This window comes from Streptomyces sp. NPDC031049 (assembly GCF_055571015.1).
Genome location: NZ_JBVIGC010000029.1, coordinates 1 through 57,671, shown reverse-complemented (window position 1 = coordinate 57,671; position 57,671 = coordinate 1). Strand labels below are relative to the sequence as shown.

Below are 57,671 nucleotides of genomic sequence, written 5' to 3'. Positions count from 1 at the left end.
GGGAGCTCATCGGCGAGGCGCTGGCGAAGGCCGGTGAGCACGGCGTCACGGCCAAGGACATCCTGGTCACCCTCCCCGGCGGCTACCGCCTGGACACCCGCGGCGGCCGGGTCGACTTCCGGGAGTTCGAGCGGCAGGCCGGGGCCGGATACCGGGCCATGGACGCCGACGACTACGCCACCGCCGCGCGGCGGCTGCGCGAGGCCCTGTCGCTGTGGACCGGCTCCGCGCTCGCCGACGTCACCGCCGGCGGCCGTATCGGGCTCGAGGTCAAGCGCCTCGAGGAGTCCCGGCTGTGCGCGCTGGACCAGCGCATCGAGGCCGATCTGCGGCTCGGCCGCCACCGGGAGCTGCTGTCGGAGCTGACCGTCCTGGTCAACAAACACCGGCTGCACGAGAGTCTGCACGGCCAGTTCATGGTCGCCCTGCACCGCTCCGGCCGGCGCGGTGAGGCGCTCAGCGTGTACCAGCGGCTGCGCACCACGCTCGTGCGCGAACTGGGACTGGAGCCGTCCGCCGCGCTCAGCCGGCTCCAGCGCTCGGTCCTGATGGCCCAGCCGGAGGCCGCCGCCGTCCGCGGCCCCGAGGCCGCCGGCCAGGCGGCCGTGGCACGGGTGGGGTGATCCGGCGCAGGCGCGGCCGGGTGGTCCGGCGGCGGCGCGGCGGGGTGACCCCGGCCGAGGCGGGGCGGGCGCGGCGGGGGTGGTCCGGCGCCGGCCCGGGTGGGTGATCCCGGCCGAGGCCCGGGCGGGCGCCACCCCGCGCCCGCCCGACGGCGTGCACCGCGCGGCCCCGCTCACCACCGGGAAACGGCCCGCGGCCGGAGCCGGGACGATCCCGGCTCCGGCCGCGGGCCCGGTCGTTCCCGGGGAGCGGTCCCCTTTTCGCGTTTTCCCGGTCCGTCCGAGGAGGGGCGCCCGAGGCGGCGGGTGGTCATTTCTCCGTAGGCCCGCGGGGCGAACTCCCTCCTGAGAGCCAGGAAACACCGGCCGTGGAATTGGCCATTGCGGGCGATGTCCTCCAGGTCGCCGCGCGGCAGGATTCGTACGTGACGAATCGGACGAAGGAATCCCGGATATCGGGGATACCTGCCGAACGGCGGACCGAGTTCCTCGAACTGATGCTGCTCTCCCGTGAGTGCGACCGCAGATCGGGCATCGTGCTGCGCCAGGGCGAGGCATGGTTCCACATCTCCTCGGCCGGGCACGAGGCGCTCGCCGCCCTGTGCGAGCTGCTCGAACCCGAGGACCTGATCTTCCCCCACTACCGCGACCGCACGCTGATGCTCGCCCGCGGAATGGACCCCGAGGCCCAGGCCCGGGACCTCATGGCCAAGGCCGCCTCGCATTCGGCGGGCCGCAACATGAGCGCCCATTTCAGTCACCGCGCCGGAAACGTGTTCTCCATCGCGAGCCCCACCGGCAGCCAATGCCTTCCGGCGGTCGGCGCCGCCTGGGCCGCACGGCTGAAGGAAGAACAGAGCATCGTCGTCTGCTCGATCGGGGACGCCTCCGCCCGGCAGGGAGAATTCTTCGAGGCACTCGCCTTCGCGGTGGAGCGGGCCCTGCCGGTCCTTTTCCTGGTCTCCGACAACGGCTACGGCATCTCCACGCCCACCGCCGACATGTCACCCCACGCCCTCGGGCTGCTCCCCGAGGAACACACCCGCACCGTGGACGGCTCCGACCCCGACGCCGTGTACGCCGCCGCCGAGTCCGCCGTCGGCACGCTGCGCGGGGGCGGCGGGCCGGTCGTCCTGTGGTGCCGGCTGGACCGGCTCGACTCGCACACCTCCTCCGACGATCACCGCGTCTACCGCAGCGCCGAGGACATCGCCGCGATGCGCGACCCCGTCGAGGTCTTCGCCCGGCGGCTGCTGGACGAGGACGCCGTCGACGAGGACTGGCTGAGCCGGACCCGGGCGCGGCTCGCCCGCGAGACGGAGGAGGTCTACGACCGCGTCGCGGCCGAGCCCTCCGCCGACCCGAAGGCCGTCGCCGAGCACCTCTTCGCCCCCGCCGCCGAGCAGGCCGGGACCGCCACGACCCGGCCCTGCGGCGGCACCATGGTCGCCGCCGTCAACCGGGCGCTGGCCACCGGACTCGAACGCCACCCCGGCCTCGTCCTGTTCGGCGAGGACATCGAGGACCCCAAGGGCGGCGTCTTCGGCTTCACCAAGGGCCTCGGCGAGATAGCCGGCGAGCGCATGACCAACTCGCCCCTGGCCGAGGCCACCATCGTCGGCGCCGCCGTCGGCCTCGCCGCCGCCGGGCTGCGGCCCGTCGTCGAGCTCCAGTTCGTCGACTTCGCCGGACCCGCCTGGAACCAGATCGCCGCCCAGCTGACCACCCTGCGCTGGCGCACCGCCTCCGCCTGGACCTGCCCCGTCGTCATCTACGCGCCCTGGGGCGGCTACCTCCCCGGCGGCGGCATCTGGCACAGCCAGAGCAACGAGAGCCTCTTCACCCACCTGCCCGGACTGCGCGTCGTCGTCCCCTCCACGCCCGAGGACACCGAGGCCGCGTTCCTCGACTCGTTCACCGCCGACGACCCCACCCTCGTCCTGCTGCCCAAGCACCTCATGCGCCGGCGCCGCGAACCCGCCGAGCGGACCTGGCCCGCGCGCGGCGCCCGGACGCTGCGCACCGGCACCGACGTCACCGTCGTCACCTGGGGCAACGGCACCGAACTCGCCCTGGAGGCCGCCTCGGTGCTCGCCGCCGAGGGCGTCGAGAGCGACGTCGTCGACCTGCGCTGGCTCGTCCCGCTCGACCGCGAGACCGTCGCCGCCTCGCTGCGCCGCACCGGGCGGCTCGTCGTCGTCCAGGAGGACAACCGCACCAGCAGCTTCGGCGCCGGTCTCGTCACCGAACTCCTCTCCCGCGACGAGGAGTTCTACGCCCTGCTGGCCCCGCCCCGGCTGGTCACCCGCGAGGACGTGCACGTGCCCTTCCACCCCGACCTGGAGCGGGCGGTGCTGCCCGCCGTGGACGACGTGGTGGCGGCCGTCCGCTCCGTACTGCTGTGAAGGCCCGCATGACGAAGGAACCGCAGATGCCCACGCAGTCCGTGCTGTCCGTGCCGCGCCTCGGTGAGGGGATCGTCGAGGTGCGCATCGTCCGGCTCCTGAAGCGGCCCGGCGACCCGGTCGCCAAGGACGAGGTCGTCTACGAGATGGAGCACGACAAGGCGGCGGTCGAGATCGAGTCCCCCGTCGCCGGTGTGCTGGACGCGTGGCTGGTGGCGGAGGGCGACGTCGTGCCGATCGGGGCGGAGGTGGCCCGGGTGGTGCCCGCCGTCGAGGCGCCGGCGGCCGACGGCGGCCCGCTGGAGCGCCGTGACGGGCTGGAGCGCGGGGACGGGCAGGACGAGCGGGGCGTCGGGGGCGAGTCGGCGGGGGAGGCGGCGCCGGACGGGCAGCGGCGGGGCGGCGGGGCTGTCGGCGCCTCCGTCCGCGGGGTGCCGGGGCGGACGCCCGCCGGGACCCGGCGCATACCGCCGCGCACCCGCGCGCACGCCCGGCGGCTCGGCATCGCCGAGGCACTCCTGCCGTCCATCCCGGCGGCCGGCACCAGCCTCATGCCGGCGGATCTGGAGCGGTACCGGGCGGAGCGGGGCGAGTCGGTCGGGCGCGGCGAGTCGGTCGGGCGCGCTGAGCGTCAGGAGGTGGGCGCGGGTTCCGGCACGGGCTCCGGCTCGGGCTCGGGCTCCGGCTCCGGCTCGGGCTCGGGCTCCGGCTCGGGCTCGGGCTCCGGCTCGGGCTCCGGCTCGGGCTCGGGCTCGGATTCGGAGGTGTCGGTGGGCGGGGCGCCGGACGCCGGGGCCGGCGCCGGGGGCGGTTTCGTGGACGTCGAGCAGTCGTCGCGGCAGGTCGAGCTGAACCGGGCGCTGCGGGCGTCGCGGGAACAGGTCGTGCCCGCCGTGGTCTCCCGCGTCGTCGCCGAGGACGTGCTCCAGGGGGCGCTGCGGGTCCACCAGGGCTCGGGGTTCTCCACCGTCTTCCAGGCGTTCGCCCACGCCGCCGCGCGCACCGCGGCCGGTGCGCCCCGGCTGCGCTCCCGGCGGCTGACCGAGCGCACCCTGCGCCGGTACGAGCACGTCGACCTCGGCATCGCCTGCGCCACGTCCGACGGGGACCTCACCGTCGCCGTGGTGCGCGCGGCCGACACCCTGGACGCGGCCGGTTTCGACGAGCGGTACGCCGACGCCGTCGAGCGGGCCCTGGCCGGGATCTCGCAGGCCGACGGCAGCGTCACCCTCATCCTCTCCCACCTCGGTGACCGGGGCCCCACGCTCGCCGTGCCCGTCGTGGTGCCGCCCGCCGCCGCCACCCTCTTCCTCGGCGCGGTCGAGGACACGGCGGGCACGCCCGTCAGGCGGATGGTGCTCGCCTTCGACCACACCCTGCTCAACGGCCAGGAAGCCGCCGCCTTTCTCGACGCCGTGGCGGAGGCGCTGGCCGGGGCGGGACGGGAGCCGGCGCCCGGGACCGCCGACGGTGGTACCGAGGGCGGCGGGACGACGCGCCCCTCGGGCAGCCGCGAGGCCGTGCTGGACCGGCTCGCCGGCATCGCCGCCGGCATCCTCGGGCACGACGTCGATCCCGACCGGCCCCTCGGCGAACAGGGCCTGGACTCCGCGCGCGCCCTGCGGCTGATCCGCGAGGCCCGTGCGGCCTTCGGCGCCGAGCTGCCCGCCACGGCCGTCTGGCGGCACCCGACGCTGCGGGCGCTGGCCGCACAGCTTCCCGACGTGGAGGAGGCGGCCGGTGGCACCGCCGAGGCGGCGCCGGACACGCCCGCCCCGACGCAGGCCGGACCCGCCGTGCGGCGGGAGCGGGGGCACGAGCAGGGCCGCGCCCAGGGACACAGCGGAGGGCAGCAGGGCGGAGGCCAGGAGCGGGGCCGCGGCCAGGAACGCGGCCCAGGGTGGGACGAGGACGTCGTCGCCGTCATCGGCATGGCGTGCCGTGTCCCGGGGGCCGGCGACGCCGAGGCGTTCTGGGAACTGCTCGCCGAGGGGCGGTGCCTGATCACGGACGTCCCGGACGGGCGGCTCGCGGGTGACGTGCCCGAGGGGTTCCGGGCCGCACTGCTCGACCGCGTCGACCTGTTCGACGCCGACTTCTTCGAGGTGACCCCCCGTCAGGCGGCGTCCATGGACCCGCAGCAGCGGGCGCTGCTGGAACTGAGCTGGCACGCCCTGGAGCACGCCGGACTCAACCCCGACGAGCTGGCCGGGCGCCCCGTCGGCGTGTACGCGTCCGCGTGCAGCTACGACTACCGCGAGCAGCTCGTCGCCCGCGGCACCGCCGCCGACGGCTACGCGACGACGGGCACCTTCCCCGCCTTCCTCGCCAACCGGATCTCCCACCTGTACGACTTCACCGGCCCCAGCATGACCGTCGACACCGCCTGCTCGGGTGCCCTGACCGCGCTCGCCCTCGCCGAGGCCGCGCTGCGCCGCGGGGACTGCGAGGTCGCCCTCGCCGGCGCCGCCAACGTGCTCAGCAACGGCTTCAACGCCCGCGCCTACCGCAAGGCGGGCATGCTGTCGCCGCAGGGCGAGCTGCGGGTCTTCGACGAGGGCGCCGACGGCTTCGTCCGGGGAGAGGGCGCCGGCTGGCTGGTGCTGAAGCCGCTGCGCCGGGCCGTCGCGGACGGCGACCCCGTACTCGCCGTGGTCCGCGCCGGTGCCGTCAATCACGGCGGACGCGCCGCCGCGCTCACCGCGCCCAACCCGCGGGCGCAGAGCGGCCTGATCCGCACCGCGCTCGACCGGGCCGGGCTGCGCGCCGCCGACCTGGGCTATCTGGAGGCCCACGGCACCGGCACCCCGCTCGGCGACCCCATCGAGCTGGACGCCTTCCGCGAGGTGCTCGCCGACGACCCGCAGGGCATGCCCGCCCGCGGCGCGGGACCCGAGGGACGGATCTGGGTCGGCTCCGCGAAGGCCAACATCGGTCACCTGGAAGGCGCGTCCGGCCTGGCCGGCGTGGTCAAGGCGGTGCAGGCGCTGCGGTACGGGCTGATCCCCGGCACCCCCGGCTTCAGCCGGCTCAACCCGCACATCGCCCTCGACGGGACGCCCCTGGCCGTCGCCGAGCGGCCGGTGCCGTGGCCGGCGACGGAGGGCGGCGCACCGCGCCGGGCGGCGGTCAGCGCGTTCGGGTTCGGCGGCAGCAACGCCCACGTCGTCCTGGAGGAGGCACCCGCGCTGCCCGACGCACCGGGCACGCCGGGCACGGCGGGCACGCAGGGCACGCCGGCCGCGCGCGACGGCGCCGGCTGGGCCGGCGGGCCCCTCGCCGTGCCGCTGTCCGCGGCGACGCCCGGCGCGCTCGCCCGTCTCGCCACCGCTCTCGCCGACCTCGTCGAGTCCGGCCGGGCGCCCGCCCTGGACGCGCTGGCCTGGACGCTCCAGTCGGGGCGGCGCGCACTGGCCCACCGCGCCCTGCTCGTCGTACGCGACACGGACGAACTCGCCGCCCGCGCCCGGGACCTCGCCGACGGGCGGAACGTTCCCGCACCCGCCGACCCGCGCCTCGCCGACTGGCTGGCGGGCGGCACCCTGTCCACGGCCGACTGGGCCGAGCTGTGGCCCGGCGGCAGCCTGCCCCGCCGGGTGCCGCTGGTGCCGTACCCCTTCGAGGGGCGGCCGTACTGGCTGCCCGGAGCCCCGCCCTCGGACGCGGGCGAGCCCGTGCTCACCGTGCGGGGCACCGACCCGCTCGCCGCGCACCGGGTCGGCGGCACCGCGGTGCTCCCCGGGGCGGCCCTGGTCGAGGTGCTCGCCGACGGCGGGCCGGTCTCGCTCGGCGGCGTGCGGTTCCTCGCGCCGGTGCCGGTGGCGCAGGGCGGCGGCGTACGGCTGCGGCGGGTCCAGGAGAACGGGCGGATACTCGCCGTGGCGCAGGACGGCGGGGTCCGCGCCCGTGCCGCCGCGGCCACCCGGCCCGCCCAGCCGCCGCGCCCCGTCGACCTGGGCGCCGGCCGCACCGAGACCGTCGACCTCCCCGCCGTCCTGGCCCGGCTCGGCATCGAGACCGGGCCCGTCTACCGCGTGCTGCGCGATGTCCACCGTACGGGCGGGCGGGTGACCGCACGCATCGTCGCTCCGCTCGCCGAGGAACCGCACACCCGCCGGATCGCCTGGCTGGACGCGGCCCTGCAAACCTCCTGCGCGCTGCTGGAGGGCACCGGGCCCCGCGTCGCCGCGGCCCTGGACCGCATCGAGTGGACGGGGCAGGTGCCCGAGGAGGCGCTGCTGACCGTGCACCGGGTCGGCGGCGGAACCTCTCACACCGTCGTCGACCTGGAGGCCACCGCGCCCGACGGCACGGTCGTCCTGACCGTGAACGGGCTGCGCCTGCACCCGCCGGCCGCCCCCGCCGCCCCCGTGGCCGACGCTCCGTCGACGGCGTGGGCCGCCGACCCCGGCGCGCGGGGCAGCGTCCCCGTGTACGGCGTCGGGCCCGGCTTCCGATCCGGCGACCGGGCGTCGGCCGGGACGACATCGGCCGGGATGGCCACGGCCGGGGTGGCGTCGGCCGGGATGGCCACGGCCGGGATGGCCACGGCCGGGGAAGCGTCGGCCGGGAGGACGACGGCCGGGGCGGGGTCGGGCGAGGCGCAGGGGTTCCGTGCCGGCGGGGAAGCGGTCGCCGTACCGGAACCGCAGGGCGGCGGCGCGGTCGAGGGCGGCGGCGTCCGGGTGCTCGTGCCCGAATGGCTGCCGGAAACGGCCGGACACGACGGGGGAGAGGGGCCCGTCGTCCTGGTGCACGACCGGGACAGCGCCCGCCTCGCCGCGGCGGCGCCGGCCGGTGCCGTGCGCTGCCCGCTGGGCCCGGACGGCCTGGACCAGCGGGAGTTCGCCGCCCGGCTGGACGGCCTGACCGGGCCCGTACGCGTCGCGCTGCTCGTCGACGGCTCGGCCTGGGACGACGACGCCACCGGTGTCGCGGCCCTGCGCGGCTGGCTGCGGACCCTGCTGGCGGTCGGCCGGGAACTGGCCGCACGGACCCGCCCCGCCACCGTCACCCTGGTCACCACCGCGCTCGCCGCCCCCGGCGGCGGCACCCCCGCACCGGGCGCCGCCCTCCAGGGTGCGCTGCTCGGCGCGCTGCGCACCCTGCCCCGCGAGTGCGCCGCGCTGTCGGCCGCCGCCGTCGACCTCGGCCCCGCCGCCGGGCCCGCGGACCTGGCCGCCGCGCTCGCCGAACCCGCCGGGCCCGCCGTCCCGTCGATCGCCCTGCGCGACGGACTGCGCCACCGCCAGGTCTACACCGAACTGCCCGCCCCGCCCCCCGCGGCGGACGGAACCGGCTTCGCGCACGGCGGCGGCTACGTGCTGTTCGGCGGGGCCGGCGGCATCGGCGCCGAGGTCGCCCGCCACCTCGCCGGCCGCTACCGCGCCGGGCTGCTGCTGGTCGGCCGCTCACCCGCCGACGACGCCACCCGCGCCCTGCTCGGCGAACTCGCCGCGCTGGGCGGCCGGGCGCGGTACCGCAGCGCCGACGTCACCGACCCGGCCGCCGTGACCCGCGTCCTCGCCGAGTGCCGGGAGCTGTACGGGCGTCTGGACGGCGCCGTGCACAGCGTCGGCTCGGTCAGCGCCGCCCGGCTGGAGGAGCTGACCGACGCCGACCTCGACCGGGTGCTGGCGACCAAGGTCACCGCCGTGACGCACCTGCGCCGGGCGCTCGCCGACTCCGCCGCGGCGTCCGGCAGGCCCGCCGCGCTCGTGCTGTTCTCCTCCGTCGCCGGGCTGTTCGGCAGCGTCGGCGGCCTGAACTACGCGGCGGCCAACGCCTGGCTCGGGCACTACGCCACGGCGACGGAGACGGCGACGGGACCCGCCGTCCGGGTCTTCGACTGGGGGCTGTGGCGTGCCACCGGACTGGCCCGGCGGTACGCGGGCCACGTCCGGCGGGAGTACCCCGGCCTCACCGACTTCGCACCGGAAAGGGGTGTGGCCGCCTTGGAAGCGGGCATGTCCGGCAACCATCCGCACACCGTCGCCGTCGCGGGCGACCCCGAGCCCCTGCGCCCGCTCACCGCACGGCCCGCCGCGACGGCCGGCCCCGACGACGCCGCGCACCGGCTCGACCGCTACGCCCGCGCGACGCTGGCCCACCGCATGAGCGAGCTGGGCTTCCCGCCCGCCCTCGCCGCCCGCCCCGGCGCCGACGCCGAGAGCGCCGCCCGGCTGCTCGGCGCCGTCCCCGAGCACCGGCGGCTGCTGGCCGCCGTCCGCGAACTCCTCGCCGAGCACCACCGCGACGGGCGGCCGGTGCCCACCACCGGCGAACTCGCCGCCGCCCGCGAGGGGCTGCTCGCCGACCACCCCGACCTGCACGGCCACGTCGCCCTCCTGGACCGGACGCTGGAGGCCTACGGGCCGGTGCTGCGCGGGGAGACGCCGCCCGCCGCCGTGCTGTTCCCCGGCGGCGACCTCGGCGCGGTCAGCGCCGTCTACAGCGGCAACCAGCTCTTCGACCCGGTGAACCGCGCCGCCGCCGAGTCCCTCGCCGACGCCGCGGCCCGCACCGGGCCCGGCGCCCGCATCCTGGAGATCGGCGCCGGCGTGGGCGGCACCACCGCCTCCGCCCTCGCCGCGCTCGACGCCCGCGGTGTCACCGGCTTCTCCTACGTCTACACGGACGTCTCCCCGGCCTTCCTCCAGCACGGGCGGCGGCGCTTCGGCGACCGGATCGCGCCCCGGCTGCTGGACATCGAGAAGAACCCGGCCGCCCAGGGCTTCGCGGACGGCTCGGCCGACCTCGTCGTCGCCAGCAACGTGCTGCACGCCACCCGCGACCTGGCCCGCACCCTGGACCACATACGGCAGCTGCTCGCACCCGGCGGCCGGCTGGTGCTCGTGGAGATGGTCGTGCCGGCCGCCGTCTACACCCTCACCTTCGGCCTGACCGACGGCTGGTGGCGGTACGTCGACGAGCAGTGGCGCCTGCCGCACGGGCCGCTGCTCGACATCGGCCGCTGGCGTGCGCTCCTCGACGCCCGCGGCTGGCGGCTGCACGCGACGGACCTGCTGCGCGAGGCACCGGGCTGCGTGGCCCTGCTGACGTGTGTGCCGGACGCGCCCTCCAGCACGGGCCCGGACGACGACGGCGTCCGCGCCGCACTGCCCGACGCCGGGGCCGTCGCCGGTGAACTGCGCGGCCTCGTCCGGGAACTGCTCGGCGACCCCACGGCCGAGGTGCCCGGCTGGGTGCCGTGGCAGGAACTGGGCATCGACTCGCTGCTGAACATGGAGTTCGTCGAGGAACTCGCCCGCCGCTACGGGCCCGTGGGGCCGACCGCCCTGTTCGAGCACCGCACGGTGGACGACCTCGCCCGCATGCTCGCCGCCCGGTCCGTCCCGGGCGGGCCTCCCGCCGGGCAGGACGCCGGGCCGCGGACCGGGCAGCAGGCCGGGCCTCCCGCCGGGCCCGGCGGCGACGGTGAGGACCTCGTGCCGCGGCTCGTGCGGCTCGTCGCCGAACTGACCGCGCAGGACCCGGCCGCGCTCGACGCGGACACCGCCTTCCCCGAGCTGGGCGTGGACTCGCTGCTGCACGAGGAGTTCTGCGAGCGGCTGCGCGCGCTGTTCCCCGCCGCGGACGTGCCCGCCACCCTGCCCTTCGAGCATCCGACCCCCCGTGCGCTCGCCCGGCACCTGGGCCGGCTCCCGGCCGGCGCCGCGCCGGTGAGCGGTGCGGGCACCGGCGCGCGCAGCGGCGCGGCCCTCCTCGACGTACCGGCCACGGCGCAAGCACCGTCGGCCGGCGCCACCGAACCCGCCCCGGGCACCACGACCACCCCGGTAGCGGCCACCGCCACCGAACCCGCCCCGGACTCCGCCGCCGCCGTCGTCCCGGCACCCGCGCCGCGCGCCGCCGTGACCGCCGCCCCGCCGCGGGCCTGGCGTCCGGTGGCCGCCCCGGCCGCGGACGCCGGTGCCGTCGCCGTCGTCGGACTGGCCGGCCGCTACCCCGGCGCCGCGGACCTCGACGCCTTCTGGGACCTGCTCGCCTCGGGACGCACCCCCGTGCGCGAGGTGCCCGCCGAGCGCTGGGACTGGCGCACCGCACGCACCCGCGGCGGCGGCTACGCCCGCTGGGGCTGCTTCCTCGACGGCATCGACGCCTTCGAACCGGCCATGTTCCGGATCGCCCCGCGCGACGCCGCGCTCATGGACCCGCAGGAACGACTCTTCCTCGAGGTCGCGCGGGAGGCCTTCGAGACCGCCGGATACGCCCGGCACACCCTGGCCGGCAGCCACGGCGGGCCGCGGGTCGGCGTGTTCGCCGGCGTCACGGCCAACAGCCATCTGCTCGCCCAGCGCGACGCCCGTGCGGCGGGCGCCGACAACCCCGAGTACGCGGTCACGGCCGCCGCCTCGGTCGCCAACCGGGTCTCGCACGCCTTCGACCTGAGCGGCCCCAGCCTCACCGTCGACACCATGTGCTCCTCGTCGCTGACCGCGCTGCACCTGGCCTGCCGGGCACTGCTGGACGACGAGGCCGACCTCGCCCTGGCCGGCGGCGTCAACCTCTATCTGCACCCCGACCGCTTCGCCGGCCTCTGCGCGCTCGGCATGCCCTCGCGGGGCGACCGCACCCGGGCCTTCGGCGCCGGCGGCGACGGCTTCGTGCCCGGCGAGGGCGCGGGCGCGGTCGTCCTCAAGCGGCTGGACCGGGCACGCGCCGACGGCGACACCGTGCACGCCGTCATCCGCGCCACCGGCCTCAACCACGGCGGCGGCACGGGCGGCTACACCGTGCCCAACCCGCGCGCCCAGGCCGCGCTGATCGAGGCGACCCTGCGGCGCGCCGGAGCCGAGCCGTGGACCGTCGGATACGTGGAGGCGCACGGCACCGGCACCGAACTCGGCGACCCGGTCGAACTGCGCGCCCTCGCCCTCGCCTTCGAGGAAGCGGGCAGCGTCGGCCCGGTGCGCGTCGGCTCGGTGAAGTCCAACATCGGGCACGGTGAGGCCGCCGCCGGCATCGCCGGACTCACCAAGGCCGTCCTCCAGTTGCGGCACCGGCGCCTGGTGCCGACGCTGCACGCCGAGCGCCCCAACCCCAAGCTGGGCCTGGAGGGCACCGCGCTGCGCGTCCAGACCTCCGCCGAGCCGTGGACGGTGCCGGACGGGCCGCGCCGGGCGGCCGTCAGCTCCTTCGGGGCGGGCGGTGCCAACGCCCATGTGGTGCTGGAGGAGTACCTGGAGGAGCCGGCCGGCACCGCGGACCCCGCGGGCGCCGCGCCGTACCGGGGTGTGACGCCCACGCCGGGCCCCGTGCTGGTGCCGCTCTCCGCACCCGACCCGGACCGGCTGCGCACCGTCGCCCGGAACCTCGCCCGGGTCGCCGACGGCTTCGCCCTCGCGGACATCGCCTACACCCTGCACACCGGCCGGGACCGGTTCGCGCACCGGGCCGCCGTCGTCGCCCGCGACGTCGCCGAACTGCGCGCCGCGCTGCTCGCCCTCGCCGACGGCACCGCCCACCCGGCCCTGGTCACCGACGCCGGGCAGGACGGCGCCGATCCGGCCGCCCGCGCCTGGGTCGCCGACGGCGACCGCCCCGCGCCCGCCGCCGGGCGGCGGGTGCCGCTGCCGGTGACGCCGTTCGCCCGTGAGCGGTGCGCACCGCCGGACGCCACCACCTCCCCCATGCCGCTCACCGACACCGTGCACACCCCCGCCTCGCGCACGGTGACCGCCCGGCTCGGCGCCGCCTCCCGCTGGGTCGCCGACCACGTCGTGGACGGACAGCCGCTGCTGCCCGGGGCGTTCCACCCCGAACTCGTGCACGAGGCCCTGCTCAGCGCCGACGAGAACCCGTACCGCACCGTCATCCACGACCTGCTCTGGCCGCGGCCGGCCGCCGGGCTGCCCATGGAGGTCCGCACCGAACTCGGCGAGCCCGACGAGCGGGGGGCGAGGCGCTTCAGCACCGTCGTCGGCGACACCGTGGTCGCCCAGGGCCGCACCGAGCCGGCCGCGAGCCCGTCCGGACCCGTACGGCCGCTGCTCGTCTACCGGCCCGACGACCTCGACGCCCACCTCGGCGACGGCGGACCCGGCCCCTTCTACGAGGCGTTCGCCGCCCACGGCTTCGCCTACGGGCCCCTCTACCGCACCGTGCGGCGGGCCGTCGTGCACGGCGAGGAGGTCACCGCGGAACTCCGGCTGCCCGAGGGCGAGGACCCCGACGGACGGCATGTGCTCCACCCGGCCCTGTTCGACGGCGCCTGCCAGACGGCCGCGCGGCTGCTGCTCGCCGACGGCCCCGGCACGCCCCGACGGCGGCTGCGTCCGCTCGCCGTCGACCGGCTGAGCGTCCACGCACCCGTCACCGGCCGGATCTACGTGCACGCACGTCGGGTCCGGCACGACGAACGGGCCCGGGTCCACGTCTTCGACCTGCGGCTGATCGACCCGGCCGGCGGCACGGTCGTCGCCCTCGCGGAAGGCTTCCGCGTCCGCGTCGACGAGCCCGCCGACGGCACCGGCGCGGTCCGCGCCACCGGGGCCGGACACCCCGGCACGCACGGAACGGGTGAGGGGGACCCCGCCGACGCCGCCGGCGTGCACGGATACCGGCTCGGCTGGCGGCCGGCCACCGTGGGCGACCCCGACCCCGGCGCGCCGCACGGGCCGCTGTGGGTGATCGGGGACGGCGCGGTCGCCGCACGCCTGCGGACCGGCGCCGCCGCGGTCCTGCCGCCCGCGCGGGCCGCCGACGAGACCGCGCTCACCGACACCGCCGCCGCCACCGGCACCCCGGCCGCCGTCCTCGTCGACCTGACCGGCACCGGCCACCCGGTGCTCGGCACCGAGCCGCTGACCCTCCAGGAGACGGCGCGGCGCTGGACACCGTTCGCCGAGGACACCCTCGGCACCGTCTTCGGCGTACTGCGGGCCCTCGTCCGCAGCCGCGCCCTGGACGGCGCCCGGGTGCTGCTCGTGACGTCCTGCCCGGGAGCCGACCCCGAGCCCGCGCCCACCGACCACGCCCTGCACAGCCTGGTCCGCACCGTCGCGGGCGAGACCGGACGCTTCACCGTGCGCCTGGCCGGGGTGGACGCCGACCGGGTCACCGCCGCCGAACTGCTCGCCGAGGCCCACCGGGACGACGCGGACTGGGTGCGGCTCGGCCCCGACGGGCGCCACGCCGCCGTGCTGTACGCCGAGGCCGCGGACGAGGCCGGCTCCGGCGACGCCGGGGCGCTCCTCACCGACGGCGGGAGCTACCTGATCACCGGCGGGCTCGGCGGGCTGGGCCGCCACATCGCCGCCGACATCCTGCGCCGCCGGCCGACGGCCACCCTCGTCCTCGTCGGCCGCTCGGCCGCCGCCGAGGACGCGCTTCAGGAACTGCGCCGCGCGGCCGGAGACGGCGCCGCCGTGCACTACCGGCGCTGCGACGTCGCCGACCCCGCACAGGTCGCCGCGCTCGCCGACTGGCTGGACGGCGCCGGCATCCGGCTGCGCGGTGTCGTGCACACCGCCGGCGTGCTGCGCGACGGCTTCCTGCGCGGCAAGAGCGCCCAGGACGTGGCTCAGGTGTGCCGGGGCAAGGTGCTCGGCGCGCTCCACCTCGACGCGGCGCTCGCCGGGCACCCGCTGGACTTCTTCCTGCTGTGCTCCTCGCTGGCCGCCCTGGTCGGCAACCAGGGGCAGTCCGACTACGCCTTCGCCAACGGCTTCCTGGACGGGTTCGCCCGGCGACGCGCCCGCTGGGCCGAACACGGACTGCGCACCGGACGCACCCTGTCGGCAGGCTGGCCGGTCCTGTCCGACGCCGGCATGACCCTCGAGCCGCACGCCCTGGACTACCTCGCCCAGACCTACGGCCTGCGTCCCGTCACCACCCGCGAGGCGGTGCGGGCACTGTGGCCGCGCCTGGCCGTGGCCCGGGGCCCGGAGACGGCGTACACGGCGCTGGTCGCGGGGGACACGGCCGTCTGGGAGCGGGCCACCGGCTCGCCCGGCGCGCCGCCCGCCCCGTCGGGCGCACGCGGCGCGGCAGGCTCACCGGCCGGTGCCCCCGACACCCCCGCCGGTGCCTCCGGCAGCCCGGCCGGTGCCTCCGGCAGCCCGGCCGGTGCCCCCGACACCCCCGCCGGTGCCTCCGGCAGCCCGGCCGGTGCCCCCGACACCCCCGCCGGTGCCTCCGGCAGCCCGGCCGGTGCCTCCGGCAGCCCGGCCGGTGCCTCCGGCACCCCGGCCCGTGCCTCCGGCAGCCCGGGGGTCCCGGACTCGGGGGACGCGCTGGGCTGGGTGGCGCGGAAGGTCGCGCAGACCACCGGTGTGCCCGCCGGGTCGATCGATCCGGACGCCGCGCTCGACTCGTACGGGATCGACTCCATCGCGTCGATGCGGCTGAGCCGGATCCTGGAGGACGACCTGGGGCGGGTGCCCCTGTCGGTGCTGCTCGACAGCTCCAGCCTGCGGGACCTGACGGCCCGTCTGGAACGCGACCACGGGCCGCGGCTGGCGGCCCTGGCGGGCGCCGCCCCCGAGCCGCCGCCCGCACCCGGCGGGGCGGAGCCGTCCGCCGCCCCCGCGGCCCGCTCGTCCGCCGCCCCGCCGGTCGTCGGCCCGTCCGTCGGCCGGGGGGCCGGTCCGGTCGTCTCCGGGGCCGTGGAGGACCCCGCGCCCGGGACGCAGGAGCCCTTCGCCGGTGCCGTGCTGCCCGAGCGGCTCGTCGGGATGTGGGCCGCCGACCAGGCCGCGGCACCCGAGGCGCCGTACAACGTGTCCCTGGCCTGGCGGCTGCCCGCCGGCACGGACCGCGCCGCGCTGTCCGCGGCGGTCGCCGCCCTGGTGCGGCGGCACCCGGTGCTCGCCTGCCGCGTGCGCCCGCTCGACGGCCGCCCCGCGCTGGTGCCCGCACCCGAGGCGCCCGCGCTTCAGACCCGTACCGTCGCGGACACCGCCCTCGACGACGCCGTCCGCGAGGAGGCGGACCGCCGGCTGCGCACCTCTGCCGAACCGTTGCTGCGGGCGGTGCTGTGGGAGCCCGAGGACGGCGGCGCCCCGGTGCTCCAGCTGACCACGCACCACATGGTCGTCGACGGACGCTCCGCCGACCTGCTCGGCCGTGACCTCGCCGCCCTGTACGCGGGGCGCGAGCTGCCGCCCGCCGCACCGTTCGACGCCGCGCTGCGCCGGGAGCTGCGGCACGCCGAGGGCGACGCGTCCGGGCGGGCCGAGGCCGAGCGGCGCTTCGCCGAGCGGCTGGCCGACGGGCGGGCCGCGGGCGTGCTGTTCCCCGGCGGCGGTGAACGGGCGGGGGCCGCCGGAGGCCACCGCGAGTACCGGCTGCCCGCGGCCCTGTCGCACACCCTCGCCCGGATCGCCGAGGACGCGGGCGTGCCGGGGTTCACCGCGCTGCTCGGCGCGTTCGCCGCCGCCCTGTCCCGGACGAGCGGCCACCGCTCCTTCCTGGTGGCCGTGCCCGTCTACGGGCGCGGCGGAGGCCAGGAGGACCACAGCGTCGGATGCTTCGTCACCACCGTGCCGCTGCGCGTCGATCTCGACACCGGCCGGCCCGTCCGCGACTGGCTGCGCGAGCTGCACCAGGAGGTGCGTGCCGCGCTCGGCCGGTCCGCGGTGCCCTACCCGCGGCTGGCCGAGCTGTGCCGGGAGGCCGGCGGCCCGGACGCCGTGCCCACCGTCACCCTCGCCTACCAGAACTGGGAGCGGGACGCCGCCGAGCACGACGGCACCGACGGGACGGACGGGGCCGACGGGACGGTCGGACCCGGGTGGGAGCCGGTCCACCGGCGCGGGCAGCGCGGTCACTTCGACCTCGGCCTCGAGGTCACCGACACCGGCCACGGCCTGGAGGTGCTCGCCAACCACCGCACCGCCGTGCTCGGACCCGACCAGGTCGACGGCTTCGTGGAGGACCTGCGGCGCTCGGCCGCCGAACTCGCCCGCGCGGCGGACGGCACGCTCGGGGACGTGCTCGACCCGGCCGCGGGGACCCTGCCCGCCCGGATCGCCGCGACCGCGCGCCGCCGCCCGGACGCGGTGGCCGTCGAGGACCGCGACGGCAGCCTCAGCTACGCCGGACTCCAGGCCCTCTCCGACGACATCGCGGGCCGCGTGGACCGTCTCGCCCGGCCCGGGGAGCCCGTCGCCGTCCTGATGCACCGCACCGCGCGGCTGCCCGCCGTGCTCCTCGGCATCCTCAAGAGCGGGCGCCCCTACGTGCCCCTCGACGAGTCCTACCCCAGCGAACGGCTCGGTCTCGTCGTCGACCGGGCCGGCTGCCGCGTCGCCCTGGCCGACCGCGAACTGACCTGGCTGCTGCCGCAGCACCTGCACGTCATCGACCCGCAGCAGCCGGGCGACTCACAGCGGCCGGACGCGCCGGGCTCGCCGCGGGCGTACGACCCCGCGCCGCTGTCGCCGGACGCCCTGGCCTACCTGATGTTCACCTCGGGCAGCACCGGGCAGCCCAAGGGCGTCGCCGTCACCCACGGCAACGTGGTGCACACCCTGGAGGCGATCGCCGCCACCGTCGGCGTCGACGAGCGCGACCCGGGACGGCTGCTCGCCGTCACCACCGTGTGCTTCGACATCTCCGTCCTGGAGCTGTTCCTGCCGCTGCTGCTCGGCGGGACCGTCGTCGTCGCCGAACGCGCCGACGTCGTCGACGCCCGGCGCCTGGCCCGGCTGCTCACCGAACGGGACATCAGCCTGATGCAGGCCACCCCCGCGGGCTGGCAACTGCTCGTGGAGGGCGGCTGGCAGGGACGCCGGACGCTGACCGCGCTGTGCGGCGGCGAGGCGCTGCCGCCGAACCTGGCCGCCGCCCTCGCCGAGCGCACCGCCGCGCTGTGGAACGTCTACGGGCCGACGGAGGCGACCATCTGGTCCACCATCGCGCCGGTCACCGCCACCGGCCCCGTCCACCTCGGCGAACCGATCGGCGCGACCCGGCTGCTGCTCACCGAGGTCGACGGCGACCGGCCGGCCGCGCCCGGCGAACCCGGCGAGCTGTGGATCGGCGGCTCCGGCGTCGCCCAGGGGTACTGGCGGCAACCGGAGCTGACCGCCCAGCGGTTCACCGGGCACCCGCTGTCCCCGGAGGGCGGCGGACGCTGGTTCCGCACCGGGGACCTGGTGCGCCGCGACGAGGCGGGGCGGCTGGTCTTCCTCGGCCGGGCCGACAGCCAGGTCAAGGTGCGCGGCCACCGGATGGAACTCGGCGAGATCGAGGAGGTGCTCGGCCGCCACCCGGCGATCGCCCGGGTCCTCGTCGCGGTCCGCGGCGAGGGGCCCTCGGCCCGGCTGCTGGCCGTCGCCGTGCCACGGGCCGGCGCCGAACCGCCCGGCCTGCGGGAGCTGCGCGAGTACGCCGCGGCCGTTCTGCCGCCGTGGATGCTGCCGGACCGGCTGGCCGCCGTGGCCGAGCTGCCCCTGACCCCCAACGGCAAGGTCGACCGCAAGGCCGCGGTCGCCCTCGCCGACGGGACCGGGCCGGCGGTCGACTCGGTGGCCGCATCGACGGTCGACTCGGTGGCCGGGGCTGCGGCCGGGTCGGTGGCCGGGGCTGCGGCCGGGGCGGCGGTCGGCTCCACCGGCAGTCAGGCGGGACGCGGGACGGTGACCTACGAGCGGCTCGTACGGGAGGTCACCACGATGTGGAGGGAACTGCTGGAACTCGACGACGTACCCGCCGACCAGCGGTTCTTCGACCTCGGTGGCAACTCGCTGCTGCTCGGGCAGCTGTTCGCGCGGCTGGAGGAGGCCTACCCCGGAACCGGCCTCGAACTCGCCGACCTCTTCGCCCGGCCCACCGTCGCCGACCTCGCCGAACTCCTCACCGCCCGACTGGGCGCCCGGCCCGCCCCCGCACCGGCCGCCGCCCCGGCCGGCGGCGCCCCCGCCCGGCCCTCCCGCCGTGAGCTGCGGCGCGCGTTCCGACTCGGAGACGACCAACGATGAACGAACTGTCCCCCGACCTCGACCCCAACGCCGTCGCCGTCGTCGGCATGGCCTGCAAGTTCGGGCCCGCCACCTCCGTCGACCGGCTGTGGGAGCTGCTGCGCGAGGGCCGCACCGGCGTCCGCCGCCACACCCCGGCCGAACTCGTCGCCCTCGGCCACGACCCCGCCACCGTACGGCGGGAGGAGTTCGTGCCCGCCGGGGTGGTGCTCGAGGACGCCGACGCCTTCGACGCCGAGTTCTTCGGCTACAGCGCCCAGCACGCCGAATGGCTCGACCCGCAGCAGCGGCTGCTGCTGGAGACGTCCTGGCACGCGCTGGAGGACGCCGGGTTCGCGCCCGACCGCACCGGGCTGCGCACCGCCGCCTACGTCTCCGTGGGGCAGCCCACCCTGCCGCCGGTCGGCATCACCGAGCTGGACGCCGCCGGGATGATCCGCTTCTCCTCCGCCGACAAGGACTTCGCCGCCACCCGCGTGTCGTACAAGCTCGGCCTGACCGGGCCGAGCATGACCGTGCAGACCGCGTGCTCCAGCGGGCTGGTCGCCCTGCACCTGGCCGCCGAGGCCCTGCTCGGCGAGGAGTGCGAACTGGCGGTCGTCGCCGCGGCCTCGCTGCACTTCCCGCAGGCCGGCTATCTCGCCGCGCCCGGCATGATCCTCTCGCCGAGCGGCGAGTGCCGCCCCTTCGACGACCGGGCCGACGGCACCCTCTTCGGCAACGGCGGCGGCGCCCTGGTGCTGCGCCGGCTCGCCGACGCCGTCGCCGACGGCGACCCGATCCGCGCCGTGCTGCGCGGCAGCGCCGTCAACAACGACGGCGCCCGCAAGATGGACTACCACGCGCCGTCCCCCGAGGGGCAGGAGGCGGTGCTGCGCGAGGCCCTCGCCGTCGCCGGCGTCGACCCGCACTCGGTGGGCCTGCTGGAGACCCACGGCACCGGCACCCACCTCGGCGACCCCGTCGAGTTCGCCGCGCTGGAACGCGTCTACGGCGGCGAGCGTCCGCACCCCGCCGCCGTCGGCTCCGTCAAGTCCGTGCTCGGGCACCTCAACACCGCCGCGGGCATCGCCGGTGTCGTCAAGGCAGTCCTGGCCCTGGAGCACGGCTCGGTGCCCCGGCAGATCCCCTTCGACACGCCCAACCGCGCCCTCGGCGGGGCGGGCGGACTGCGCATCGCCGACGCCGGGACCGCCGAGGGCGGCTGGCCGGTGCCCGACGGTCCCCGGCGCGCCGCCGTCAGCTCCTTCGGCATCGGCGGCACCAACGCGCACGTCGTCCTGGAACAGGCCCCCGAACCGGCCGTGCCGGTGCCGCTGCCCACCGGCGCCGGGAGCAGTGCCCGCACGAGCACCGGCACCGGCCCGGGCAGCGGCACCGGTACGGCCGGGCGGCGGCGCTGGGCCGTGCTGTCCGCGCACACCGAGCCCGCCCTGCGTGAGCTGGCCGGCGCGCTCGCCGACGCGGTCGAGTCGCTGCCGCTGCCGGACGTCGTGCACACCCTGCGCGAGGGCCGCAGCCACCGGCGGACCCGGATCGTGCTCGGCGCCACGACCGGCGCCGAACTCGCCGACGCGCTGCGCACGTTCGCCGCCGACGGCCGGTTCGACGCCGCGGCCGTCCCGGACGGCTACCGCGCCTGGGCGGCCGGCGAGGGCCCGCTGCCCGCGGCCGAATCCGAATCCGAAGCCGTCGCCGGAACCGTCACCGAGGCCGTTGCCGGTGCTGGTGTCGGGGCCGGGTCGGATGCCGGAGCCGGAGCCGGAGCCGGAGTCGGTGCCGGAGCCGTTGCCGGAGACGGTGCCGGGGTGCGGGCTCCGCGGCGTGTCCGGCTGCCCGGTTACCCCTTCGCCCGTACCCGCTGGCCCCGGCGGGGCGCCGCCCTGGTGCGCACCGTGCGCCCCGACGAGCCCCTCGCCGCCGACCACGTGGTGGCCGGCCGGCCCGTGCTGCCCGCCGCCGCCCAGCTCGACCTCGCCCTGACCGCCGCCCGGCGCGACGGGGCCGTCACCGGCCGGCTCACCGACATCGCCTTCCACCGGCCCGTGGAGGTCACCGACACCGTCACCCTGAGCGCCACCGTCACCGACGGCACCGTCACCGTGGCCTCGGACGCCCCGCACACCGAGGCCCGCGTCACCACCGCCGCGCCCGAGGCGGCCGGCCCGCTCGACCTCGCCGCGCTGCGCGCCGCCCACCCCGACCGGGCCGAACCCGCCGACCTGTACCGCTGGTTCGCCGACCACGGCGTCTCCTACGGCCCCGCCTTCCAGGTGCTGCGCGAACTGCGCCACGGCGACGAGGGCGCCCTGGCCCGGGTCGAGGCCCCCGACGCGCCCGCCGACGGCGACACCCTGTCCCCGTACGTCCTCGACGGCGCCCTGCAGACCGTCATCGGCTGCGTGCTGCGCGAGGACCTCGGCGGCGAGACCTTCATCCCGTTCGCGGTGGAGGCGCTCACCCTGCACGCCGACCTCCCGCGCGAGGTCTGGGTCCGCATCCGCCCGCTGCCGCTGGCCGGACAGGGGCGCCGGGTGCGCAAGTACGACGTGACGGTCGCCGGCCCCGACGGGCGCGTGGTGCTCACCCTGGACGGGCTCGCCCTGCGCCCGGTGCCCCGCCCCCGGGACGCCGAGGTCCGCGCTCTGCCCGACGGGGTCCACCTGTTCGCGCCGAGCGCGGTGCCCTTCACCGCGGAACCCGGCGGAGCCACGGAACCCGGCGGAACGGGAGTACGCGACCGAGCCGCCGGAGACGCGCAGGCCCGGCCCGTCGTCGTCATCGGGGACGCTCCCGTCGAGGGCGCCGGCCTCGTGCTGGACGACCCGCGGGACCCCGAAGCCGCCGCCCGCACCGGAGCCGAACTGGCCCGGTGGCTCGGCGACGGCACCGCACCGCCCGTCGTCGTCTGGCCGATCACCGCCACCGCGCGCGGCGCCGCCGACGCCGGGCTGCGCATGCTCGCGCTGCTGCGGGCCCTGCTGCGCCCGCTCGCCCGCCGCGGCGCCACGGTGATCGTGCCCCACCCCGACAACCCCCTCGACGACGCCGCAGCCGTCACCGGCGCCGGACTCGCCGCGCTGGGCCGCTCCCTGGCAGGGGAGAACCCCCGCTTCGAACTGACCGCCGTCGCCCTGGACCCGGGCGCGGGCCCCGCCGCCCTCGCCGACGCCGTCCGCCGCCCCGCGCCCGCCTCCCGGCTGGTGACCGCGGGACGCGACGGCACGCTCACCACGACCGAACTGCGCCCGCTGCCCGTGCCCGCACCGCACCGGGAGCCGTTCCGGCGCGGCGGACGCTACTGGATCAACGGGATGGGCGCCCTGGCCGCCCTGCTCGCCGGGCACCTCCTCGACCGGTACGCCGCCCACGTCGTGCTGACCGGGCGCTCCGCCGCCGACGGTGAGCGCGCCGCCGAACTGGCCCGGCTCGGCGAACGCGCCGAGCGCACCGGCGGATCGGTCTTCTACCACCAGCTCGACGCGACCGACGCGGAGGCGGTGCGGGCCCGCGCCGTCCGGCTCTCCGCCGAGGGCCCCGTCCACGGCGTGCTGCACTGCGCGGGCGTGCTGCGCGACGCGTACGTCCTGCGCAAGGACACCGCCGACGCCGCCGAGGTGATCGCCGCCAAGCTGACCGCGGCCGTCGCCCTCGACGAGGCCACCGCCGACTGGCCGCTGGACTGCTTCGTCGTCTACTCGTCGGTGTCCGGCGCGCTCGGCAGCCCCGGCCAGGCCGATTACGCCTTCGCCAACGCCGCCGCCGACGCGCTGGCCGGCCTGCGCGCCCGCCGCGTCCGGGCCGGCCTGCGGCACGGGCGCTCCCTGTCGGTCGCCTGGCCCTACTGGGCCGACGGCGGCATGCGCACCGGGGGCGACGCCGAACAGGTCCTCGGTGAACTCGGCATGCGGCCGATGCCCGGCGAGAGCGGACTGGCCGTCCTGGAGTCTCTGCTGGCGGCGGACGGTGACGCAGGACACCCGGCGCCCGTCGTGCTGTACGGGGAGCGGGACCGGCTGCTGGAGTCGTTCCCGCTGCTGCGGGACGCCGCGACCGAGCCGCCCGCGCAGGCCGCCGCCGTCTCTGCTCCCACCGCCACCTCCGGCTCCGGCTCCGGCTCCGTCTCCGGCTCCGGTTCGGCCTCCGCGACGGCGGCCGGGGCGGGGGGCGGCGGAGCCGCGCTCGTCGAGCGGCTGCGGGCCGTCGTCGCCGAGGCGACCCGTACGCCGCTGAAGGACGTCACCGAGGACCGGCCGTTCGACGACCTCGGCATCGACTCGCTGCTCGCCATCCGCGTCGTGGAGATGCTGGAGACGGACTTCGGGCGGCTGTCCAAGACCCTGCTCTTCGAGTGCCGCACGGTCGCCGAACTCGCCGAACACCTCGCCGAGGAGTTCCCCGAGCGCTGTGCGGAACTCACCGGTGCCGGCACCGGTCGTCAGGAGCCCGCGGAGTCCGCCGGGTCCGTGGAGCCCGAGCCGCCGGCGTCGGCGACCGCGCCGCTCCCGGCCGATCGAGACCTCCCGGCCGCCGTCCCCGGCCGCCCGACGGCCCCCGGCCCCGCGGACGGGTCCCGGAGCGGGCCGCCGGTGCCGGGGGAGCCGGCCGACCCGCGTGCCGTCGCCGTCATCGGCGTCGCCGGACGCTTCCCGCAGGCCGACGGGCTCGACCAGCTGTGGGCCAACCTGCTGGCCGGCCGCGACAGCATCACCGAGGTGCCGCGCGACCGCTGGGACGCCGACGCCCTCTACGACCCGGACAAGACCCGCGTGGACCGCACGTACACCAAGTGGGGCGGGTTCGTCGACGGCGTCGAGGAGTTCGACGCGCCGCTGTTCAGCATCTCGCCGCGCGAGGCCAGCACCGTCGACCCGCAGGCCCGGCTCTTCCTGGAAGCCTGTTGGGCCGCCATCGAGGACGCCGGCTACACCCCCGACCGGCTGGTGACCACCGGCGACGCGGTGCACCGCAAGGACGTCGGCGTCTTCGTCGGCGCCATGTACGGCGAGTACCAGCTGCACGAGGCCGAGGAACGGCTGCGCGGCAACCCCGTGCTCGCCAACAGCGCCTACTGGTCGATCGCCAACCGGGTGTCGTACTTCTTCGACTTCCAGGGGCCCAGCACGGCCGTCGACACCGCGTGCTCCTCCGCGCTGACCGCCCTGCACCTGGCCGTGGAGTCGCTGCGCGCGGGCAGTTCGAAGGTGGCGATCGCGGGCGGCGTGAACGTCCTCATCCACCCCAACAAGTACTTCATGCTGGGCCAGGGCAGGTTCGCCTCCAGCGACGGCCGCTGCCGCAGCTTCGGCGCGGGCGGCGACGGCTACGTGCCGGGGGAGGGCGTGGGCGCGTTCGTGCTCAAGCCGCTCGCCGACGCCGTCCGCGACGGCGACCACGTCCACGCCGTGATCCGCGGTACGGCCGCCAACCACGGCGGGCGCACCAACGGCTACACCGTGCCCAACCCCCGCGCCCAGGCCGACCTGGTCACCAAGGCGCTGCGGGACGCCGGGCTGACGGCGGCCGACCTCGACTACATCGAGACGCACGGCACCGGCACCGCGCTCGGCGACCCCATCGAGATCCGCGGCCTGGCCACCGCGTTCGCCCGCGACGGCGTCAAGGGGCCGGGCGAGCTGCCCATCGGCTCGGTGAAGTCCAACGTCGGCCACCTGGAGTCCGCGGCGGGCGCGGTGGCGCTGGCCAAGGTGCTGCTCCAGCTGCGGCACCGCACCCTGGTCCCGTCGCTGCACGCCACCCCCGCCAACCCCGAGATCGACTTCGACCGGGTGCCGTTCGCGGTGCAGCAGGACGTGGCGCCGTGGGTCACCCGGGACGGGGCGGAACGCCCGCTGCGGGCCGGCATCAGCTCCTTCGGCGCGGGCGGCGGCAACGCCCACATCGTCGTCGAGGGGCCGCCGCCGCTGCCGCCCAGGCCCGCCCCCGAGCGGCGGCCGGTGGTGGCGTTCCTGTCCGCGCGCACGCCGGCCGCGCTCGCCGCGTCCGCCCGCGGTCTGCGGGACTTCCTGCTGGCCGCCCGCGAACGCGGTGCGGAACCCGCGCTCGTCGACGTCGCGTTCACGCTGGCCGCCGGGCGTGCCGACCTGGAGCACCGCGCCGCGGTCGCCGCCGACTCCCCGGAGGCGCTGCTGACCGGGCTGGCCGCGGTGGCGGAGGGCCGGCCGAGGCCCTGGCCGCGCGCCGAGGTCCCGGCCGACGACCCCGTCCCGGCGTGGCTGGACGGCGGGCGCATCGACCGGGTCGCGGTGTGCGGGGCGGGCCCGGACGCGCGCCGGGTGCCGCTGCCGCACTACCCGTTCGAGCGGGTCCGCTGCTGGTACGACCTCCAGGTCGAGCATCTGCACCGGCAGGGCCTGGGCACCGCCGCGCACGAGCCCCGGCTGTCCCGCCCCCACCTGCGCGACTTCGGCCGCCCGCCCGGCCCCGCCGACCCCGAGGCGACACCGGCCGCCACCGCTGCTCCGGTGCGCGCTGAGACTCCGGGGCCCGCTGCTCCGGGGTCCGCTGCTCCGGTGCGCGTTGCGACTCCGGTGCCCGCCGCGACTTCGGGGTCCGCTGTGGCTCCGAGGGCCGCTGTGACTCCGGGGTCCGAGGCCGCGTCGGCTACGGAGGCCGCGGCGGCGGCTCCCGGCGCCGCGGCGCCGGGAGCCGGTCCGTCCCTGACGTCCCAACCGAAGGCAGAACCCCAGGAGAGGCCCTCCATGACCCCTGACCGCAAGATCTCCCTGAGGCCGCTGGGCGCGGCGGCGTCGCCGGCGCCGTCGGTACCGGCGCCCGCACCGGCGACGCCCCCGGCCGCCGCCGTCCCGCCCGCCGCCGTCCCCGCGTCTCCGGTGGCGCCTCCCACCGCAGCCGCACCCGCACCAGCACCTGCCGACGCCCTCGCCGCGCAGGTCGCCGACGGGGTGCGGGAGGTACTCGCCGGAGTGCTCTACATGGAGGCCGGCGAGCTGGACACCGAGCAGACCTTCCAGACGCTCGGCGTCGACTCCATCCTCAGTGTCGAGTTCGTGGCACTGGTCAACGCCCGGTACGCCACCGACGTCAAGGCCACCGAGCTGTACGACCACCCGACCCCGGCCGCCTTCGCCCGGCACGTCGCCGCGCAGCTGGGCGGTGGGGTGCCGGTGAAGCCGGTGTCCGAGCAGGCCGTACCGACCCCGGCCGCCCCGGCCCCGCTCCCGGCGTCCGCGGCACCCGCGACGGTCCCGGCGCCCGCCCCGGCCCCGGCGTCCGCCCCGGCCGGCGCCGACCGTGTCGCCGCCGTTCTCGGCGCCCTGCGTGAGCAGCTCGCCGAGACGCTGTACTGCGACGTCCACGACATCGACACCGCCGCCAGCTTCAACAGCCTGGGCCTGGACTCCATCCTCGGCGCCGAGTTCGTGGCGTTCGTCAACAACGCCTACGGCCTGAAGGAGAAGGCCGGCGTGCTCTACGACCACCCCAGCCTGGAGGCCCTGGCCGCCCACATCGCCGCCCGCACCGGCACCGCCGCCCCCGCCGCCGACGGGGCCCCGGCCGCCGCGGGCGGTGCGGCCGGCGGGGGAGTGAGCACCGCCGAACTCGACGCGCTGCTCGCCGCCGTCCGCGACAACCGCCTCACCGTCGAACAGGCCCTGCAACTGCTGCCGCAGCACGGCTGACGGCGCGCCCACAGAAGCCGGGATACCCGGGAAACCCGAGAAACCCGAGAAAGAGGGGGGAACCCACCGTGACCGAGGAAGAGATCTTCGCCGTTCTGCGCGCCCAGATCATCGACGTGCTGCCCGAGGCCGCCGACGTGGAGATCACGCTCGACCACAGCATGCGCGACCTGGGAGCGAACTCCATCGACCGCATGGACGTCGTCATCGCCGCCCAGGAGGAACTCGGCATCAAGGTGCCCAACTCCGCGCTGACCGGCGCGGGCAACCTCAGGTCGCTCGTCGAGGTGTTCCGCGAACACCTCGGCGCCCGCGCATGACCCCGCCCGCCCCCGGCGCCGTGGCCGTGACGGCCGCCGCCGTCCTCACCCCGCTCGCCGACGACCTGGCCGGCTTCACCACCGCCCTGCTCGACGGACGCAGCGCGGTGACCCTCCCGGACGACGGACCGGACACGCTGCCCGTCGCCGCGCTCGACGGGTTCACCCTCACCGGCTGGGCCGCCCGGCACCTGGCCGACGACCCGGACGCCGCGGCCCGGCTGCGCAGGGTCGCGGGCCGCGCCGCGCTGCCCGCCCGCAGCGCCGCCTGCGTGGCCCTGCGCGCCGTGCGCGACGCGGGCCTCAGCCACGACCTGCTCGCCGACGGCACCGCGCTCGTCGTCGCGGGCGGCAACCTCGCCCTCGCGCACCAGGCCGAGACCGTCCTCGGCCACGACCGGGCACCGGGCCGGCTGCGCGCCTCCTACGCGCTCACCCACCTCGACGCCGACGTCGTCGGCACCGTCAGCGAGCTGACCGGCATCCACGGCGAGGGCTGGCTCGTCGGCGGGGCGTCCGCGGCCGGCACCCTCGCCCTGATCCAGGCGGCCCGCACCGTCGCGGCCGGCTGGGCCGAACGGGTCCTCGTCGTCGCCCCGGCGGCCGAGCTGTCACCGGTGGAGGCCGAGGCGTTCCGCCGTACCGGGGCGCTGGCGCACGAGCGGTTCCGTGCCGAACCCGCCCGGATGTGCCGCCCCTTCGACCGCGACCGGCAGGGCTTCGTACGCGGCGAGGGCGCCGCAGCCGTCGTACTGGAGCGGCCGGCCGCCGCCCGGGAGCGCGGCGCGCCGGTCCTCGCCGAGATCACCGGGTGCGGGCAGCGGCTGGACGCCCGGCGCGGCACCGAACCGGACGCCGAGGGGCAGGCGACGGCGATGCGCGCGGCGCTGGCCGCGGCGGGCCTCGCCCCCGAGGACGTCGACTACGTCAACGCGCACGGCACCGGCTCCGTCCTCGGCGACGAGACCGAGGCGACCTCCCTGCACAAGGTGTTCGGCGGCCGGGACACCCTCCGCGTCAACTCGACCAAGGCACTGACCGGTCACTGCCTGTCCGCGGCCGGACTGGTGGAGGCCGTCGCCGTCGTCGCCCAGCTGCGGGCCGGGGCCGTGCACCCCAACCCGCACCTGGAGCACCCCTGCGCCGGCCTGCCGCTGGCCGGGCGGGTGAGCGAACCGCTGCCCCTGCGCACCGCGCTCAGCAACAGCTTCGCCTTCGGCGGCATCAACGCCTCCGTCGTCCTGAGCCTCCCGCCCGGCGCCCAGGCCGCCCGCCCGGGCGTCCCGTCTCCCGCCCGCCCCGGCGTCCCGTCTGTCGCCCGCCCCGCCCCGAAGTAGCCCTGTAGTTACGGAGAAGACCATGAAGCAGGTCGGCATCGAAGCCATCAACGCGTACTGCGGCGAGACCTATGTCGACGTCCCCACGCTGTTCGCGGCCCGCGGTCTCGACGACAGCCGGATCGGCAACCTGATGATGGCGCGCAAGAGCGTCGCGCTGCACTGCGAGGACGCCGTGTCCTTCGCCGTGAACGCCGCCAAGCCGATCGTGGACGCCCTCACCGAGGAGGAGCGCGCCTCCATCGAGCTGCTGATCGTCGGCACCGAGTCCGGCGTCGACTTCGGCAAGTCCCTGGCCACCTACGTCCACGACCACCTGGGACTGCCGCGCAGCTGCCGCCTGTTCGAGACCAAGCAGGCCTGCTACAGCGGCACCGCCGCCCTTCAGATGGCCGCCGCCGTCGTCGCCGCCAGCCCCTTCGAGGGCGCCAAGGCGCTCGTCATCAGCAGCGACGTGGCCCGGCCCGTGCCGCACACCTACGTCGAGCCCAGCCAGGGCGCGGGGGCCATGGCCATGCTGGTCTCCGACCGGCCGGTGGTCGCCGCCTTCGACCACGGGGCCAACGGCTTCCACAGCTACGAGGTGATGGACACCTGCCGCCCCGACCCCGAGCGGGAGGCCGGCGACACCGACCTGTCCCTGCTGACGTACATCGACTGTCTCAAGGGCTCCTTCGCCGACTACGCGCGCAAGGTGGAGGGCGCCGACTTCGTCGGCACCTTCGACCTGCTCGCCATGCACACCCCGTTCCCCGGCATGGTCAAGGGCGCTCACCGGGCCGCGCTGCGCAAGCTGAGCCGGGGGATCTCGCCGCAGGCCGTCGAGGACGACTTCACCACCCGTCTCGGCGCCGCGATCCAGTACCCGCAGCAGGTCGGCAACATCTACGCCGGCACCGTCTTCCTCGCCCTCGCCTCCACCCTCGACAACGCCGTCATCGACCGTGAGAAGCGCATCGGCGTCTTCTCCTACGGCTCCGGCTGCGCCTCCGAGTTCTACAGCGTGGTCGTCACCCCCGACTCCCAGCGCGCGGTGCGCGCCATGGGCATCCGCGAGGCCCTCGACGCGCGCTACCGGCTGAGCATGCAGGAGTACGACGAACTCCTCGCCGCCACCGCCGAGCTGAAGTTCGGCGACCGGGAGTTCACCTTCGACCTCGACCGATTCCCGCAGATCACCAAGGAGCGCTTCACCGGCGGACGCCGCCTCGTCCTGGAGGCCGTACGCGACTACCACCGCGAGTACGTGTGGCTCGACGGAGGTGCCGCCCGATGACCGACGCCCCGGCCGCCCCCGGCAGCCCCGCCGCCCCCGTGGCGCTGAGCCGCTCGCGCGGGGTGCTGCACGTCCTGCTGGACGCGCCCGGGCGGCGCAACGCCATCACACCGGACCTGCTGGACGGGCTGCACGCCGCCGTCGACACGGCCGAGGCCGACCCCGGCTGCCGGGTCCTGGTGCTGTCCGCCCGCGGGGAGGACTTCTGCGCGGGCACCGACCTGTCCGCCCCCGCGCGGGCCCCCGAACCCGGCGCGCCGGGCGAGCTGCCGTACTGGACCCTGCTCGACCGGCTCACCCGCAGCCCCGTCGTCACCGTCGCGCTCGTCGAGGGCCGGGCCACCGCCGGCGGCGTCGGGCTGGCCGCCGCCTGCGACCTGGTGCTCGCCGGGCCCCGCGCCCGGTTCCGGCTGACCGAGGCCCTGGTCGGCCTGGTCCCCGCCATGGCGCTGCCCTTCGTCGCCCGCAGGACCGGCGAACAGCGGGCGTTCACCGCCACCCTGCTCGCCGAGGACCTCGACGCCGGCGCGGCCGTCGCCGCGGGCCTGGCGGACCTGCTCGCCGACGACCCGGCGCAGGCGCTGCGCCGCACCCTGGTGGCCCTCAGCCGCGTCGACCGGTCCACCGCCGGGGCGCTCAAGGAGTACCGGGCCCGGCTCTTCCCGCGCGACGCCCACCTCGGCCGGGACGCCGGCCGCACCTTCCTCGACCGCCTCGCCGACCCCGCCGTCCAGCCGCTGCTGGGCCGGATACCCGCCCCGGAGCGTGCCGCATGACCGCACCCGCCGCCGAGTCCGTCGTCCGGCTGTCCTGGGAGGGCACCGTCGCCGTCGTCACCATGGACGACCCCGAGGGACGCAACACCTTCTCGCCCGGACTCACCTCGGGCCTGGTCGACTCCGTCGAGTCCGCCGCCGCCGACCCGCGCACCCGGGCCGTGCTCGTCGAGGGCCGCCCGGAGCTGTTCTGCGCCGGCGGGACCCAGCGCGAGCTGGTCAACTTCGCGCGCGGCAACGGCAGTTTCGACACCGACGACTTCTTCCGGGTGTTCGCCCGCTGCCCGCTGCCGGTGATCGCCTCCGTGCAGGGGCACGCCATCGGCGGCGGCCTGGTGCTCGCGCTGTACGCGGACTTCGCCGTGTTCAGCGAACGCTCCCTGTACGCGGGCAACTTCATGCGCTACGGCTTCACGCCCGGGATGGGGGCCACGCACCTGTTCCCGCTGCGCTTCGGGCGCGAGCTCGGCAGCGAGATGCTGTTCACCGCCCGTAACTACCGGGGGGCCGAACTGCGGGAGCGGGGCGCGCCGGTGCGGGTCGTGCGCCACGCCGACGTGCCCGCCACCGCGCGGGAACTGGCCCGCTCGGTCGGCGGAGCGCCGCGGGCCTCGCTGGAGCTGCTCAAACGGGAACTGGCCGGGCCGCTGCTCGCCGGGACGGGGGCGGCGGTGGCCCGTGAGGCCGCCCTGCACCGCACCTCGTTCCGCCTGCCCGAGGTCCTGGAGCGCATCGTCGCCGACTACGGCGAAGCCCGTGGCCTGACCTCCTGACGACCACCCGCCGCCCGCCCCCGCACGAGGACCGCACGAGGACCGATGGAACCCATGGACGCCAAAGAGATCCTGACCCGCGTGAAGACCGGCGCCCTGGACGCCGCGACCGCCGCCGCCCTGCTCCGGGCCGCCGCCCCCGGCGGCCCGGAGACCCCGGGCGCCCCCGGGACCCGGGACGCGGCGGGTACGGCGCCGGCACCCGCCGCGCCGGCCGCCTCCGCCTCGCCCGGCGACGCGCCCGCGGCGGGACCTGTCGCCGGGGCCGGGCAGCCGGCTGCCTCCGGCGGTGCCGGGCAGGCCGGGACCGCCGCCGGGGCGGCGCCCGCGGGCGTGGTGTCGCGGGAACGGGCCGCGGCGCTGCTGCTGGCGGCGGCGGGACAGGCAAGTCCCGGGCGGCCGGCGGACGGGGCGGTGCGCGGTCCCGTGGGCGGGGAACGGGCCGCGGCCGGGGGTTCCGTGGGCGGGGAGCGGCCCGCGGCGGGCGGTCCCGTTCGCGGGGGGCGGGCCGTGACCGGCGGTGCACGTGGCGGAGCACGGGCGGGCGGCGGCGAGCCGCGCCCCGACGTGCCCGAGCCCGTGGCGGTCGTCGGGTACAGCGCCCGGTTCCCCGGTGCCGCGGACGCCGACACCTTCTGGCAGCGGCTGCTGGACGGCGACGACCTCGTCACGGAGGTCCCCGCCGACCGGTGGCGGATCGCCGAGCACTACGACCCCGACCCCGGGGCCGAGGGCAAGTCGGTCAGCAAATGGGGCGCCTTCGTGGAGGACGCCGACCGGTTCGACGCCGAGTTCTTCCGGATGCCCCCGCGCGAGGCCGAACTCATGGACCCGCAGGCCCGGCTGTTCCTCCAGGAGGCCTGGCGCGCGCTGGAACACGCCGGGCAGCGCACCGGCGCCCTCGCCGGCACCCGCTGCGGGGTCTACGCGGGCGTCATGATGAACGACTACCAGGACCTCGTCGAACGGGAGAGCGAGCACGCCCGGCTCGCCCAGGTGATGCAGGGAAACTCCAACTCCCTGCTCGCCGCCCGGATCGCCTACCACCTCGACCTCAAGGGCCCCGCCGCCACCGTCGACACGGCCTGCTCGTCCTCCCTGGTCGCCCTGCACCAGGCCTGCCAGGCCCTGTGGCTCGGCGAGGCCGACATGATGCTCGTCGGCGGCGTCACCCTCTACCTCACCGAACTGCCGCACGTGTTCATGAGCCGCGCCGGCATGCTCTCCCCGACCGGCCGCTGCCGCCCCTTCGACGCCTCCGCCGACGGCATCGTCCCCGGCGAGGGCTGCGCCGTCGTCGTCCTCAAGCCGCTGGCACAGGCCCTCGCGGACGGCGACCCCGTGCACGCCGTGCTGCGCGCCTCCGGCATCGGCCAGGACGGCCGCACCAACGGCATCACCGCACCCAGCGCCGCCTCCCAGGCCCGGCTGATCACCGCCACCCTCGACCGCTTCGGCCTCGACCCGGCCGGCATCGACTACGTCGAGTGCCACGGCACCGGCACCCCGCTCGGCGACCCCATCGAGGTCACCGCGCTCAACGAGGCCTTCTCCCCGGCCGCCCGGCCCCGCGGCAGCGTCCCCATCGGTTCGGTCAAGGGCAACGTCGGCCACACCTCGGCCGCCGCCGGACTGGCCGGCCTGCTCAAGGCCGTCGGCGTGGTGCGCACCGGCCAGGTGCCGCCCTCGCTGCACTGCACCACCCTCAATCCGCGCATCCCCTTCGAGGAGGGCCCGTTCACCGTCGCCACCGAGGCACGCCGGCTGCCCGGCACGGACGGGCGACCCCGCCGCGCCTCGGTCAGCTCCTTCGGGTTCAGCGGTACCAACGCCTACGTCGTCGTGGAAGAGGCACCGCCGCTCCCGGCGTCCCCCGCCGCGGACACCGGCGCCGCGGTGCTCGTCCCGCTGTCCGGCCGCCGGCCCGAGGCCCTCACCGGCCGGGCCGCCGAACTCGCCCGCTGGCTGCGCTCGCCCGCCGGTGCGGACGTCCGCCTCGCCGACCTCGCCCACACCCTGGCCTGCGCCCGCGACCACCACCGCCACCGGGCCGCGCTCCTGGCCGCCGACCGTGCCGAACTGCTCGCCTCCCTGGACCGGCTGGCGGCCGGCACCCCGGACGAGCGGACCGTCACCGCACCGGACGGCCCCGCCCCCGCCCCGCCCGGCGACCCGGCCGCCGCCGGTACCGGCACCGTCCGGGACCGGGCCGCCGACGGCGATCCCACCGCTCTGCGCGACGTGGCCCGGCACTACGTGACCGGCCAGGCCGTCGACTGGGCCCGGGTCAGCCCGCCCGCCCGGCACCGCCGCGTCCCGGCCCCCGGCTACGCCTTCGTCCCCGACCGGCACTACGTCGTGCCCCCGGCCGCCCCCGCCCCGGTCGCCACCGTGGGCCAATCAGCCGCCGCCACCGCAGGACAGGCCGGACCGGGCGAGGACGCGCTCGACGGACTGGTGCTGTACACGCCCGGCTGGGAGGAGTGCCCGCTGCCGCGGCGCGAGCCCGACACCGGCACAGGCACAGGCACAGGCACAGGCACAGGCACCGGCACCGGAACTGACACCGACACCGACACCGACACCGTGCTGTACGTGCACGACGCGCACGGCGACCTCGCCGCCGCCCTCGGCGGCACCGCCCCGGACCGTGCCGCCGGCGGACCGCAGCCGTCGGCCGCCGCCCTCGTCCTGCGGCTGACCGGCGACGACGTGGCCGCCCTGGAAGCCGCGCGCCAGATCCTCGCCGCCCACCGCACCCAGCCGCTGACCCTCATCGCCGTCACCGCCGACCCGCAGCGCGCCGACGCCGCGCGCGCCCTGGTGCAGACCCTGCGCCAGGAGAACCCGCGCCTGTCCGGCCGTGCCCTGCTCGTCACCGACGACGGCCCCGCCGCCGTATCGCACATCCGGGCGGAACTGGCCGCGCCCGAAGCGGAGTACGGGCATCTCGCCGATCTGCGCGGCACCCGGCGCACCCGCCGGGTGCTGCGCCCCGCCGCCGCGCCCGCCACCGGTTTCACACCCCGCCCGGACGGGGTGTACCTGGTCACCGGCGGCATGGGCGGCATCGGCCTCGCCCTGACCCGGGACCTGCTCCGGCACCCCGGCGTCCGCGTCGTCACCTGCGGACGTACCCCCGCCGCGGACCTCGACGCCGCCTCCCGGCCCCCGGCGGACGGCTCCGGCCGGCTGCGGTACGTCCGCGCCGACGTGGCGGCCCCGGGCGGCGCCCAGGCCCTCGTCCGCGACATCCTCGGCCACGAGGGCGCCCTGCACGGCGTCTTCCACGCGGCCGGTGTGGTCCAGGACGCCTACCTGCTGCGCAAGACCGCCGACGGCATGGCCGGCGTCCTCGCCCCCAAGGCCACCGGCGCCGCCGCCCTGGACGAGGCCACCGCCTCTCTCCCGCTCGACGTCTTCGTGCTCTTCTCCTCCGTCGCCGCCGTCACCGGCAACATCGGCCAGTCCGACTACGCCTACGCCAACGGCGTGCTGGACGGCCTCGCCGAGCGCCGTGCCGCCCGGGTCGCGGCGGGGGAGCGGCACGGACGCACCCTGTCGGTGCAGTGGCCGCTGTGGGACGTGCCCGGCATGACCATCCCCGAGCCGGTCCGCCAGGTCGTCGAGGAACGCGTCGGGATGGTCCCGCTGCCCGCCGGACCCGGACTCGCCGCGCTGCGCGGACTGCTGGGCGCCGGCGGCCCCGACGTCGTCTCCGTCTTCCACGGCCGGGCCGACGCCTGGCGGCAGCACCTCGCCGGTCTCGACCTGCTGCCCGCGCCGGACGCGGACGGCACCGGCGCCCCCGCCGGCCGCCCCCTGCCCGAAGCCGGTCCGGCACCGCAGGCCGCGACCGAGTTCGCGGCCGGGATCGCGTCCGCGGTCGGGACGGGGTCCGCGGTGGGGACCGGGCCCGCGGCCGGGACGGAGTCCGTGGTCGAAACGGAGTCCGCAGGCGGCACCGAGTCCGCAGGCGGGACCGAGTCCGCGGCCGGGGTCCGGGCCGCCGACGCGGGCGACCTGCTCGACCTGGTCTGCCGTACCGTCGCCGAGACCCTCGGCCACGACCGGTCCGCCATAGGCCCCGGCACCTCGCTGGAGGCCCTGGGCCTGGACTCGGTGATGATCCGCACCCTCGCCTCGAAGCTGAGCGGCCGGATCGCACCCATCGGCCCCGAGATGCTCTTCGGCCTCCGCGACCTCGCCGAACTCGCCGACCACCTGCGCCGGCTGAGCCCGCCGCCGGTCACGCCCGGCGGTGGCGAGACCCCGGCGGCCACCACCGCGACGGCCGCGACGAGCCCTCGGCCCGCCCGGCCCGCCCGGGCCGACGGGCCCGCCGTGACCAGGTCCGCCGACTCCGCCCCCGGCCCCGACCCCGACCTCGATCCCGACGACGACGTGTTCGCCGTCGTCGGCATCAGCGGACGCTACCCCGGCGCCGACGGCCTCGACGCCTTCTGGGACAACCTCCTCGTCGGCAAGGACACCGTCGGCGACCTGCCCACCGACCGGTGGAACGCCAGCGGCGGCGTCCAGGCCAAGGGCCACTTCCTGGACCGCGTGGACGCCTTCGACCCCGTCTTCTTCGGCCTGTCCGCCCACGAGGCCGCGTACATCGACCCCCAGGAGCGGCTGTTCCTGGAGACCGCGTGGGAGGCCCTGGAGGACGCCGGACTGACCGGCGCCCGCCTCGACGCGCTCACCGCCGCCGACGGCGAGGCCCGCAGCGTCGGGGTGTTCGCCGGCATCACCTCCGCCGACTACCCGCTGCTCGGCGCGGAACGCTGGGCCGCCGGAGAGCGGGACATGCCCTCCGGCCACCACTGGTCGCCGCCCAACCGGCTGTCGTACCTGCTCGACCTGCGCGGCCCCAGCCAGCCCGTCGACACCGCCTGCTCCTCCTCCCTGGTCGCCCTGCACCTGGCCGTGGAGGCACTGCGCCGCGGCGAGTGCGCCGCCGCGCTGGCCGGCGGCGTCAACCTGTACCTGCACCCGTCCCGGTTCCGGATGCTGCGCCGCTCCGGCTTCCTCGCCGAGGACGGCAGGTGCCGCAGCTTCGGCACCGGCGGCGCCGGGTTCGGGCCGGGCGAGGGCGCCGGGGCACTGGTGGTCAAGCGGTTCTCGAGAGCCCTCGCGGACGGTGACACCGTGCACGCCCTCATCCGCGGAACCGCCGTCGCCCACGGCGGGCGCACCAACGGTTTCACCGCCCCCAGCCCGCGCGCCCAGGCCCGTGTGCTGCGGGCGGCGCTGCGCCGCGGCGGCGTGGACCCGGCCACCGTCAACGTCATCGAGGCGCACGGCACCGGCACGGAACTGGGCGACCCCGTCGAGGTCGCGGCCCTGAACGACACCTACGGGCGGGGCGCCGCCGCCGCGGTGCCGTGCTCGCTCGGCTCGGTCAAGTCCGCGATCGGACACGGGGAGTCGGCCGCCGGCATCGCGGCCGTCACCAAGGTCCTGCTGCAACTGCGGCACGGCACCCTCGCACCGACCCTGCACGCCGACCCCGCCAACCCCGGGCTCGGCCTCGCCGGTTCCCGCTTCGCGCTCCAGTACGAGGCCGCGCCCTGGCCCCGGCTGCGGGACGCCTCGGGACGGGAGCTGCCCCGGCGGGCGGGCGTCAGCTCGTTCGGCGCGGGCGGGGTCAACGCCCATGTGATCCTGGAGGAGTACGTCCCGGAGGAACCGGACGGCGCCCGCGCCGCGGAACCGGAGGGCCGGCAGCTCGTCCTGCTCTCCGCGCCCACCTCCGGCCATCTCGCCGCGTACGCCGGGCGCCTGGCCGAATGGCTCGCCGGACCGGGCCGCGACACACCCCTGTCCGCGGTCGCGCGGACGCTGCGCACCGGACGCGCCGTGGGCCCCGCCCGGCTCGCCGCCGTCGTGGCCGGCACCGGTGAACTCGCCGCAGAGCTGGGCCGTTTCGCCCGGGACGGCCACGCCGCCGGCGCGCTGCGCGCGGGCACGGCCGACGCCGGCCGGGAACAGGCGCCGGAGACCGACGAGCTGCTCGGCACGCTGTGGCGGACGGGCCGCCTGGAGCAGCTGGCCGACCTGTGGGCGGCCGGGTGGCAGGTGGACCGCCACGCCCCCGGCAACGGCACGGGCGCGGTGGTGCCCCTCCCGCCCACCCCGTTCCTGCGCACCCGCCACTGGCTCCCGGAACCCGGCACCACCGGCGCCGGCCACACTCCGCCGACGGCCCCGACGGCCCCGACGGCCCCGACGGCCCCGACGGCCCCGACGGCCCCGACGGCCCCGACGGCCCCGACGGCCCCGGCCGCGTCGGCAGCCCCGGCGGTCCAGGTCACCCCGGAACCCGAGCCCGTACTCGCGCCTGCCACCACGCCCGAGCCCACGCCCGAGCCCGCGCCCGGACCCGCGCACGCGCCGGTTCCGGAGCCCGTACGCGTCCCCGGGCCGGAGGCCGTGCGCACCCCCGCCCCGGAGCCGGTGGACGCGCGCGCCGACGAACGGGTCCGCCGGCTCGTGGAGTTCATCGGCGAACTCGCCGCCGGGCCCGGTGCGGGCGGCGCCATCGACACCGGCCGCACCCTCGTCGAGCTGGGCGTGGACTCCATCGGCGCGATGAACCTCCGGTTCGAGATCACGGAGCGGTTCGGCGAGACCCTGCCGCTCCAGCAGCTCAGCGAGTCCACCGTCGACGAACTCGTCGCCCACCTGTCCGCTCTGCCCGCCCTGTAGAGGGAACCGGAGATCCCAGCCATGCCGCAGACCGACCCCGCCGCCCGGTACGAGCCGTTCGCGCTCACCGAAGTACAGGAATCGTTCTACGTCGGCCGCACGCTCGGGGGCGGTACCGGCGCGGGAACGCAGATCCACCTCGAGTTCGACGCCGGCGCACTGGACACCGACCGCGCCGAGGCCGCCTGGAACGACGTCGTCGCCGCCACCGACATGCTGCGCGCCCGTCTGCTGCCCGACGGCACCCAGGCGGTCCTGCGGGAGGTCCCGCACTACGCCGTCGTCCGCGCCGACCTGACGGACGCGACACCGGCCGAGGCCGAGGCCGGGCTCGACCGGCTGCGCCAGGAGGCGCTCGGCGGCTTCGACCCGCACCGCTGGCCGCTGTTCGCCGTGCGCGTCGCGCACCTGCCCGGCGGCCGGGCCCGCGTGCTGTTCACCGTGGACGAGCTGATCGCCGACGGCCCCAGCGTCTCGCTGCTGCTCCAGCAGTGGTACGCCGCCTACGCCCACGGCACCGCGCCCCGGCCGCCCGGCATCACCTTCCGCGAGTACGCCGCCGCCACGGCCACCGCCGAGGTGCCCGAGGCGTCCCTGGCGTACTGGCGGGAACAGCTGGCCGGTGTCGACCTGGAGCGCCCGCTGCCGCTGGCGGCCGGAACCGGGCCCGCCGGTCCGGGCACCCCCGCGCACCGGCGGCTGACGCTGCGCCTGGACGCCGGGCGCTGGGAGCGCGTGAAGGCGGTGGCCAAGGAGACCCGGGCCACCCCGACCGCGCTGCTGCTCGCCCTGTGCACCGCCGCCGTGCAGGGCACCGGCCGCGATGTCCGGCGCGATCCGCTGCCGGTGGTCCTCACGACGTACAACCGGCGCCCCGTGCACCCCGACGTGGCCCGCCTGGCCGGCCCGTTCATCTCGACGTCGGTGTTCGTCGCCCCGCCGCCCGACGGCACCCTGCGCGCCCGCCTCGACCAGGTGCGCGCCCGGTTGTGGCAGGACCTGGAGCACGCGGCGGTCAGCGGGGTGCGCGCCCTGCGCGAGCACGCCAGGGCCGTCGGCGGCAACCGGGGGCGTGCCGTCCCCATGGTCTTCACCAGCCTGCTGGGCAGCCTCACCGCGCTCGGCGGCACCGCCGCCGACGACCCCGCCAACTGGGCCGCCCACGTCGACCTGTCCGCCTCGGCCACCCTCACCTCGGGCGTCCACCTGGAGGCCTGCGTCCAGGAGCGGGCCGGTGCCCTCCTGCTGTCCTGGGACTACGCGCCGACCGTGCTCGACACCGCCCGCACCGAGGCCGCGTTCGCGGCGCTGCGGGAGTCGCTGGAACGGCTCGCGCGGGACGGGGCCGGCGCCCTCGACGGCCCGCTCGCCCGGCCGGCCCCCGGTGACGGTTCCCCCGCCAGGCCGGAGCCCGACGACGGCGCCTTCGCCGTACGGGAACCCGGCCACGGGACCCTCGCCGCAGCGGAGCCCGACGACGGGACCCTCGCCGTACCCGAGCCCGACGGGCGGCCCGTGCCGCTCACCGAGGTGCAGTCCGCCTACCTCGTCGGCCGCATGGGCGGCCTCGGCGGCGCCGCCGAGACCCGCGTCTACCAGGAGTTCCTGCTGCAACGGCACGACCTGGACCGCCTGGAGCGGTGCTGGAACCGGCTCGTGGCCCATCACCCGATGCTGCGGGCGGCCGTGCACGAGGACGGCACCCTCACCGTCGCCCCGCGGGCGGACACAGAGCCGTACCGCATCGCCCGCCACGACCTGACCGCCGCCACCGACCCCGAGGCGGAACTCGGCGCGGTCGCCGAGCGCCTGCGGGCGGGCACCTTCCCGCTCGGCAGCCGCCCGATGTACGCGCTGGAGGCGAGCACGCTGCCCGACGGCACCGCCGTGCTGCACGTCGTCCTCGACGCCCTCCTCGCCGACGCCCGCAGCTTCGCCCTGCTGTTCGGGCAGCTGTTCGCCCTGCACGACGGCGACGACTCGGTGCTCACCGCGCCCGCCGACCCCGTACCCCACCTGCGCGCCCTCGGCGGACGGCGGACGGACGGCGCCGAGGAGTACGCGCGGGCCCGTGCCGCCTGGCGGCAGAAGTTCGCCGCGCTGCCCCCGGGCCCGGACCTGCCCGACCCCGCCGCCGGCGCTGCGCGCAGGCACCGTGCGGCCCCGCTCGGTTCCTGGCGGCGGCTGACCGAGCGCGCCGCCGTCCTCGGCGTCCCCGCCGACATCGTGCTGCTCACCGCCTACACCGACGAACTGCGCGCCGAGTTCGGCCACCGGGGCCCGTTCACCGTGACGGTCGTCTCCTGGGACCGGCCCGGCAGCCTGCCGGGCGCCGCCGGCATGGTCGCCGACTTCACCCGGCTCGCCTGGGTCGTCGTCGACGACACCCTGCCGGCGTCCTTCGCCGGCCGCGCCCGCGAGCTGTGGGCCAGGGTCCGCGCCGACCTCGAACGCCACGAACGCTGCCCCGGCCTCGGCGAACTGCGCACCCGTGTCTTCCGCTCCGGCGGGGCGCTGCGGCTGCCCGTGGTGTTCACCCGCGTCCCCGAGATCGACCCGGCGCTGCACCCGCGGGGGGTGCGGCTGCGCACCAGCCAGTCGCAGACCGCGCAGGTCGCCCTCGACCATGTGCCGCTGCTGGTCGGCGACGACCTGATGGGCCAGTGGGACGCCGCCGACGGCGCGCTCGGACCCGCCCGCCTGGAGGCGATGTTCGACCGCTACGCCCGCCGGGTGCGGGAGTTCCTGGCCAGCGGCGAGCCGTCGCCGGTCGCGGCACCGCACGCCGCGCTGGACGCGGCGGCCCTCGCCGACGGCCACGTCGCCCCCGACGCTGCCGATGCTCCCGATGCCTCCGAGGCCCCTCAGGGGCCCGACGCCTCCGACGCCTCCGACGCCTCGGACGCCTCCGAGGGCCCCGAGGACGCCGACGCTGCCGAGGGCCCCCTGCGTCCCCACGGCCCGGAGGGCGCCGACCGGGCGCCGGTGACCCTGCTGGAGCTGGTCGAGGCCGGCCTCTCCGGCCGCGACGAACGCCCCGCCGTACGGTTCGCCGGACGCACCGTCACCTACCGCGAACTCGCCGACCGCACCGCCCGGCTCGCCCACCACCTGCACGCCCTCGGGGTCCGGCCCGGAGACCACGTCGCCGTGCACATGGACCGCTCCGAGGACCTCGTCACCGCGCTCGTCGGCATCGTGCGCGCCGGCGCCGTCTACGTCCCCGTCGACCCCGCCAACCCGCCTGAGCGGGTCCGCTACCTGCTCCGGGACAGCGGCGCCCGCGTCGTCGTCGCCGACGAGGCCCGCGCCGCCGTACCCGCCGAGGCGGGCGCCGTCGTGGTCTGCCCCGGCAGGGCCGAGGACCGGCGCGCGCTCGCCGTGTACCCGGCCGTCCCGCCCGCCGTGACCGTCGCCCCCGACGACCCCGCCTACACGATCTACACCTCCGGCACGACCGGGAAGCCCAAGGGCTGCCGCAACACCCAGCAAGGCGTGGCCAACCGGCTGCTGTGGATGCAGGAACGCTTCCCCCTCGGCCCCGCCGACCGGGTCGCGCAGAAGACGCCGTACGGCTTCGACGTCTCGGTGTGGGAGTTCTTCTGGCCCCTCCTCGCCGGCGCCTCCATCGTCGTGGCCCGGCCCGGCGGCCACACCGACCCCGCCTACCTGGCACGGCTGCTGCGCGAGGAGTCGGTGACGGTCACCCACTTCGTGCCGTCCGTCCTCGGCATGTTCCTGCGCCACCCACAGGCCGCCGGCTGCAACGCGCTGCGGTACGTCTTCGCCAGCGGCGAGGCCCTGCCCGTCGCGACCATGCGGCACTTCTACGAGGTGTACGGCACCGGCGCGGACGCACCCGGACTGCACAACCTGTACGGGCCGACCGAGGCCGCCGTCGACGTCACCCACTGGGCGTGCCGCCCCGACTGGGACGAGCCGACGGTGCCGATCGGGCGGCCCGTCGCCCACACCCGCATCCACCTCGTCGACGAGCGGCTGCGGCCGGTGGAGCCCGGCACGCCCGGCGAGATCGTCATCGGCGGCCGGCAGGTGGCCCTCGGCTACCACGGGCGCCCCGAGCTGACCGCCGAGCGTTTCGTGCCGTCGCCGTTCCCGGAGCTGGACCCCTCCCCGCGGCTGTACCGCACGGGCGACCTCGGGATGCTCGGCGACGACGGCGAGATCCGCTACCTCGGGCGCATCGACGGGCAGTTCAAGCTGCGCGGACTGCGGATCGAGCCCGAGGAGATCGAGGCCGCGCTCACCGGGCTGCCCGCCGTCGCCGAGGCCCGGGTGCTCCCGGTGCGCGAGGAGGCGTCCGGGGAGCAGGCGCTGGCCGCGGTCTGCGTGGCCCGCACGCCCGGCCCGGTCCCGGGCGCCGGCGAACTGCGCCGGGCCCTCGCCGAGGTGCTGCCGGCGTATCTGGTCCCGAGCCGGTTCCGCTTCGTGGACCGGCTGCCCCTGACGACCAACGGCAAGCTGGACCGCGAGACGGCGGCCCGGCTCCTGGAGGCGGCGCCGGACACGGCCCCGGGCCCGGGCCCGGGCACCGCCTCGGACGGTGCCGGGGTGCCCGCCTCGGACGGCGGGAGGGCGTCGGACGCTTCGGGCGAGGGGTCCGCCGGGATCGCCCCGGGTGCCGGCGACGCCCCGGCCGCCGGAATCCTGGCCGCGGTCGCCGAGGCGCTCGGGGTCGACGCCGACGCCATCGTCCCGGACGCCGACCTGTTCGACCTCGGGGCCACCTCGTTCAGCATGATCCGCATCGCCCAGGAGATCGAACGGCTCACCGGGACCGCGCTGCCGGTCGACGCGCTGATCAGCAGGCCGACGGTCGCCGCGCTGACCGCCGCCGCACTCCCGGACGCCGGGTCGGACGCCGTCGGAGCACCCGTCGCCGGGGACGCTCCCGGTGCCGCCGGGGCCGCTGCCGGGACGGCTCCCGCCGGGACCGCGTCCGGTGCCGGTGTCGCGGACCCGGCGCAACGGACGCTCACCGCCGAGGACGTGGCCCGTACGGCCGCGGCCGTGCTGGACCTGCCCGACGTCGATCCGGACGCCGACCTGTTCGACCTGGGCGCCACCTCGTTCAGCATGATCCGGCTGGCCCAGGAGATCGAGTCGGCCACCGGCCGGCAGATCCCCGTGGACGTGCTCATCCAGAGCCCGACGCCCCGTGCCGTCGCGGACAGCCTCGCCCCCGCAGCGGCCCCTGCCGCGGAGGCACCCGGCGGCCCGGTCCCCGCGCCGTCGGCCACCGCGGGGACGGACGTCCGGATCGCCCTCGACCCGGCGGCCAAGGCCGCGTTCAAGGAGGCCAGGATCGCCGAACGGCGGCTGCCCGCCTCGCTGCCGCGGCTGCCCGTGCCCGCCGCCGGCCCCGCCGAGACGCTCGCCCTGTTCGACGCGTCGTCCTTCCGGGACTTCGCCGGCGAACCGGTACCCGTGCGGGACCTGCTCGACCTGCTCGCCACCGTCACCTGGGGCGACCTCGACGGCCGGGCCAAGCGCCGCTACCCGTCCGGCGGCGGCTTCTACCCGGTCCAGGTGTACGTGTACCTCGCGCCCGGCGCCGTGGCCGGCACCGAGCCCGGCCTGTACTACCTGCACCCGGCCGAGCGGGCCCTGATCGCCCTCGCCCCCGACGCCCGTTACGGCACCGACCTGCACGTCTTCCACAACCGGGCGCTCGTGGAGGGGTCCGCCTTCGGCGTCTTCCTCGTCTCCACCCCGGCGGCCATCGCCCCGGCCTACGGCGAGCGCAACGCCGCCCGGTTCTCCACCATCGAGGCCGGTCACATCGCCCACCTGCTGCTCACCGGGGCGCCCGAGCGCGGACTGGGCCTGTGCGCGGTCGGCGAGATGGACTTCGACGCCGTACGCGCCGACTTCGGCGTCGGCGACGACCAGGAGCTGCTGCTGTCGCTGTGGGGCGGCGCGCTCACCGCGGACACCCGGGCCCGCCGGGAGGCACTGCGGACCGGCACCGGCACCGAAACGGACGCCGGTATCGGCACCGAGGCCCGGATCGGCGCCGGGGTCCGGACCGGCACCGACGCAGGCGGCGTCGCCGTCGCCGTCGTCGGGTTCGCCGCCGAACTGCCCGGCGCGCGCTCCCTGGACGAACTCGACGCGCTGCTGGCCGGCGGCGGCACCGCCACCGGACCCGTGCCCGAGCACCGCTGGGCTCCGCTGCGCTCCCGCGCCGGGCGCGCCGGGGCCGCCGTCGGCGGATACCTCGACGACGTCCTGGCCACCGAGGCGGAGGAGTTCGGCATCGACCCGGCCGAGGGGCCGGCCGTCGACCCGCAGGAACGGCTGCTGCTGTCCGTGGCCCGCCGCTGCTTCGAGGACGCCGCCGTCGTCCCGGCACGGCTCGCCGAGCGGGGGCCGGTCGGGGTGTTCGTCGGCTCCATGTGGCACGACCACGCGCTGCACGGGGTCGCCGCCCGCGCCGGCGGACGCCCCGACGAGGGCACGCACGCCACCCGCGGCGGCCTCGCCCACCGCACCTCGCACGCGTTCGGGCTGACCGGGCCCAGCGTGCTCCTCGACACCGGGTGCGTGTCGGGTCTCGCCGCCGTCGAGGCCGCCTACCGGGCCGTCGCCGACGGCCGCTGCACGGCCGCGCTCGCCGCCGGAGCCAACCTCGTCCTGCACCCCGACCACCTCGACGTGCTGTCCGAGATGGGGCTCGTCGCCGAGGACACCGACTCCTGCGCCTTCACCGACCGGGCGAGCGGCTGGCTGGTCGGCGAGGGCGTCGGGGCGGTGCTGCTCAAGCCGCTGGACCGGGCGCTGGCCGACGGCGATCCGGTGCACGCCGTGCTGCGCGGCGGTGCGCTCCGGCACTCCGGCACCACACGGCAGTTCGGCGTTCCCGACCCGCGGCGGCAGGAACAGACGATGCGCGCGGCCCTCGCCGACGCGGGTCTGGCACCCGCCGACATCGGCTACGTGGAGGCCGCCGCGGCGGGCGCCGCCCTCGCCGACGCCCTGGAGTTCACGGCCCTGGGGCGGCTGTTCAGCCCCGACGCGGCCGGCTCCGGGGCGGGCGAGCCGGTGCCCGTGGGGACGGTGAAGCCCAACACCGGGCACCTGGAAGCCGCGTCGGTCTTCGCCCAACTGGGCAAGGTCATCGCGCAGTTCCGCCGAACCGAGGTGTACCCGACGGTGCTCTCCGGCGCCGTGAACCCCGCGGTCGCCCGCGCCTCGGGCCCGGTGGCCCTGGCCGGGGCGCAGGCGGGCCGCTGGCGCACCGGTCCGGGCCGTCCCCGGAGGGTCCTGGTCAACGGCTTCGCGGGCGGCGGCTCGTACGGCAGCCTCGTCGTCGAGGAGCCGCCGGCCACCGCGCCGGCCGCGTACGACGACGAGGTGCGCGCGCTGCCGCTGTCGGCGGACACGCCGCAGAACCTGGCCGCGCTCGCCGAGAGCCTCGCCGACGCCTGGGAACGCGACCCCGGCCTCGGGGTCGGGCCGGTGGCCCGCTCCCTGCGCGAGGGCCGCACGGACCGGCCCGCCCGTGCCGTGCTGGTGACCGGCCGCGCGACGGCGGTCGCCGGGCTGCGCACGCTGGCCCGCCGCGTCCGGCGGGAGGGCGCGGGCATCGCCGAACTCGGCGCCCCCGCCCCGCGGGAGGAACTGGCCCCGACCGCCCCCTGGCTCGCGGGCGACGCAGCGTCCTGGCCCAGGATCGACACCCCCCGGGCCGCCCTGCCGCCCACACCCCTGACCCGGGTCTCGTTCCCGCTCCCGACCGCGCCCGGCTCCCCACTCCCGGACACCACCGCGCCCGGCTCCCCGACCGGGACCGGGTTCCCGACTGAGACTGGGTCCTTGACCGGGACCGGGTCCCCGACCGCGACCGGGTCCCCGACCACGACCGTGGCGTCGACCGCGACCGCGACCGCGACCGCGACCGCGACCGTGGCCCCGCCCCCGGTCCCGGCCCCGGCCGACTCCGCGACGACCGTCCGGTCCTCCTCCGTCGTGGAGGGCGCCGCGCCGGCCGCCCCCGCGGCGGACCGTCCCGACGGGCTCTCGGCACGGCTGGGCCAGGTGTGGGGCCTCGGCCCCGCCGCGGACCCGACGCCGGACCCTGCCGCGGACCCGACGCCGGCTCCTGCCTGGGACCCGACACCGGACCCGACACCCGCATACGGCCTCGGTACCGGTCACGGCCTCGCTGCCGGCCCCGGCACCGGCCCCGGCACCGGTCACGGCCCTGGCGCCGTCCCCGCGCCGGGCGCCGACGCCCCAACCCGCACCCATGCCCCAACCCGCACCCATGCCCCAACCCTCGCCGGCGCCCCGACCCGCACACCCGCTCCGGCCGGCCTCGGCGCGGAGGCCGGGGGCGGCGCCGCCGGCGGCTTCGCGCGGCTGGCGCGGATCGTCGCCGCCGAGACCGGCGTGCCCGTCGAGCGGCTCACGCCCGGCCAGGACCTGTTCGCACTCGGCGCCACCAGCCGGCAGTTGCTGCGCATCGCCGCCCGGATCACCGCCGACGGGGGCCGGGAACCGTCCCTGGAGACGCTGTTCACCGCGGCCGACCTGGGTGCGCTCGCCGACGTCGCCTACCCCGCCCACCCGTCCGCCACCACCGTCTGACAGGCAGTGATCACCATGACCCGGATCTTCATGTTCCCCGGCCAGGGCGCCCAGCGCGCCGGCATGGGCCGGGAGCTGTTCGACCGCTTCCCCGAGCTGGAGTCGCAGGCCAGTGACGTGCTCGGCTACAGCCTGCGCCGGCTGTGCCTGGAGGACCCCGACGGCCGGCTCGGCAACACCCGCTACACCCAGCCCGCCATGTTCGCCGTCAACGCGCTCGCGCTCCGCGCCCACCTGGAGGACGCCGGGGAGCGGCCCGACCTCGCCGTCGGGCACAGCCTCGGCGAGTACAACGCCCTCCAGGCCGCCGGCGCGTTCGGCTTCACCGACGGGCTGCGGCTGGTCGCCGCCCGCGCCGAGGCGATGGCGCTCACGGGCGGCGGCGGCATGAGCGCGGTGATCGGCCTGCCCGAGACCCAGTTGCGCTTCCTGCTGCTGCGCGCCGGGTTCGGCTCCCTGGACCTCGCCAACCTCAACACGCCCGGCCAGATCGTGCTGGCCGGCCCGGTGGAGGACCTGGAGGAGGCCGGGCCGATCCTGGAGGACGCGGGGGCGCGCGCGGTGCGGCGCCTGGCCGTCAGCGGCCCCTTCCACTCCCGGTACATGGCCCCGGCCGCCGAGCGGCTCTACCCGGTCGTCGCGGCCACCCCCTTCGCCCCGCTCGCCTGCCCGGTCGTCGCCAACGCCACCGCCCGCCCGTACGAGCAGGAGCGGATCGGCGACCTGCTGCTCCAGCAGATCCACCAGCCGGTGCGCTGGTGCCGGACCATCGAGTCGATCCTCGACGGCGCGTACGGCCCCGAGCCGGAGTTCACCGAGATCGGCACCGGCACCGTACTGACGGGCATGCTGCGGCAGATCCGGCGCGAGCGCAGGACGGCCGTCGGCGCGGCGGGCCCCCGGTGAGCGGGTTCGCGGCCGGGCCGGACCCGGGCAGCGTGCACCTGTGGTTCTGCTCGAACGAGGCGCTGGAGGAGCCCCTGGCCGAGACGCTCGCCGAGCACTGGCTCGACGAGCACGAGCACGACGTCGCCCGGCGCTTCATGTTCCCGCGGGACCGGCGCCAGTACCTCGTCGCCCACGTGCTGGTGCGGCGGGTGCTCAGCCTGGTCACCGGGGTGCCGGAGGCCGAGGCCGCCATCTGGCGCTCCTCCCGGGGCCGCCCCTTCCTCCAGGCCGCCGTCGACGACGGTCCGGGCGGACGGCCCGAACTCGACTTCAACCTGTCGCACGCCCACGGGCACAACGTCGTCGCCGTGGGCCACGGCCGCCGCGTCGGTGTCGACGTCGAGCGCATCGACCGGGCCGCCGAGCGCGGCCTGGGCTGGATCGTGCAGAGCTACGCGCCCGAGGAGCGCGCCCGGCTCGCCGAGATGCCGCCCGGCCGGCAGCGGGACCGGGCCACGCTGCGGCTGTGGACGCTGAAGGAGGCGTACGCGAAGGCACGCGGGCTGGGGCTCGGGCTGCCCTTCGACTCCTTCTCCTTCGAACTCGCCGACGACCGCGGTGTGCTGGGCTTCCGGCCGCCGGAGGACGACACCGCCGACCGCTGGACCTTCGTCGAACTCCAGCCCCGTCCCGAGGTGCTGGTCTCGCTGGCCGTGGAACGCGGCACGCACAGGTCCGGCCCCGCGCGGCGGCTGTTCGTGCACGACGGGTTCCCCTGGGGCCGGTCCACACCGCACGAGCTGCCGCTGCCCGGCCCGCACCACGGCCGTCCGGAGCCGGCGGGCCTGGCAGGCCGATCCCAGTGACCGAGCAGAGGAGAAGACCGTGAGGACACACCGCCCGCCGCAGGACGAGGACGCCGCCCGGTCCCCCCACGCCGACGCGCAGGCCTTCCGGGAGGCGATGGCGCACCTGGCCGCGCCGGTCAGCGTGGTCACCGCGCTCGACCCGGCCGGCCGGCGCCGCGGCTTCACCGCCACCTCGGTGACCTCCGTGTCGCTGGAGCCGCCGATGGTGCTGGTGGGGGTGGGCCACCGGTCGAGCTGTCACGCCGCGCTGACCGGGGCCGAGGAGTTCACCGTGAACGTCCTGGGCGCGGAACACGACGAACTGGCCCGCCGCTTCGCCACTCACGGCGCCGACCGCTTCGCCGGCTCCGGTTTCGCCGCCTGGCCGGGCACCGGCACCCCCTACCTGCCCGGCGCCAAGGTCCTGCTGCGCTGCCGCACCGCCGACGTGGTCCGGGCCGGCGACCACGACCTGGTCCTCGGCACGGTCACCGACGCCCACACCGGCGATCCGGCCCCGGCCCCCCTCCTGTGGTACCGCCGCGCCTTCCACACCCCGGCCCCCACCGCGCCCGCCCTGGCCTAGCGCCCGGCGTCAGCGGGCCCGTGCCGGGGCGGCCTGGGAGGACAGCAGGTCGAAGCGGCGGATCAGGGCCTGCTGTTCCAGGGAGAGGCGCTCCACGTGGCGTCGCAGGCGGGCTATCTCGTCGGTGAGGGTCACCACCGTCGCCTCGTGGGCGGTGGCCGGTGCCGCCTTCGGGGCCGGGGGACGCGGGATGGGGTGGACCGAGGCATGCGGCGGATCGGCGGGGCCGGGGACCGCGAGGGACGGGTCGTGGTTGAGGATCGCCTCCATGCGGCCCCGCAGCACCGGGCCGGGCTCCACGCCCAGCTCGTGCGCCAGGCGCTTGCGCGCGCGGTCGTACACGCCGAGCGCCTCCGCCTGCCGGCCGCAGCGGTACAGGGCCACCATCAACAGGTCGTAGAAACGTTCCCGCATCGGGTGGTCGGCGGTGAGTTCCTCCAGCTCGCCGGTGATCTCGTCGTGCCGGGAGGCGCGCAGGCAGGCGTCGTACAGCGCCTCCAGGGCGGTCAGCCGGTTCTCCTCCAGCTGGGCCGCCTCCGCCGCGCAGATGTCGCCGCGCACGCTGCCCTCCAGTGCCGGTCCGCGCCACAGCGCGAGCGCCTGGCGGAGCACTTCCGCGGCGTGCCCGGGATCGGTGACGGCCGCCGCCCGGCCCTCGGCGGCCAGGCGGTTGAAACGCTCGGCGTCGGTGGTGGCCCGGCCCATGCGCAGCACGTAGCCGAGGGAGCGGGTGACGATCCACTCGTGGTGGGGTTCGCCCGAGCCGGCGTTCGGCACCGGCAGCAGCCGCCGCAGCCGGGCCACGTGGGCCTGGAGGGCGTTGGTGGCGTTGGCCGGCGGATGCTCGCCCCACAGCTCGTCGATGAGCCGGTGCACGGACACGATGTGCCCCGACTTCACCACGAGCGCGCCCAGCAGAGCGCGCTGCTTGGCGCCCGTGGGGAGGATCCGGAGTCCGGTGCGCTCGTCGTGGACCTCAACGGGACCGAGAATGCGGAACTGCATCTCTTCCTCGCATGTCACTCAGAAGCGGTCGGGATCGGTGAAGCCCAGCGGCACGGCCGGCTCCTTGCCCTGCACGAGGTCGGCCACCACCTCGCCGACGCCCAGGGAGTGCTTGAAGCCGTGGCTGGAGCAGCCGCCGGCCACCACCACCCGCGCGTCCCGCCCCGGCCGCCCGATCACGAACTGGCCGTCGGGCGTGCGCGCGTAGACGTTGGCCAGGGCACGCGACGGCGCGCCGCCCACGCCCGGTACCGCCCACTGGAGGTGCCGTGCCAGCACCGCCCAGTCCACGGGCGAGACCGACCGGTCCAGCGTCTCGGGGTCCACGACGCGGAAGTGCCTGCCGCCGTCCTCCAGCCCCAGCTTCAGTTCGCAGCGGCCGGGCAGCGTGCCGTGGCCCCACAGCACGTCCCCGCCGTCGATCTCCCGCATGAACACCGGCAGCCGGTCCAGCGCGAACCGCTCGTGCGGCTCGTCGGGCGTGAACCAGGTCGTCGGCATCCGCACGACCTCCAGCGGCAGCGCCGGCACCAGCTGGTCCAGCCACGGCCCGGCCGTGAGCACGGCCTGCGCGGCGCGCAGCACCCGGCCCGCGGCCGTGTGCACGGCGACGCCGTCGCCCGCGTGCTCCACCGCCGTCACCCGGGTGTCGGTCAGCACCCGCGCCCCGGCCGCGCGGGCCGCGCCGACCGCCGCGTGGACGGTCCGCTCGGGCAGCGTCAGCCCGCCCTCCGGCTCCACGACGGCGATGTCACCGGTGGCCAGGCCCTGGTGGGCCGGGCAGCGCCGGTGCAGCTCGTCGCGGTCCAGGACCCGCACCTGAAGATCGTGCTCCCGGGCCGCGCGCAGCGCGCCGCCCACGATGCGGCCGTCGGGCGGGCCGATCAGCATCGCCCCGGTGGGGTCCAGCAGATGCGTTCCCGTCTCGGTCTCCAGCTGCTGCCACAGCTCGCGGGAGCGCTGTGCCAGCGGCACCAGGCCGGGGTGTTCCAGGCAGGCGGTGCGGAACATCCGGCTCTCGCCGTAGGAGGAGCCGGAGGTGTTGGCCAGCCCGTAGCGTTCCACGCCGATCGCGTTCAGCCCGCGCCGGGCCAGCTGCCACAGCGCGGCGGCACCCCAGGCGCCCAGCCCGACCACGACGACGTCGGCGTCCGTCCCCCGGTCCCCGCTCATGACGGCCTCACCGCCGCCCGCTCCCGGAGCGCGGCCGTGGCGTGCCGGGTGATCGTCCCCAGCAGCGGGGCCGGGTCGGGCTGGAAGTAGAAGTGCCCGCCGTCGAACAGGTGCAGCCCCTGGAAGTGCTCGGCGTGCTGCTCCCAGTCGGCGAGGCGGTGCTCGGGCACGACCACGTCGCCCCGTCCGCCGTACACCGCGAGCGGCACCGGCAGCGGCGCCAGGCCGGGGCTCGGGCGCCAGTTCTCCACCAGGCGCAGGTCGTTGCGGATGGCCGGGGCGAACATCGCCCACAGGTCCGGCTCGTGCAGCACCTCCAGCGGGGTGCCGCCCATCGCCGCGAGGTGGATGCGCAGTTCGTCGTCGGGCAGCTCGTGCCTGCGGGTGCCGTCGCCCTGCGGTCGGGGCGCCCCGCGGGCCGACAGCCCCAGCCACACCGGCAGCTCGCGGCCCTCGGCCTGCAGCAGCCGGGTCAGCTCGTAGGCGACGAGCGCGCCCATGCTGTGCCCGAAGAACGCGAACGGGCCCGTCAGGTCCGCGTCCAGGCGGCGCAGGAAGAAGTCCGCCAGCCGGCGGGCGTCGTCCAGCGGCGTCTCGTCGGCCAGCCGTCCCCTGCCGGGCGCGTCCAGCAGCCGCACGTCCCAGTGGGCGGGCAGCAGGCCCGGCCAGGTGCGGTAGAGCAGATGGGAGCCGCCCGCGTGGTGGAAGACGAACAGGCGGAGTCCCTCGGATGGTCCGGATATGCCGTACATCGCCTCTCCTGAAGGTCGGGCCCGGCTCACGCCGCCGCGGCGAGGCCGCCGGTGAACGCCGGGGCCACCTCGCGGGCGAACAGCTCCACGGCCCGCTCGGCACGCTCGAAGGGCAGGTGGCCGGGGTTGAACTGGAGGCTCAGGCACAGGTCGTCGCCGTACCAGCCGCGGATGGTCTCGATCTGCGCCGCCACCTCGTCGGGCGTGCCCGCCAGCACCTTGTGGCCGGCGAGGGACGCGTCGAAGTCGTAGGCGCGGACCTTCTCCACGAACGCCTCGTAGCCCGGGTACTGCTCCGAGCGCGCGCTCGCCCAGGAGGCGACCGCGCCGGCCATCGTCCGCACGTAGTTCTCCTCGCCGGCGCGCGCGTCGGCGAGCACGGTGGCGCGGTCCTCGCCCAGGTAGCAGGTGTACTTGATCTGGATGCGGCCCGGGCCCTGGTGGCCGGCGGCCGCGCGGGCCTCGCGGTAGGCCGCCGTCATCGCCGTCAGCTGCTCGCGGCTGGTGACCGACGGGACCACCTGGAGGTGGTGGCCGCGCTCACCGGCCAGCGCACAGGAGGCGGCACTGGTGGCCGACGCCACGAACACCGGCGGGTGCGGGTCCTGGTAGGGGCGGGGGAAGCCGGTGACCGGGCCGAAGCGGTGCACCTCGCCCTCGAAGCGCACCTCGCGTCCGCTCCACAGCGCGACACAGGCGTCGACGACCTCGTCGAAGCGGGCGCGGCTCTCGGCCATGTCCACGCCGAACAGGTCGAACTCGTCGGGCAGGAAGCCGCGTCCGAAACCGGCGTCCAGCCGGCCGTGGGAGAGGTTGTCGAGCTGCGCCAGACGGGCGGCGATCTGCACCGGGTGCGCGAACGCGGCGATGACCGCGCCGGTCACCAGGCGTATCCGGCTGGTGCGCGCGGCCACGGCGGTGAGGAAGACCACCGGATCGGGGCTGTAACCGCCGTACGGCGAGCCGTAGTGCTCCACCGTCTGCACGTGCTCGAATCCCAGCGCCTCGGCGAGCGCGGCCAGTCTCAGACTCTCGTCGTAGTAGGTGCTCGCGCTCTTGCGCTCCGGATCGACGACCGGAAAGAAGTTCACGCCGAATTCCATGGATGGCTCCGTCTGGTGATCCGATTCCGGCTGGCCGGAAAGGGCGGCTAAAATTCCTCCGCTATCGGACCATAGACGGTCGGTGTCGAATACGCGGCGGGCGCGAGCGCGCCTCCAGCGGTTTTCCGGAGCCCTTCGAGTTCAGGTCATGCGGCGTTCGCGGCGGAGCGGCGGGAAAGCAGCAGCCACCAGTCGCCGAGCGTGGGGCGCGCCATCAGCTCGGGAAATCCGACCTCGATGCCGCGCCGGTGCCAGGCGGAGATCAGCTCCATGGCGGTGATCGAGTCCAGGCCGTGGTCCACCAGGTCCTCGTCGTCGCCGGGGAGTTCGGACTCCGGCAGCCGCATGCTGCGGGCGACCATCTGCCGCAGCAGCTGCCGGGTCAGCGGGTCCGCGCCCTCGGGCACCGCCCGGCCGTCGTTGCTCCCGGTGCTTTCGGTGGTCTCCATGCCGGGGAAAGCTAACAGCGGGCACCGAGGGGCGGAAGACGCTCCCCGGCGCCCTTTCCGGGCGGTCAGTCATGCGTCAGAGACACGTCAGACACGGTCTTGGAAGCGGCACCGGAAAACCGCTCGATGATTCCTAGAGGATTTCCGTCGGCAGGGTTGCGGCGGGATACGGTGCGCCTCGTGCATACGTCGTGGGGTAAGGACAGCGCATCCCCGCGTGGCGCAATATCGACGAGCCTCGGGCACCGATTCGCACACCGGCTCGGCAGCCGAGTTCAGCCGTCGAGGTACGGGGAGGAAACCATGAAGATACGTGTTCTGGGTCCACTGAGTGCCGACGTCAACGGGATGTCGATCGTTCCGACGGCCGGGAAGCCACGGCAGATCCTGGCCCTGCTCGCCCTCTACCCGGGACGGGTCATGCCCGTGCCCACCCTCATGGAGGAGATCTGGGGCACCGAACTCCCGCAGAGCGCCCTGACCACCCTCCAGACCTACATCCTCCAGCTGCGCCGCCGGCTGGGCACCGCCATGGGGCCGGGCGCCCCCGGCGCCGCCAAGGGCGTGCTCGCCACCCGGCACGGCGGCTACCTGCTCCAGATACCGGCCGAGGCGGTCGACGTCCACGAGTACGAGCGCCTCGTCGCCGAGGCACAGCAGTGCTTCGAGGACGGCGAGGACGAGCGCGCCGCCCGCACCTACCGCAAGGCGCTCGACCTGTGGCAGGGGCCCGCCCTGGTCGACGTGCGGGTCGGCCCCATCCTGGAGATCGAGGCGATGCGGCTGGAGGAGAGCCGGCTCGTCACCCGGGAACGCCGTATCGACGCCGACCTCAGGCTCGGCCGGCACGCCGAGGTCATCGCCGAGCTGATGGACCTGATCGCCCGGCACCCCGAGCACGAGGGGCTGCACTCGCAGGCCATGGTGGCGCTGTACCGCTCCGGCCGGCAGGCCGCCGCGCTCGAGGTCTACCACCGGCTGCGCCGCCGCCTCGTCGACGAGCTGGGCGTGGAGCCCTCGCCGCAGCTCCAGCGGCTGCACCAGGCGATGCTGGCCGTCGACCCCCAGCTGGACGTGGTGTCCGGACCGCGCCGCACCTCCACCTTCGACCTGTACGCGGCCTGAGCGGCGGCGGCCGTGCCGCCTGCGGCACCCGGCGGATTCGAGTGTTCCTCCAGCCCGTTGACCGAGTCTCGAGCCGTCACCGAACGGCCGACCGCTCGCGCGTACAGAGACGGAGACCACCCATGCGACAGTTCGAACTGGACGACCTGAAGGCCCTGCTGCGCGAGTGCGCGGGCCAGGAGGAGGGCGTCGACCTGGACGGCGACGTCGTCGACGTGCCGTTCGCCGAGCTCGGCTACGACTCCCTGGCCATCCTCCAGACCACCGGGCGCATCGAGCGCGACTTCGGTGTCGCCCTCGACGAGGAGGCCCTCGACGAGGCCGACACCCCGCGCGCCTACCTCGACCTGGTCAACCGTGCCCTGGCCGCCGTCCGCGCCGCGGCCTGACCGCCGCGCGGGCCGCACCGCGGACCCGCGACGCCCGGACGGGCATCGGCTGGACACGGACGTCGCCGTCGTCGGCGCCGGGCCCGCCGGGCTGGCGCTGAGCCTGATGCTGCTGCGCTCCGGCGTACGGGTCGCGCTGCTGGAGAAGTCCGCCGGGGACCCCGCCTCCGTCGGCCGGGACTTCCACGGGGAGGTCCTCCAGCCCGGTGGCCAGCAGGTCCTCGACCGGCTCGGAGTGCTGGCCGCCGCGCGTGCGCGCGGCGCCCGGCGCCTGAGCGGCTTCCGGCTGCTGGACCGCGGGCGCGTGCTGCTGGACATCGACTACGGCCGGCTGCCCGCCCCCTACGACCATCTGCTCGCCCTGCCCCAGCGGCACCTGCTGGCCGAACTCGCCGCCGCCTGTCGTGCCCTGCCCGGCTTCGACCACCTGCCGGGCCACCGCCTGTCCGCGCTGACCGAGGACCGCGGGCGGTGCACCGGCGTGGTGGCGAGCGGCCCCGGCGGACGCCGCGTCACCGTGCGGGCCCGCGTCGTGGCCGGCGCCGACGGCCGCTACTCCAGGACCCGCGCCCTCGCCGGCATCGGCGCCGGGCGCACCGAGGCCTTCGACCAGGACGTCGTGTGGTTCTCGCTGCCCGCCCCCGGCCGCTCGACCGGCACGGTCGCCGTGCACCGGGCGCCCGGCAGCGCCGTCCTGGTCCACGACACCCACCCCGACCGGCTCAGGATCGGCTGGACCCTGCCGCACCGCGGCTGGCCCGCCGTCGCCGCCCGGGGCATCGAGACCGTACGCGCCGAACTGGCCGCCGCCCTGCCCGAGTTCGCCGACCTGATCCAGGATGGTCTGCGCGGCCCGGACGACCTGCGGCTGCTCGACGTGTTCGCCGCGCACGCCGACACCTGGGTGCGCGACGGGCTGGTGCTGCTCGGCGACGCCGCCCACACCCACGGACCGCTCGGCGCCCAGGGCATCAACCTCGCCCTCCAGGACGCCGCGGCCCTGCACCCCGTCCTGGTCGACGCGCTCGCCGCCGGCGACTGCTCCCGCGCCCGGCTGGCCGCCTTCCAACGGCTGCGGGGGCCCGCCGCCGAGGCGGTCACCCGGGTGCAGAAGGTGCAGGCCAAGGCGCTGCTCGGAGCGGGCGGCCCGGCCGTGGACGTCCTGCGCTCCCACGCGGCCCGCCTGGTCACCCGCACCCCGCTGGGCACGCGCATCACCCGCCGCATCGCCTACGGCCGTTCGGTGCCCGAGGTGCGGACGGACCTGTTCACGGTGGACACGGCCGCACCTCAGCCCATCGGGCCCAGCTCCTGAAGCAGGGCCCGCTCCAGCGCGGTCAACGGCAGGTCGGGACGCAGCCGTTCGGGATGACCGGGCGGGGGAGCGCCGAGCCCACGGCCCGCGTCGGGCCCACGGCCCGCGTCGAGCCCGTCGGCCGCGTCGAGCCGACGGGCCGCGTCGCGTGCGGAGCCCGCGCCGGGCCCGGCGCCGCCGCGGGCCGCGTCCGCCCGGGCCAGTTCGCCGGCGGCGAGGAGGGCACCGAGGGCGACCAGGCCCTGCCAGAGCGGCTCGCCCAGGGCGCGGACGACGCCCCACGCCCGCCGGGCACCGGTGAACGCCATGGGAACTCCTTTTCGTACCGCGGCCCGCACCAGGGCCTGCCGTGCGGACCACGGTCGGCCCGCGCGGTCGTGAACCGCACGACGGGCCCTCGAGCCCCGCCGGTGCGCCCGGTCGGCCGGCGGCGCCGGCCGGCGCCCCGCCGCCGCCCTGGGCCGGGCCCGGCACGCCGGGGCTTCGACCGGGGCGCTAGGCCCCGCCGTGAGACTCGGGGCAACCGACACCCGGGAGGAGAACGGCCGTGCCGTCCAGCCCCACCGTCCCCACCGCAGCGCCCGCGCCCTTCGCCGAGACGGCGCAGATCGCCGACGGCGTCCACGCCTACGTCCAAGCACCGGGCGGATGGTGCCTGAACAACGCCGGCATCATCGTCTCCGGCGGCGAGAGCGCCCTCGTCGACACCGCGGCCACCGAGGCTCGCGCCCGCCACCTGCGCGGCACCGCGCTGCGCCACAACCCGCAGGCCGCGCCGCGAGCCGTGGTCAACACCCACTTCCACGGCGACCACGTCTTCGGCAACCACCTGTTCCCCGAGGCCGTCGTCATCGGCCACGAACGCACCCGGACGGAGATGATCGCCTCCGGCCTGCACCTGACCGGGCTCTGGCCCGACGTGGAGTGGGGCACCATCGAACTGGCCCCGCCCACCCTGACCTACACCGACGCCCTCACCCTGCACATCGGGTCGCTGCGCGCCGAGCTGGAGCACGTCGGGCCCGCCCACACCTCCAACGACACCGTGGTGTGGCTGCCCCGGCAGCGGGTGCTGTTCACCGGCGACCTGGTCATGAACGGGGTCACCCCGTTCTGCCTCATGGGCTCGATCGCCGGCTCCCTGGAGGCGCTGGAGCGGCTGCGGGCCTACGGGGCGCGGACCGTCGTACCCGGGCACGGGCCGGTGTGCGGGCCCGAGGTGTTCGACGCCGTCGAGGGCTATCTGCGGCTGGTGCAGCGCATCGCCGCCGACGGACGGCGGGCCGGCCGCACACCGCTCCAGGCCGCCCGCGACGCCGCCCTCGGCCCGTACGCCGCGCTGCTGGACCCCGAACGGCTGGTGCCCAACCTGCACCGCGCCTACGCCGAGCTGGACGGCACGCCCGCCGCGGACCCGCTGCCCGGCGAGACCCTCCAGACCGCGCTCGGCGAGATGATCGAGCACCACGGGGGGCTGCCCTGCTGCCTGGCCTGACCCCGGGCGGTGTGCGTGCGGGGAGCCGGGCCCGCGTCAGACCAGGTGGTCCTGGCGGACCACCCGGAACTTCGTCAGCACCTCGCCGTCCCCCC

Annotated in this window: 24 protein-coding genes (1 of these 24 running past the window's edge); 18 read left to right on the top strand and 6 right to left on the bottom strand. The window is 76.9% G+C overall.

Translation table 11 applies throughout. The features are described from left to right. From ACZ45Q_RS32500 to ACZ45Q_RS32435, 14 genes are all read left to right on the top strand, one after another. Window positions 1-623: the 3' portion of an AfsR/SARP family transcriptional regulator gene (locus tag ACZ45Q_RS32500; RefSeq protein WP_468268266.1), read on the top strand. The gene continues 208 nt to the left of window position 1, outside the view; 623 of the gene's 831 nt are visible here — the last part of the coding sequence; its start codon lies beyond the left edge, outside the window; the stop codon is at window positions 621-623. Window positions 624-1,048: 425 nt separating this feature from the next. Next, window positions 1,049-3,028 carry an alpha-ketoacid dehydrogenase subunit alpha/beta gene (locus tag ACZ45Q_RS32495; protein ID WP_468268228.1) on the top strand — a complete coding sequence of 660 codons (1,980 nt, stop codon included), beginning with the start codon at window positions 1,049-1,051 and terminating at the stop codon, window positions 3,026-3,028. Between the two features lie 26 nt (window positions 3,029-3,054). Next, entirely contained in the window at window positions 3,055-18,975 is a 15,921-nt protein-coding gene (locus ACZ45Q_RS32490; RefSeq protein WP_468268225.1) for an amino acid adenylation domain-containing protein, read from the top strand. Then, window positions 18,972-26,639 carry a beta-ketoacyl synthase N-terminal-like domain-containing protein gene (locus tag ACZ45Q_RS32485; RefSeq protein WP_468268222.1) on the top strand — a complete coding sequence of 2,556 codons (7,668 nt, stop codon included), beginning with the start codon at window positions 18,972-18,974 and terminating at the stop codon, window positions 26,637-26,639. The genes ACZ45Q_RS32490 and ACZ45Q_RS32485 overlap by 4 nt, the downstream gene beginning before the upstream one ends. A gap of 68 nt (window positions 26,640-26,707) precedes the next feature. Next, complete coding sequence (locus tag ACZ45Q_RS32480; protein WP_468268219.1) at window positions 26,708-26,959, top strand: phosphopantetheine-binding protein; 252 nt, start codon at window positions 26,708-26,710, stop codon at window positions 26,957-26,959. Beyond that, window positions 26,956-28,296 carry a beta-ketoacyl synthase N-terminal-like domain-containing protein gene (locus tag ACZ45Q_RS32475; protein WP_468268216.1) on the top strand — a complete coding sequence of 447 codons (1,341 nt, stop codon included), beginning with the start codon at window positions 26,956-26,958 and terminating at the stop codon, window positions 28,294-28,296. The genes ACZ45Q_RS32480 and ACZ45Q_RS32475 overlap by 4 nt, the downstream gene beginning before the upstream one ends. Before the next feature lie 22 nt (window positions 28,297-28,318). Then, complete coding sequence (locus ACZ45Q_RS32470) at window positions 28,319-29,572, top strand: hydroxymethylglutaryl-CoA synthase family protein (protein ID WP_468268213.1); 1,254 nt, start codon at window positions 28,319-28,321, stop codon at window positions 29,570-29,572. Further along, a complete protein-coding gene (locus ACZ45Q_RS32465; RefSeq protein WP_468268210.1) occupies window positions 29,569-30,348 on the top strand; it encodes an enoyl-CoA hydratase/isomerase family protein in 780 nt (259 codons plus the stop codon). Before ACZ45Q_RS32470 ends, ACZ45Q_RS32465 begins: the two co-directional genes overlap by 4 nt. Beyond that, window positions 30,345-31,121 carry a polyketide synthase gene (locus ACZ45Q_RS32460; RefSeq protein ID WP_468268207.1) on the top strand — a complete coding sequence of 259 codons (777 nt, stop codon included), beginning with the start codon at window positions 30,345-30,347 and terminating at the stop codon, window positions 31,119-31,121. Before ACZ45Q_RS32465 ends, ACZ45Q_RS32460 begins: the two co-directional genes overlap by 4 nt. Before the next feature lie 54 nt (window positions 31,122-31,175). Further along, window positions 31,176-37,835, top strand: a complete 6,660-nt coding sequence (locus tag ACZ45Q_RS32455; protein ID WP_468268204.1) for an SDR family NAD(P)-dependent oxidoreductase — start codon at window positions 31,176-31,178, stop codon at window positions 37,833-37,835. 21 nt (window positions 37,836-37,856) lie between these two features. Beyond that, window positions 37,857-46,448 carry an amino acid adenylation domain-containing protein gene (locus ACZ45Q_RS32450; protein ID WP_468268201.1) on the top strand — a complete coding sequence of 2,864 codons (8,592 nt, stop codon included), beginning with the start codon at window positions 37,857-37,859 and terminating at the stop codon, window positions 46,446-46,448. Between the two features lie 15 nt (window positions 46,449-46,463). Further along, entirely contained in the window at window positions 46,464-47,354 is an 891-nt protein-coding gene (gene fabD, locus ACZ45Q_RS32445) for an ACP S-malonyltransferase (protein ID WP_468268198.1), read from the top strand. After that, window positions 47,351-48,202, top strand: a complete 852-nt coding sequence (locus ACZ45Q_RS32440; protein ID WP_468268195.1) for a 4'-phosphopantetheinyl transferase family protein — start codon at window positions 47,351-47,353, stop codon at window positions 48,200-48,202. The genes fabD and ACZ45Q_RS32440 overlap by 4 nt, the downstream gene beginning before the upstream one ends. 19 nt (window positions 48,203-48,221) lie before the next feature. Continuing rightward, a complete protein-coding gene (locus ACZ45Q_RS32435) occupies window positions 48,222-48,770 on the top strand; it encodes a flavin reductase family protein (RefSeq protein ID WP_468268192.1) in 549 nt (182 codons plus the stop codon). A gap of 9 nt (window positions 48,771-48,779) precedes the next feature. Here ACZ45Q_RS32435 and ACZ45Q_RS32430 read toward each other — a convergent pair whose 3' ends face one another. From ACZ45Q_RS32430 to ACZ45Q_RS32410, 5 genes are all read right to left on the bottom strand, one after another. Continuing rightward, a complete protein-coding gene (locus tag ACZ45Q_RS32430) occupies window positions 48,780-49,775 on the bottom strand; it encodes an AfsR/SARP family transcriptional regulator (RefSeq protein ID WP_468268189.1) in 996 nt (331 codons plus the stop codon). An 18-nt stretch (window positions 49,776-49,793) separates the two neighbouring features. Continuing rightward, window positions 49,794-50,948 (bottom strand): N-methyl-L-tryptophan oxidase, encoded by a 1,155-nt coding sequence (gene solA / locus ACZ45Q_RS32425; RefSeq protein ID WP_468268186.1) that lies wholly within the window; start codon window positions 50,946-50,948, stop codon window positions 49,794-49,796. Further along, entirely contained in the window at window positions 50,945-51,700 is a 756-nt protein-coding gene (locus tag ACZ45Q_RS32420; RefSeq protein WP_468268183.1) for a thioesterase II family protein, read from the bottom strand. The genes solA and ACZ45Q_RS32420 overlap by 4 nt, the downstream gene beginning before the upstream one ends. 26 nt (window positions 51,701-51,726) lie before the next feature. Continuing rightward, the gene (locus tag ACZ45Q_RS32415; RefSeq protein ID WP_468268181.1) at window positions 51,727-52,803 is read right to left on the bottom strand and encodes an LLM class flavin-dependent oxidoreductase; all 1,077 of its coding nucleotides are present in this window, start codon (window positions 52,801-52,803) and stop codon (window positions 51,727-51,729) included. 146 nt (window positions 52,804-52,949) lie between these two features. Beyond that, the gene (locus tag ACZ45Q_RS32410) at window positions 52,950-53,252 is read right to left on the bottom strand and encodes a phosphopantetheine-binding protein (RefSeq protein WP_468268178.1); all 303 of its coding nucleotides are present in this window, start codon (window positions 53,250-53,252) and stop codon (window positions 52,950-52,952) included. A gap of 303 nt (window positions 53,253-53,555) precedes the next feature. On the opposite strand from ACZ45Q_RS32410, the gene ACZ45Q_RS32405 reads away from it, so the two are divergent. The 3 genes from ACZ45Q_RS32405 (at window position 53,556) to ACZ45Q_RS32395 (ending at window position 56,081) form a co-directional block, all read left to right on the top strand. Beyond that, window positions 53,556-54,377 carry an AfsR/SARP family transcriptional regulator gene (locus ACZ45Q_RS32405; RefSeq protein ID WP_468268175.1) on the top strand — a complete coding sequence of 274 codons (822 nt, stop codon included), beginning with the start codon at window positions 53,556-53,558 and terminating at the stop codon, window positions 54,375-54,377. Between the two features lie 122 nt (window positions 54,378-54,499). Then, the gene (locus tag ACZ45Q_RS32400) at window positions 54,500-54,766 is read left to right on the top strand and encodes an acyl carrier protein (RefSeq protein WP_217249443.1); all 267 of its coding nucleotides are present in this window, start codon (window positions 54,500-54,502) and stop codon (window positions 54,764-54,766) included. Further along, entirely contained in the window at window positions 54,735-56,081 is a 1,347-nt protein-coding gene (locus ACZ45Q_RS32395) for an FAD-dependent monooxygenase (RefSeq protein ID WP_468268172.1), read from the top strand. Before ACZ45Q_RS32400 ends, ACZ45Q_RS32395 begins: the two co-directional genes overlap by 32 nt. On the opposite strand, the gene ACZ45Q_RS32390 is transcribed toward ACZ45Q_RS32395, so the two are convergent. Then, window positions 56,057-56,389 (bottom strand): DUF6059 family protein, encoded by a 333-nt coding sequence (locus ACZ45Q_RS32390; protein ID WP_468268169.1) that lies wholly within the window; start codon window positions 56,387-56,389, stop codon window positions 56,057-56,059. The two genes, ACZ45Q_RS32395 and ACZ45Q_RS32390, sit on opposite strands and share 25 nt — an antisense overlap. Window positions 56,390-56,628: 239 nt before the next feature. On the opposite strand from ACZ45Q_RS32390, the gene ACZ45Q_RS32385 reads away from it, so the two are divergent. Next, window positions 56,629-57,576, top strand: a complete 948-nt coding sequence (locus ACZ45Q_RS32385) for an MBL fold metallo-hydrolase (RefSeq protein WP_468268166.1) — start codon at window positions 56,629-56,631, stop codon at window positions 57,574-57,576. The last annotated feature ends 95 nt before the right edge of the window (window positions 57,577-57,671 follow it).

What these genes read in the sequence shown, in the direction of transcription:
- ACZ45Q_RS32405 (WP_468268175.1), top strand. Translation starts at nt 53,556, where the DNA reads ATGAAGATACGTGTTCTGGGTCCACTGAGTGCCGACGTCAACGGGATG.
- fabD (WP_468268198.1), top strand. Translation starts at nt 46,464, where the DNA reads ATGACCCGGATCTTCATGTTCCCCGGCCAGGGCGCCCAGCGCGCCGGC.
- ACZ45Q_RS32465 (WP_468268210.1), top strand. Translation starts at nt 29,569, where the DNA reads ATGACCGACGCCCCGGCCGCCCCCGGCAGCCCCGCCGCCCCCGTGGCG.
- ACZ45Q_RS32475 (WP_468268216.1), top strand. Translation starts at nt 26,956, where the DNA reads ATGACCCCGCCCGCCCCCGGCGCCGTGGCCGTGACGGCCGCCGCCGTC.
- ACZ45Q_RS32460 (WP_468268207.1), top strand. Translation starts at nt 30,345, where the DNA reads ATGACCGCACCCGCCGCCGAGTCCGTCGTCCGGCTGTCCTGGGAGGGC.
- solA (WP_468268186.1), bottom strand. Translation starts at nt 50,948, where the DNA reads ATGAGCGGGGACCGGGGGACGGACGCCGACGTCGTCGTGGTCGGGCTG.
- ACZ45Q_RS32470 (WP_468268213.1), top strand. Translation starts at nt 28,319, where the DNA reads ATGAAGCAGGTCGGCATCGAAGCCATCAACGCGTACTGCGGCGAGACC.
- ACZ45Q_RS32485 (WP_468268222.1), top strand. Translation starts at nt 18,972, where the DNA reads ATGAACGAACTGTCCCCCGACCTCGACCCCAACGCCGTCGCCGTCGTC.
- ACZ45Q_RS32430 (WP_468268189.1), bottom strand. Translation starts at nt 49,775, where the DNA reads ATGCAGTTCCGCATTCTCGGTCCCGTTGAGGTCCACGACGAGCGCACC.
- ACZ45Q_RS32410 (WP_468268178.1), bottom strand. Translation starts at nt 53,252, where the DNA reads ATGGAGACCACCGAAAGCACCGGGAGCAACGACGGCCGGGCGGTGCCC.
- ACZ45Q_RS32400 (WP_217249443.1), top strand. Translation starts at nt 54,500, where the DNA reads ATGCGACAGTTCGAACTGGACGACCTGAAGGCCCTGCTGCGCGAGTGC.
- ACZ45Q_RS32415 (WP_468268181.1), bottom strand. Translation starts at nt 52,803, where the DNA reads ATGGAATTCGGCGTGAACTTCTTTCCGGTCGTCGATCCGGAGCGCAAG.
- ACZ45Q_RS32390 (WP_468268169.1), bottom strand. Translation starts at nt 56,389, where the DNA reads ATGGCGTTCACCGGTGCCCGGCGGGCGTGGGGCGTCGTCCGCGCCCTG.
- ACZ45Q_RS32450 (WP_468268201.1), top strand. Translation starts at nt 37,857, where the DNA reads ATGCCGCAGACCGACCCCGCCGCCCGGTACGAGCCGTTCGCGCTCACC.
- ACZ45Q_RS32455 (WP_468268204.1), top strand. Translation starts at nt 31,176, where the DNA reads ATGGACGCCAAAGAGATCCTGACCCGCGTGAAGACCGGCGCCCTGGAC.
- ACZ45Q_RS32420 (WP_468268183.1), bottom strand. Translation starts at nt 51,700, where the DNA reads ATGTACGGCATATCCGGACCATCCGAGGGACTCCGCCTGTTCGTCTTC.
- ACZ45Q_RS32490 (WP_468268225.1), top strand. Translation starts at nt 3,055, where the DNA reads ATGCCCACGCAGTCCGTGCTGTCCGTGCCGCGCCTCGGTGAGGGGATC.